This is a genomic window from Nonomuraea sp. B12E4, from assembly GCF_039871825.1.
In the GTDB taxonomy this organism is placed as follows: domain Bacteria; phylum Actinomycetota; class Actinomycetes; order Streptosporangiales; family Streptosporangiaceae; genus Nonomuraea.
On sequence record NZ_JBDPME010000025.1, the window covers coordinates 55372 to 112034 of the forward strand.

51 protein-coding genes (2 of these 51 only partly in view) are annotated in these 56663 nt (G+C 71.0%); 21 read left to right on the top strand and 30 right to left on the bottom strand.

Features of this window, described 5'->3' with window-relative positions:
* The 4 genes from ABGB18_RS38050 to ABGB18_RS38065 form a co-directional block, all read left to right on the top strand.
* Nucleotides 1-166: the 3' portion of a hypothetical protein gene (locus tag ABGB18_RS38050; RefSeq protein ID WP_347700522.1), read on the top strand. The gene continues 119 nt to the left of window position 1, outside the view; 166 of the gene's 285 nt are visible here — the last part of the coding sequence; its start codon lies off the left edge, out of view; its stop codon occupies nucleotides 164-166.
* A 544-nt stretch (nucleotides 167-710) separates the two neighbouring features.
* The gene (locus tag ABGB18_RS38055; protein ID WP_347700523.1) at nucleotides 711-1574 is read left to right on the top strand and encodes a mechanosensitive ion channel family protein; all 864 of its coding nucleotides are present in this window, start codon (nucleotides 711-713) and stop codon (nucleotides 1572-1574) included.
* 46 nt (nucleotides 1575-1620) lie between these two features.
* Nucleotides 1621-2001 carry a globin gene (locus ABGB18_RS38060; protein ID WP_347700524.1) on the top strand — a complete coding sequence of 127 codons (381 nt, stop codon included), beginning with the start codon at nucleotides 1621-1623 and terminating at the stop codon, nucleotides 1999-2001.
* A gap of 18 nt (nucleotides 2002-2019) precedes the next feature.
* Nucleotides 2020-3528: a glycoside hydrolase family 13 protein gene (locus ABGB18_RS38065; protein WP_347700525.1), complete on the top strand. Its 1509-nt coding sequence runs from the start codon at nucleotides 2020-2022 to the stop codon at nucleotides 3526-3528.
* On the opposite strand, the gene ABGB18_RS38070 is transcribed toward ABGB18_RS38065, so the two are convergent.
* Genes ABGB18_RS38070 through ABGB18_RS38080 form a run of 3 tightly spaced genes read right to left on the bottom strand, consistent with a single transcriptional unit; the run spans nucleotide 3523 to nucleotide 6555 of the window.
* The gene (locus ABGB18_RS38070; protein ID WP_347700526.1) at nucleotides 3523-4689 is read right to left on the bottom strand and encodes an MFS transporter; all 1167 of its coding nucleotides are present in this window, start codon (nucleotides 4687-4689) and stop codon (nucleotides 3523-3525) included. The genes ABGB18_RS38065 and ABGB18_RS38070 overlap by 6 nt on opposite strands.
* The gene (locus ABGB18_RS38075) at nucleotides 4686-5102 is read right to left on the bottom strand and encodes a thioesterase family protein (protein ID WP_347700527.1); all 417 of its coding nucleotides are present in this window, start codon (nucleotides 5100-5102) and stop codon (nucleotides 4686-4688) included. Before ABGB18_RS38075 ends, ABGB18_RS38070 begins: the two co-directional genes overlap by 4 nt.
* 22 nt (nucleotides 5103-5124) lie before the next feature.
* On the bottom strand, nucleotides 5125-6555 hold the full coding sequence (locus tag ABGB18_RS38080; RefSeq protein ID WP_347700528.1) for an MFS transporter: 1431 nt from the start codon (nucleotides 6553-6555) through the stop codon (nucleotides 5125-5127).
* A 73-nt stretch (nucleotides 6556-6628) separates the two neighbouring features.
* Between ABGB18_RS38080 and ABGB18_RS38085 the strand changes: the two genes are divergently transcribed.
* Nucleotides 6629-7540 (top strand): SDR family oxidoreductase, encoded by a 912-nt coding sequence (locus tag ABGB18_RS38085; RefSeq protein ID WP_347700529.1) that lies wholly within the window; start codon nucleotides 6629-6631, stop codon nucleotides 7538-7540.
* 1 nt (nucleotide 7541) lies between these two features.
* Nucleotides 7542-8360, top strand: a complete 819-nt coding sequence (locus ABGB18_RS38090; RefSeq protein ID WP_347700530.1) for a MaoC/PaaZ C-terminal domain-containing protein — start codon at nucleotides 7542-7544, stop codon at nucleotides 8358-8360.
* Here the strand turns inward: ABGB18_RS38090 and ABGB18_RS38095 are convergent.
* Nucleotides 8357-9040, bottom strand: coding sequence for a TetR/AcrR family transcriptional regulator (locus ABGB18_RS38095; protein WP_347700531.1), 684 nt, complete (start codon nucleotides 9038-9040; stop codon nucleotides 8357-8359). The genes ABGB18_RS38090 and ABGB18_RS38095 overlap by 4 nt on opposite strands.
* Before the next feature lie 92 nt (nucleotides 9041-9132).
* Between ABGB18_RS38095 and ABGB18_RS38100 the strand changes: the two genes are divergently transcribed.
* The gene (locus ABGB18_RS38100) at nucleotides 9133-10302 is read left to right on the top strand and encodes an acyl-CoA dehydrogenase family protein (RefSeq protein WP_347700532.1); all 1170 of its coding nucleotides are present in this window, start codon (nucleotides 9133-9135) and stop codon (nucleotides 10300-10302) included.
* Nucleotides 10303-10313: 11 nt separating this feature from the next.
* Nucleotides 10314-12500, top strand: coding sequence for an acetate--CoA ligase family protein (locus ABGB18_RS38105; protein ID WP_347700533.1), 2187 nt, complete (start codon nucleotides 10314-10316; stop codon nucleotides 12498-12500).
* Nucleotides 12501-12670: 170 nt separating this feature from the next.
* On the opposite strand, the gene ABGB18_RS38110 is transcribed toward ABGB18_RS38105, so the two are convergent.
* The 3 genes from ABGB18_RS38110 to ABGB18_RS38120 form a co-directional block, all read right to left on the bottom strand.
* Entirely contained in the window at nucleotides 12671-13798 is a 1128-nt protein-coding gene (locus tag ABGB18_RS38110; protein WP_347700534.1) for a thiolase, read from the bottom strand.
* Nucleotides 13795-14202, bottom strand: a complete 408-nt coding sequence (locus tag ABGB18_RS38115; RefSeq protein ID WP_347700535.1) for a Zn-ribbon domain-containing OB-fold protein — start codon at nucleotides 14200-14202, stop codon at nucleotides 13795-13797. Before ABGB18_RS38115 ends, ABGB18_RS38110 begins: the two co-directional genes overlap by 4 nt.
* A 316-nt stretch (nucleotides 14203-14518) precedes the next feature.
* Nucleotides 14519-15031: a VOC family protein gene (locus tag ABGB18_RS38120; protein WP_347700536.1), complete on the bottom strand. Its 513-nt coding sequence runs from the start codon at nucleotides 15029-15031 to the stop codon at nucleotides 14519-14521.
* Nucleotides 15032-15218: 187 nt separating this feature from the next.
* Here ABGB18_RS38120 and ABGB18_RS38125 point away from each other — a divergent pair, with 187 nt between their 5' ends.
* From ABGB18_RS38125 to ABGB18_RS38135, 3 genes are read left to right on the top strand one after another with little or no spacing between them, the layout of a single operon-like run.
* On the top strand, nucleotides 15219-16535 hold the full coding sequence (locus ABGB18_RS38125; protein ID WP_347700537.1) for an MFS transporter: 1317 nt from the start codon (nucleotides 15219-15221) through the stop codon (nucleotides 16533-16535).
* Complete coding sequence (locus ABGB18_RS38130; protein WP_347700538.1) at nucleotides 16532-17353, top strand: hypothetical protein; 822 nt, start codon at nucleotides 16532-16534, stop codon at nucleotides 17351-17353. Before ABGB18_RS38125 ends, ABGB18_RS38130 begins: the two co-directional genes overlap by 4 nt.
* A complete protein-coding gene (locus ABGB18_RS38135) occupies nucleotides 17313-17489 on the top strand; it encodes a hypothetical protein (RefSeq protein WP_347700539.1) in 177 nt (58 codons plus the stop codon). Before ABGB18_RS38130 ends, ABGB18_RS38135 begins: the two co-directional genes overlap by 41 nt.
* 19 nt (nucleotides 17490-17508) lie before the next feature.
* On the opposite strand, the gene ABGB18_RS38140 is transcribed toward ABGB18_RS38135, so the two are convergent.
* On the bottom strand, nucleotides 17509-18423 hold the full coding sequence (locus tag ABGB18_RS38140) for an NAD-dependent epimerase/dehydratase family protein (RefSeq protein WP_347700540.1): 915 nt from the start codon (nucleotides 18421-18423) through the stop codon (nucleotides 17509-17511).
* Nucleotides 18424-18515: 92 nt separating this feature from the next.
* Here ABGB18_RS38140 and ABGB18_RS38145 point away from each other — a divergent pair, with 92 nt between their 5' ends.
* On the top strand, nucleotides 18516-18977 hold the full coding sequence (locus tag ABGB18_RS38145) for a MarR family transcriptional regulator (protein ID WP_347700541.1): 462 nt from the start codon (nucleotides 18516-18518) through the stop codon (nucleotides 18975-18977).
* 71 nt (nucleotides 18978-19048) lie between these two features.
* On the opposite strand, the gene ABGB18_RS38150 is transcribed toward ABGB18_RS38145, so the two are convergent.
* The 13 genes from ABGB18_RS38150 to ABGB18_RS38210 form a co-directional block, all read right to left on the bottom strand.
* A complete protein-coding gene (locus tag ABGB18_RS38150; protein ID WP_347700542.1) occupies nucleotides 19049-19279 on the bottom strand; it encodes a hypothetical protein in 231 nt (76 codons plus the stop codon).
* Nucleotides 19280-19854: 575 nt separating this feature from the next.
* Entirely contained in the window at nucleotides 19855-21519 is a 1665-nt protein-coding gene (gene ettA / locus ABGB18_RS38155; protein WP_347700543.1) for an energy-dependent translational throttle protein EttA, read from the bottom strand.
* 305 nt (nucleotides 21520-21824) lie between these two features.
* Nucleotides 21825-23120, bottom strand: coding sequence for a GGDEF domain-containing protein (locus ABGB18_RS38160; protein ID WP_347700544.1), 1296 nt, complete (start codon nucleotides 23118-23120; stop codon nucleotides 21825-21827).
* Nucleotides 23121-23829: 709 nt separating this feature from the next.
* Complete coding sequence (locus tag ABGB18_RS38165) at nucleotides 23830-24558, bottom strand: single-stranded DNA-binding protein (RefSeq protein WP_347700545.1); 729 nt, start codon at nucleotides 24556-24558, stop codon at nucleotides 23830-23832.
* A gap of 176 nt (nucleotides 24559-24734) precedes the next feature.
* Nucleotides 24735-25541 (bottom strand): DUF1963 domain-containing protein, encoded by an 807-nt coding sequence (locus tag ABGB18_RS38170; RefSeq protein ID WP_347700546.1) that lies wholly within the window; start codon nucleotides 25539-25541, stop codon nucleotides 24735-24737.
* Nucleotides 25542-25724: 183 nt separating this feature from the next.
* Complete coding sequence (locus tag ABGB18_RS38175) at nucleotides 25725-27347, bottom strand: GTP-binding protein (RefSeq protein ID WP_347700547.1); 1623 nt, start codon at nucleotides 27345-27347, stop codon at nucleotides 25725-25727.
* On the bottom strand, nucleotides 27344-29494 hold the full coding sequence (locus ABGB18_RS38180; RefSeq protein WP_347700548.1) for a dynamin family protein: 2151 nt from the start codon (nucleotides 29492-29494) through the stop codon (nucleotides 27344-27346). Before ABGB18_RS38180 ends, ABGB18_RS38175 begins: the two co-directional genes overlap by 4 nt.
* 911 nt (nucleotides 29495-30405) lie before the next feature.
* Nucleotides 30406-31638: a uroporphyrinogen-III C-methyltransferase gene (gene cobA / locus ABGB18_RS38185; RefSeq protein WP_347700549.1), complete on the bottom strand. Its 1233-nt coding sequence runs from the start codon at nucleotides 31636-31638 to the stop codon at nucleotides 30406-30408.
* A gap of 80 nt (nucleotides 31639-31718) precedes the next feature.
* The gene (gene speB / locus ABGB18_RS38190) at nucleotides 31719-32732 is read right to left on the bottom strand and encodes an agmatinase (protein ID WP_347700550.1); all 1014 of its coding nucleotides are present in this window, start codon (nucleotides 32730-32732) and stop codon (nucleotides 31719-31721) included.
* A gap of 24 nt (nucleotides 32733-32756) precedes the next feature.
* On the bottom strand, nucleotides 32757-33845 hold the full coding sequence (cobT, locus tag ABGB18_RS38195; RefSeq protein WP_347700598.1) for a nicotinate-nucleotide--dimethylbenzimidazole phosphoribosyltransferase: 1089 nt from the start codon (nucleotides 33843-33845) through the stop codon (nucleotides 32757-32759).
* 7 nt (nucleotides 33846-33852) lie between these two features.
* The gene (locus ABGB18_RS38200; protein ID WP_347700551.1) at nucleotides 33853-34698 is read right to left on the bottom strand and encodes a sirohydrochlorin chelatase; all 846 of its coding nucleotides are present in this window, start codon (nucleotides 34696-34698) and stop codon (nucleotides 33853-33855) included.
* Nucleotides 34699-34768: 70 nt separating this feature from the next.
* Nucleotides 34769-35944 carry a precorrin-6y C5,15-methyltransferase (decarboxylating) subunit CbiE gene (gene cbiE / locus ABGB18_RS38205; protein ID WP_347700552.1) on the bottom strand — a complete coding sequence of 392 codons (1176 nt, stop codon included), beginning with the start codon at nucleotides 35942-35944 and terminating at the stop codon, nucleotides 34769-34771.
* Between the two features lie 238 nt (nucleotides 35945-36182).
* Nucleotides 36183-37262 (bottom strand): GNAT family N-acetyltransferase, encoded by a 1080-nt coding sequence (locus tag ABGB18_RS38210; RefSeq protein ID WP_347700553.1) that lies wholly within the window; start codon nucleotides 37260-37262, stop codon nucleotides 36183-36185.
* A 76-nt stretch (nucleotides 37263-37338) separates the two neighbouring features.
* Here ABGB18_RS38210 and ABGB18_RS38215 point away from each other — a divergent pair, with 76 nt between their 5' ends.
* Both ABGB18_RS38215 and ABGB18_RS38220 read left to right on the top strand, forming a co-directional pair.
* Nucleotides 37339-37746 carry a DUF2795 domain-containing protein gene (locus tag ABGB18_RS38215; protein ID WP_347700554.1) on the top strand — a complete coding sequence of 136 codons (408 nt, stop codon included), beginning with the start codon at nucleotides 37339-37341 and terminating at the stop codon, nucleotides 37744-37746.
* A gap of 3 nt (nucleotides 37747-37749) precedes the next feature.
* A complete protein-coding gene (locus ABGB18_RS38220) occupies nucleotides 37750-38763 on the top strand; it encodes a Vms1/Ankzf1 family peptidyl-tRNA hydrolase (RefSeq protein WP_347700555.1) in 1014 nt (337 codons plus the stop codon).
* Between the two features lie 38 nt (nucleotides 38764-38801).
* On the opposite strand, the gene ABGB18_RS38225 is transcribed toward ABGB18_RS38220, so the two are convergent.
* The 3 genes from ABGB18_RS38225 to ABGB18_RS38235 are packed head-to-tail and all read right to left on the bottom strand — an operon-like array spanning nucleotide 38802 to nucleotide 41499.
* Complete coding sequence (locus ABGB18_RS38225; protein WP_347700556.1) at nucleotides 38802-39359, bottom strand: LUD domain-containing protein; 558 nt, start codon at nucleotides 39357-39359, stop codon at nucleotides 38802-38804.
* Nucleotides 39356-40771: a lactate utilization protein B gene (locus ABGB18_RS38230; RefSeq protein ID WP_347700557.1), complete on the bottom strand. Its 1416-nt coding sequence runs from the start codon at nucleotides 40769-40771 to the stop codon at nucleotides 39356-39358. Before ABGB18_RS38230 ends, ABGB18_RS38225 begins: the two co-directional genes overlap by 4 nt.
* The gene (locus tag ABGB18_RS38235; RefSeq protein WP_347700558.1) at nucleotides 40768-41499 is read right to left on the bottom strand and encodes a (Fe-S)-binding protein; all 732 of its coding nucleotides are present in this window, start codon (nucleotides 41497-41499) and stop codon (nucleotides 40768-40770) included. The genes ABGB18_RS38230 and ABGB18_RS38235 overlap by 4 nt, the downstream gene beginning before the upstream one ends.
* 87 nt (nucleotides 41500-41586) lie before the next feature.
* Between ABGB18_RS38235 and ABGB18_RS38240 the strand changes: the two genes are divergently transcribed.
* Nucleotides 41587-42288, top strand: a complete 702-nt coding sequence (locus ABGB18_RS38240; protein WP_347700559.1) for an FCD domain-containing protein — start codon at nucleotides 41587-41589, stop codon at nucleotides 42286-42288.
* On the opposite strand, the gene ABGB18_RS38245 is transcribed toward ABGB18_RS38240, so the two are convergent.
* Nucleotides 42282-43712: a sulfatase gene (locus ABGB18_RS38245; protein ID WP_347700560.1), complete on the bottom strand. Its 1431-nt coding sequence runs from the start codon at nucleotides 43710-43712 to the stop codon at nucleotides 42282-42284. The two genes, ABGB18_RS38240 and ABGB18_RS38245, sit on opposite strands and share 7 nt — an antisense overlap.
* 85 nt (nucleotides 43713-43797) lie before the next feature.
* On the opposite strand from ABGB18_RS38245, the gene ABGB18_RS38250 reads away from it, so the two are divergent.
* Nucleotides 43798-44799, top strand: coding sequence for an LLM class F420-dependent oxidoreductase (locus ABGB18_RS38250; RefSeq protein ID WP_347700561.1), 1002 nt, complete (start codon nucleotides 43798-43800; stop codon nucleotides 44797-44799).
* A gap of 115 nt (nucleotides 44800-44914) precedes the next feature.
* Here the strand turns inward: ABGB18_RS38250 and ABGB18_RS38255 are convergent, their stop codons facing one another.
* Together ABGB18_RS38255 and ABGB18_RS38260 are read right to left on the bottom strand one after the other, a co-directional pair.
* The gene (locus ABGB18_RS38255; RefSeq protein ID WP_347700562.1) at nucleotides 44915-46876 is read right to left on the bottom strand and encodes an FtsX-like permease family protein; all 1962 of its coding nucleotides are present in this window, start codon (nucleotides 46874-46876) and stop codon (nucleotides 44915-44917) included.
* Nucleotides 46873-47553: an ABC transporter ATP-binding protein gene (locus tag ABGB18_RS38260; protein ID WP_347700563.1), complete on the bottom strand. Its 681-nt coding sequence runs from the start codon at nucleotides 47551-47553 to the stop codon at nucleotides 46873-46875. Before ABGB18_RS38260 ends, ABGB18_RS38255 begins: the two co-directional genes overlap by 4 nt.
* 91 nt (nucleotides 47554-47644) lie before the next feature.
* Here ABGB18_RS38260 and ABGB18_RS38265 point away from each other — a divergent pair, with 91 nt between their 5' ends.
* On the top strand, nucleotides 47645-48292 hold the full coding sequence (locus ABGB18_RS38265; RefSeq protein ID WP_347700564.1) for a response regulator transcription factor: 648 nt from the start codon (nucleotides 47645-47647) through the stop codon (nucleotides 48290-48292).
* Nucleotides 48293-48338: 46 nt separating this feature from the next.
* A complete protein-coding gene (locus ABGB18_RS38270; RefSeq protein ID WP_347700565.1) occupies nucleotides 48339-49055 on the top strand; it encodes a DUF4328 domain-containing protein in 717 nt (238 codons plus the stop codon).
* 57 nt (nucleotides 49056-49112) lie between these two features.
* On the opposite strand, the gene dnaE is transcribed toward ABGB18_RS38270, so the two are convergent.
* From dnaE to ABGB18_RS38285, 3 genes are all read right to left on the bottom strand, one after another.
* Complete coding sequence (dnaE, locus tag ABGB18_RS38275) at nucleotides 49113-52925, bottom strand: DNA polymerase III subunit alpha (RefSeq protein ID WP_347700566.1); 3813 nt, start codon at nucleotides 52923-52925, stop codon at nucleotides 49113-49115.
* On the bottom strand, nucleotides 52925-53191 hold the full coding sequence (locus ABGB18_RS38280; RefSeq protein ID WP_347700567.1) for a DUF6504 family protein: 267 nt from the start codon (nucleotides 53189-53191) through the stop codon (nucleotides 52925-52927). Before ABGB18_RS38280 ends, dnaE begins: the two co-directional genes overlap by 1 nt.
* A 78-nt stretch (nucleotides 53192-53269) precedes the next feature.
* The gene (locus ABGB18_RS38285; RefSeq protein ID WP_347700568.1) at nucleotides 53270-54016 is read right to left on the bottom strand and encodes a GntR family transcriptional regulator; all 747 of its coding nucleotides are present in this window, start codon (nucleotides 54014-54016) and stop codon (nucleotides 53270-53272) included.
* A gap of 112 nt (nucleotides 54017-54128) precedes the next feature.
* On the opposite strand from ABGB18_RS38285, the gene ABGB18_RS38290 reads away from it, so the two are divergent.
* The 3 genes in view from ABGB18_RS38290 to ABGB18_RS38300 are tightly spaced (each overlapping or abutting the next) and all read left to right on the top strand, a layout consistent with a single transcriptional unit that may run on beyond the window.
* A complete protein-coding gene (locus tag ABGB18_RS38290; RefSeq protein WP_347700569.1) occupies nucleotides 54129-55283 on the top strand; it encodes an ABC transporter substrate-binding protein in 1155 nt (384 codons plus the stop codon).
* Nucleotides 55280-56104 (top strand): ABC transporter permease, encoded by an 825-nt coding sequence (locus ABGB18_RS38295; protein ID WP_347700570.1) that lies wholly within the window; start codon nucleotides 55280-55282, stop codon nucleotides 56102-56104. The genes ABGB18_RS38290 and ABGB18_RS38295 overlap by 4 nt, the downstream gene beginning before the upstream one ends.
* Nucleotides 56092-56663, top strand: the 5' portion of a protein-coding gene (locus ABGB18_RS38300) for an ABC transporter permease subunit (RefSeq protein ID WP_347700571.1). 298 nt of this gene lie beyond the right edge of the window; only the first 572 of its 870 coding nucleotides appear in the window; it begins with the start codon at nucleotides 56092-56094; the stop codon falls past the right edge of the window. Before ABGB18_RS38295 ends, ABGB18_RS38300 begins: the two co-directional genes overlap by 13 nt.

The window sequence follows — 56663 nt, forward strand, 5'->3', positions numbered from 1 at the left end:
GAACGCCACGAGTCTGTCCGAGAACGTCACCTGCCGCCCGGCCAACGTATCCGACATACCCGACTGGTGGTACTGCTGGTCCTGGGGTGAGCGGATGCACACGGCCGACGATCCGGCTGGTGCGGCGACGAAGGTCGCCCGCGTGCTCGCCGCCGTGGGGGAGTGACGACGTGGTGAACCGGGTGGAGCGCAGCCACCACGGCTCACCGCACCCACGGCGGCCAACACGGAGCCGGTGGAGTGGCCGGTGCGGAGGGTCTCCCGTATGCCGGGGCCCTGGTCACTCCGCCGGCTCCGCCCCCCGGCCCGCCTGCGCCCGCAAGCCACCCACCCGGTCCGCCGGGCGGGTGTTCGGGGGATCCCTCCCGGAACCGGCACGGGACACGCTTCCGGGTGTGTGTCCCGTTCCGAGCCGCCCGTCATCGGAGCGTCCGCTCTCTCCCTCCGCGGCCCAGAGAGCCGGCGTCCCCGTCTTCCCCGGCGTGATGTGACGGCGGGTGGTTCGGTCGGTTGTATTTTGGATCGAACCGGTCCAAAAAGGCCGGCCGAACCGCTTCCGGAGGGGGATCTACCCAGTGTTACTGCTGGTGACAGCGTCGCCACTGCCCATCACCGCGCCTCAGGATCCCCGGTTGCCGGATCCCGAGAAAATGGTCCAGGGGATAGCGACGATGTGCCAAGACGACAGCATCTGCTCTACCCTCGTGGAGATGTTCGGCAATGCGGCCTGGGCACCGCTGGTGTCCAGCTCCATCGTCATCGTGCTGATCCTCGTGCTGGCCATCGTGCTGCGCAAGGTCATGCACCGCGTCATCACGAGAGTGGTCAACCGGGCTGCCTCGGGCGGATCCATCACCAGCAGGTTCCGCAAGGGCGGGGCCACCGACACGCTCGACGCGCTGCTCCATGAGCGGCGGAAGCAGCGGGCCGAGACCATGGGCTCGGTGCTCAAGCACATCGCCTCCATCGTCATCCTGGGCACGGCGGTGCTGGCCGTGCTCGACCGGCTGACGATCCCCATCGCTCCCCTGCTGACCAGCGTCGGCATCCTCGGCGTGGCCATCGGCTTCGGCGCGCAGGAGCTGGTCAAGGACTTCATCGCGGGCATGTTCATGCTGCTCGAAGACCAGTACGGCGTCGGCGACGTGATCGACGCGGGTGCCGCGGTCGGCACGGTCGAGGCGGTCACCCTGCGCGTCACGAGGCTGCGCGACATAGACGGCCGGGTCTGGTATGTCCGCAACGGCACCATCACCAGGGTCGGCAACGAGTCGCAGGGCTGGTCGCGGGCCTTCGTGGACGTCCCGGTGGCCTACAACACGGACATCGTGGGCATCCGCGTCCTGCTGGAGCACGTGGCGGAGGAGATCTGGGCCGATCCCGAGTTCCGGGAGTCCAAGATCGTGGAGCAGCCGCAGGTGTTCGGCGTCGAGCAGCTCTCCGACAGCTCGCTGGTGTTCCGGGTGACCGCCAAGACGCTGCCCGCCCAGCAGGCGGCGGTGTCCAGGGAGCTCCGGCTCAGGGTCAAGTCGGCGCTCGACGACGCGGGCATCCCCATGGTGGCCCTCCTGTAGGACGCGCGCAGGATCCCGCGCCCCGCGGTGCACATAAGCTTGGGGGGTGACTGAGACCTCCCTATATGACGCCGTCGGAGGCGAGGAGACCTTCCGGCAGCTCGTGCACCGCTTCTACGAGGGGGTCGCAGAAGACCCGTTGCTGCGGCCGCTCTACCCGGAGCCCGACCTGACGGGCGCCGAGGAGCGGCTGCGGGGCTTTCTGATCCAATACTGGGGCGGCCCCAAGACCTACAGCGAGCAGCGCGGGCATCCCCGGCTGCGGATGCGGCACATGCCGTTCGTGATCGGCGAGCGGGAGCGGGATGCCTGGTTGCGGCACATGCGCGACGCGGTCGACTCCCTCGACCTGACCGAGGAGCAGGAGACCAAGCTCTGGGACTATCTGGTCTACGCGGCCCACAGCCTGGTGAACTCCCCGACATAAACGGGCATGACACGCCATATGGAAGTCCCCTGGTGGCGTGACGCCGTCGTCTATGAGATCTATGTGCGCAGCTTCGCCGACGCCTCGGGAGACGGCGTCGGCGACCTGGCCGGAGTGCGCGAGCACCTGCCCTACCTCGCCCGGCTGGGGGTGGACGCCGTCTGGCTGACGCCGTTCTACCGCTCCCCCATGGCAGACGGGGGCTACGACGTGGCGGACCACCGCGACGTCGATCCGTCGTTCGGGACGCTGGCCGACTTCGACGCGCTGGTCGCCGACGCGCACGGGCACGGGCTGAGGGTGATCGTGGACATCGTGCCCAACCACAGCTCGTCGGAGCATCCCTGGTTCCGGGCGGCGCTGCGCGGGGAGGGGCGCGACCGCTATCTCTTCCGCGACCGGCCCAACAACTGGCGCTCCACCTTCAGCGGGCCCGCGTGGACGCAGGTGGCCGACGGCCAGTACTACCTGCACCTGTTCGCCCCCGAGCAGCCCGATCTCAACTGGCGCAATCCCGAGGTGCACGCGGAGTTCCTGGACATTTTGCGGTTCTGGCTGGACCGCGGGGTGGACGGGTTCCGCATCGACGTGGCGATGGGGCTTTACAAGGCGGAGGGGCTGCCCGACACGACCGACCAGGCGTTCAAGGCGGCCTCGCCGGTCTGGGGGCGGCCCGAGGTGCACGAGGTCTACCGCGAGTGGCGGCGGCTGCTGGACGGCTATCCGGGCCGGCGCATGGCGGTGGGCGAGGTGTGGACCGACAGCGCCGAGGACCTGGCCCGCTACGTGCGGCCCGACGAGTTGCACCAGAGCTTCAACTTCGCCTGGCTGCAGGCGCCGTGGTCGCCGACGGCCTTCAAGAAGGTGATCGACGACACGCTCGCGTCGGTCCCGTCCCCGACCTGGGTGCTGTCCAACCACGACGTCGTACGCCACCGCACCCGCTACGGGACGGCCGACCCTGGCACGGGCCTCGCCCGGGCCAGGGCGGCACTGCTGACGATGCTGGCCCTGCCCGGCTCCGCCTACCTCTACCAGGGCGAGGAGCTGGGGTTGCCGGAGGTGACCGATCTGCCCGCGGCGGCCCGGCAGGACCCGGTGTTCCTGCGGTCGAAGGGCAGGCTGCCCGGCCGGGACGGGTGCCGGGTACCGATCCCGTGGACGGTGGAGCCGCCCTCACACGGGTTCTCGCCCGGCGCGGTGGAGCCGTGGTTGCCGCAGCCGGCCTCGTTCGCGGAGCTGAGCGTGGAGAAGCAGGAGGGGGACGACGACTCGACGCTGGAGTTCTACCGGCGGGCTCTGCGCGTACGCCGTGACCAGGTGGGATCCCTTCCTTACACCTTGGAGTGGCTGGAGTCTCCCGAGGGTGTGCTTTCTTTCACCCGCGGGCCGCTGACCTGCGCGATCAACTACAGCACCAGGGCGGTCCGCCTGCCCCGGCACGAGGACCTGCTGATGCAGAGCGGTCCGCTCAGGAGGGGCCTGCTGCCTCCCGGCACGGCGGTGTGGCTGCGGCGCCTGTCATGACCGTTCGCCGCGGAGCTCGTCCCGCAGGGGGATGACGGGTAACGACAGCAGCGCGCAGCCGAGGCCCGCGGCGAAGCCGGCCCAGAAGCCGGTGTTCGTGATCAGCACGCCGGCCAGCGGCGTGACGAGCAGGGAGACGGTGTTCTGGATCGTGTTGTGGGTGCCGAGCACCCGGCCGGCCCAGACGGGGCCGGCGAGCTCGCCCGCCTTCAGGTAGGCGAGCCCGTTGCCGGCCACGGTCATCACCGCGGCCAGCGCGAGCATGAAGGGTCCGAGCCAGGTGCCGGTCAGCGTGCCGGCCACCAGTAACGCCAGCACGACCAGGGTGGCGAGGGTGAGCAGCAGCAAAGGCCGCATGCGCAGCCCGGTCCGGTCGGACCAGCGGCCGACCGCGATGCGCACCGCCGCCCCGCCGATCGCCGCCACCCCGAAGAGCTGCCCGGCCCCCACGTCGTCCCAGCCGTACAGGCGCACCAGGCACGTCACCCCATAGGTGCTGACCACGACCTGCGGCACCACGTGTAACGCGCTGGTGGCGTGCACCCGCCAGAGCGCCGGCTGCCGGTACGGCGGGCCCGCCGGCGCCGTGCCGGACTCCTGGATCGGCTGCGGCGGCTCCGCCAGGAAGAGCGCGGCCAGTACGGCGGCCAGCAGGCTCACGCAGGCGCACACGATGAGCACGGCGGGCAGGCCGTGGGCCTGGGCCACCGGCGGGAGCGCGAAGGCGCCGACGGCCATGCCCAGGGTGAAGGAGACCTGGCGCAGCCCCATGGCGACGCCCCGCTCCGGCGGCCGGAACCAGCGCAGCACGATGCGGCCGCCGCCGACCATCGCGGCCGAGCCCGCCGCGCCGGCCAGGGCCAGCAGCGCGATGACCGCCCAGGTCTGGGCCACGAACGCGACGGCGGCGAACAACAGGGCCGCCGCTCCCACGCCGATGCCGAGGACCAGCCGCTCGCCGTGCCGGTCGGCCAGCGCGCCCCAGGCGACCAGGGCGATCAGGATGCCGATGGCCGGGGCGTTGGCGATGATGCCGGCCACCGCCAGCGGGACCCCGAAGTGCCGCTCGATCTCCGGCATGACCAGGGGCAGGCCGAACAGGCCGAGGGTGACGCCGGCGTGCGCGTTGACCCCGAGCGCCAGCATCCACCAGCGCCTCACGAGAAGCGTTTGAGGTAGGCCAGTTCGCTCTCGGTCAGCCTGCGGGGCCGGGCCCCCTCGACGTCGTAGGCCGCGATGACCGACATGGCGGCGACGAACAGCTCGTCGTCGTCGCGGATCTCGTACTGGAGGGTGAAGCGTACCGGCCTGATCTCCGTCACCCACGACTCGACCCGCACCGGGGTGGCGCGGAAGCCGAGCGGGCGGCGGTAGTCGATCTCGTGGCGGGTCACGACCAGGCCCTTGAACGGTGTCTCGCCCGCGTTGTACGGATCAATGTGGAACATGCCGAACCGGGCGTCTTCGAGGTAGTCGAGGAAGCGGACGTTGTTCACGTGCCCCTGGGAGTCGATGTCGGCGAATCTCACCGTGCGGGGATAGACGTGTCGCTGGGCCTGGGAACGTTCAACCACTCAGCAACCGTACCGGTATCGTTCACGAAACCTTGCGCCGGGCCAGGCAGGCCAGCACGGTGAGGACCGAGATCGTCGCCATGGTCGCCAGCGCCCAGCGGTAGCCGGTCACGAGCTGCTCGACCGCGCCACCCGTGAGCTGGGAGAGCGTGCCGGCGAAGACGCTCTGGTGCAGCGCTGCGGGCAGCGGGGCGGTGATGATCGACAGGACCAGGCCGGTGCCGACGACGTTGCCGGTGTTCTGCAGCATGAGGCGCATGGCGTTGACGATGCCGAGCCGCTCGGAGGGCAGTCCGTCCAGGATGGCGGTGGTGTTGGAGGGCAGGAACACCCCGGAGCCGAGCCCGATGAGCACCAGCCCGAGCGCCACCGCCGGGTACGGGGTGGTCGAGGTCATCACGGCCAGCATGACCAGCAGCCCGCAGGTGGTCGTCGCGGCCCCGGCCACGGCCAGCGTGCGGGCGCTCAGCAGGCGCTGCAGGAAGCCGGAGCTCACCGACGCGGTCATCGCCGCCACGGCCAGCGGCAACACCTTCAACCCGGCCTGTACGGGGTCATCGCCGCGCACGGCCTGGAAGTAGAGCGCGACCAGGAACACCATGCCCATGCGCGCCACGGCGTTGAGGAAGGAGGCGAGCGTGCCGAAGGCGAACGCCGGCTCGCGGAACAGCCCCAGATCCACCACCGGATGCGCGGCCCGCGCCTGCCTGGCCAGGAACAGCGGCAACCCGACCGCGAACCCCGCCAGCCCGCCCAGCACCAACGGATGCCCCCAGCCGAGCCGGGTGAACTCCGACAGCGCCAGCAGCAGCCCGCCCAGCACGACCAGAACCAGCACGTTACCCGGCAGGTCGAGGCCGCGGTCGCGGCCCGCCGGCGGCACGCGCCGCAAGACGACGGCGCCCCACACCAGGCAGACCAGCCCGATCGGCACGTTGAACCAGAACACCCACCGCCAGCCCAGGCTTTCGGCCAGCACCCCGCCCAGCGTCGGCCCGATCAGCCCCGCGATCGAGAACGAGGCCACGTAGACCCCCATCCCCTCCCCCAGCTTCTCGCGCGGGAAGGCGTCGCTGACCAGGGCGGCGCTGTTGGTGAGCAACATGGCGGCGCCCGCCGCCTGGACCACCCGCATGGCCACGATCACCCAGGGGTTCGGCGACAGGCCCGCGAGCAGGGCCGCCACCGTGTACGTGGCCAGCCCGCACAGGTACAACGTGCGCCGGCCGAACATGTCCGCCAGCCGCCCGAATACCACCATGAGGACGGTCGTGGTCAACTGGAAGCCCAGGAGGATCCAGCCGGCCGCCGTGGCGTCGGCGCCGGTGTGGCGGGCGATCTCCGGCAGGGCGACGTTGATCGCGCTGCCGCCGAGCCCGGTCAGCACGCTGGCCAGGCTCACGACGGACAGCGTTCGCCAGGCATAGCCGACAGGGGTGGTCGTAGCCAGCAAAGACCTATCCTTTCTAGATTTTGATACTAGAATCTAATTCGAATCGTCAGCCGGTCAAGGATCGAGGTGTCGGATGAGCGGGATAGTCGAGGGCCGCGTGGTGATCGTCACGGGTGCGGCCAGGGGCATCGGGCGCGGGCACGCGCTGGAGTTCGCCCGCCAGGGCGCGAGGGTGGTGGTCAACGACCTCGGCGCGGAGGTCGACGGCACGGGCTCGTCCGGAGCCGCCGCCGAGGTGGTCGCGGAGATCGAGGCCATGGGAGGCCAGGCGATCGTCAACGGCGAGGACGTCTCGGACTTCGACGGCGCCGAGCGGCTGGTGAACACGGCCATCGAGCACTTCGGCCGCCTGGACGTGCTGGTCAACAACGCGGGCATCCTGCGCGACCGGATGCTCGTCAACATGACCGCCGACGAGTGGGACGCCGTGATCAGGGTGCACCTGCGTGGCACGTTCGCGCCGCTGCGCCATGCCGCCGCCTACTGGCGGGCCAGAGCCAAGGCGGGCGAACCGGTCGACGCCCGGATCATCAACACGACCTCGTCCTCCGGCATCTACGGTAACCCCGGGCAGGGAAACTACGGCGCCGCCAAGGCGGGCATCGCGGGGCTGACCGTCATCGCGGCGCGCGAGCTGGAGCGCTACGGCGTGACCGTGAACGCCGTCGCCCCCGCCGCCCTCACCCGCATGACCGCCGGGCTCATGCGCCCCGCCGGGTCGACCGGCTCGACCGGTGCCGACCCCGACGACATCGCCCCGCTGGTGGTCTGGCTGTCCAGCGCCGAGGCCCGGGGGATCACCGGGCGGGTGTTCAACGTACGAGCCGGGATGATCAGCGTGGCCGAGGGCTGGCACGCCGGCCCCGCCGTCGACAAGGGCGGCCGCTGGGACCCGGCCGAGCTGGGCGCGGTCATCCCGGCCCTGGTGGACAAGGCCGCGCCCAACGCCATGACCAACGGCCGCATCCCCGGGCGGGAGGACTGACATGGCGCTCGACCACACCCTGATCGGCGTCGAGGGGCAGCCTCACGAGCGCACATGGACCGCCAAGGACACCATGCTGTACGCGCTCGGCGTCGGAGCCGGCCTGTCCGAGCTGGAGTTCACCACGGAGAAGGGGCAGCGGGTGCTGCCGACGTTCGCCGTGCTGGCCGCGCAGGCGCCGGGGCGGCGGCTGGGCGACTACGACCCGGCCCGGCTGGTGCACGCGGAGCAGGCCTTCGAGCTGCACCGGGAGCTGCCGGCGGCGGGTGGCGTGCGGACCACGACGAAGGTGACCGGCATCTACGACAAGGGCTCGGGCGCGCTGGTGACCACCGAGGCCACGGCGGTGGACCTGGAGACCGGCGAGCCGGTGATCTCGGGCCGCAGCTCGGTCTTCATCCGGGGCGAGGGCGGCTTCGGCGGCGACCGCGGCCCCCGCGACGACTGGTCGGCCCCGGACCGGGCGCCCGACCACAAGGTGACCTATCCCACCCTGCCGGAGCAGGCGCTGATCTACCGGCTGTCCGGGGACTACAACCCGCTGCACAGCGATCCGGAGTTCGCCGCCCGGGCCGGCTTCGACCGCCCGATCCTGCACGGGTTGTGCACGTACGGCGTGACGGGGCGGGCGCTGCTGCACGCGGTGGCGGGCTCGGACCCCGGGCGGTTCCGGGCGATGTCGGGGCGCTTCACCAGCCCGGTGTTCCCCGGGGAGTCGCTGACGGTGTCGATCTGGGTGGACGGGGCAGGGGTGCTGTTCAGGACGGCCAAGGACGACGGGACGGTGGTGCTCGATCGCGGCCGCGCCACGATCGCCTAGAGCCGGCCCTCGGTCGCCTGGGGCCGGTCCTTGATCGCTTTGGGCCGGTCCTCGCCGGGCGCTTCGGGTTGGCCCTCGTCGAGCACCTGGAGGGGGTCGAGGCGGCGGATCAGGGTCATCGCGGCCTCGATGACCTCCTTGGCCTCCTCCTCCGTGTCCGAGGTGGCGACCTCGCGGGCGGCCTCGCCGATGATGCTGGTCAGCACCGCCACGGTGAACCGGTCGAGCGGGTCGCCCCCGGCCCCGAGCAGCACGGCGTTCTGGCGCACCCACTCGCGGCCCCGGGTGCGGCGGATCAGCTCGAACCCCGGCGGCCCGTCACCGTCGATGAACAACCTGACCAGGTCACGCCGCTCCCACGCCCCCGCGAGGTAGGCCCGCGCCCCCGCGATCAGCAACTCGACCGGGTCGGAGACCCCCGACTTCTTGGCCTTGGCCACGCTGGCGGCCGACGCCTGCTCGTGCGCCGCCTGGTGGTCCTCGTAGAGCGCGAGGAAGAGCTCGGTCTTGCCGCCGAAGTGGTGGTAGAGGCTGCCCACGCTGGATCCGGCGCGGGAGACCACCTCGGCGACATTGGAGTCGGCGAAGCCGTGCTCGCTGAAGACCTCGCGAGCCGCGTGCAGCATGCTCTGGCGGGTCTGGGCCGTACGGCTCCACTCCCACGACGACTTCCGTGCCATGCGAGCCATCCTAACTCCAACAAATTCTAGAATCTGATTCTTGACACCGGCGGGTCAGCGCAAGAGTCTTTTCCTAGAGAACAATTCTAGAAATGCAGGAGGCGGCTGTGGACTTCTCGCTCACCCCCGAGGAACGGCAGATCCGCGACACGGTCCGGTCCTTCGTCGAGAAGGAGATCATGCCGCTGGAGCCCGAGGTGCTGCGCAACGAGCGCGCGGGCCGCCCGGCGCTCGATCCCGAGGTCCTCCGTGACCTGCGGGCCAAGGCCAGGAAGTCCGGCTTCTGGGGGATCAACACCCCCGAGGAGTACGGCGGCGCGGCGCTCGGCCCCATCATGTCCGCGATCATCGCGATGGAGATCGGCCGGACGTTCGTGCCGTTCTCGTTCGGCGGCAGCGCCGACAACATCCTCTACGCGGGCAACGAGGAGCAGCAGCGGCGCTACCTGCTCCCCACCATCGAGGGCGAGCGGCGCTCCTGCTTCGCGATCACCGAGCCGGGCGCCGGCTCCGACGCCCGCAACATCCGCACCCGGGCCACCAGGGACGGCGGCGAGTGGATCATCAACGGCGAGAAGACGTTCATCACGGGCGGGAACGAGGCGGACTTCGTCATGGTGTTCGCCGTGGCGGAGGAGCACGGGGTGACGTGCTTCCTGGTGGACCGCGACATGGGCTGGACGTCCGAACCGATCCCGACCATGGGCCAGTGGGGGCCGGCGGCGCTGGTGTTCCAGGACGTACGCGTCCCGGAGGAGAACATCCTGGGCGAGCTCGGCAAGGGCTTCGAGCTGGCCATGCAGTGGATCGGCCAGGGACGTTACATGATCCCCGCCAGGGCCATCGGGTCGGCCGAGCGCATGCTGCGGATGGCCATCGACTACGCCAAGATCCGCAAGTCCATGGGGCAGACGATCTCCGAGTACCAGGCCATCCAGTGGATGATCGCCGACTCCCAGGTGGAGATCGAGGCGGCCAAGTGGCTGACCCTGTACGCGGCGTGGCGGGTGCGCGAGGGGCTGGACGCCCGGCACGCATCCTCGATCGCCAAGCTCAACGGGGCGGAGATGGCCAACCGGGTGGTTGATCGGGTGCTGCAGATCCATGGGGGTATGGGCTACACCAAGGAGTTGCCGATCGAGCGGTGGTATCGGGAGTTGCGGCTGTTGCGCATCTTCGAGGGGACCGACGAGATCCAGCGGCGTACGATCGCCCGCAACCTGATCAAGGGACACGCCCGGCTCGGCCTCATCGGGGAGTGAACGTTTTGTCGGTGGAAGCGCTGTTCAATCCGCGTTCGATCGCGCTCGTCGGGGCCACGGACAAGTCGGGGTGGTCGGTCAGCACGCTGCTGAACCTGCGGACGCACGGGTTTCCCGGGCCCGTGCACCTGGTGAATCCCCGGGGTGGGGTGGTGCACGGCTCGCCTGCCTTCCGGAGCCTGGCGGAGGTGCCCGGGCCGGTCGACCTGGCCTACGTCATGGTGCCCACTCACGCCGTGCTCGGGGTGTTGCGGGAGGGGGCCAAGCTGGGGATCCGGTGTTACGTGGTCCTCACGGCGGGGTTCGGGGAGGCCGGGGAGGAGGGGGCGCGGCTGGAGTCCGAAATTTCAGCTTTTTCTGTGGAAAATGATCTTACGATCCTTGGGCCGAACGGCAACGGGTACATCAACGCCGCCGCCGACGTGACCCCGTACGGGCTGCCCATCCCCGCGCCCCTGCTGCGCGGCTCCGTCGGCGTGGTGCTGCAGAGCGGGGCGCTGGCCAGCTCGGTCCTGGCGTTCGCGCAGGCCCGCAACCTCGGCGTCAGCCTGCTCACCTCGATGGGCAACGAGACGGTCGTCACCGTCACCGACGTGGTCGACTACCTGGTGGACGATCCGGCCACCAAGGTCATCGCGCTGTTCCTGGAGACGATCAGGAACCCGGCCGAGTTCTCCCGGGTGGCGCGGCGGGCGCTGGCGGCGGGCAAGCCGATCGTGGCACTCAAGATCGGGCGCAGCCGGCTGGCCTCGAACACCGCGCAGGCGCACACGGGCGCGCTGGTGGGCGACGACGACGTCATCGACGCCGCCCTGCGCCAGCTCGGCGTGATCAGGGTACGGTCGCTGGAGGACCTGATCATCACGGCCGGGCTGCTGGCGTCGTCGGGGCCGCTGCCGGGACGGCGGGTCGGGGTCGTCACCCCCTCCGGCGGGGCCTCGGAGATCATCGCCGACCGGGCCGAGGACGAAGGGCTGGAGCTGCCGCCGTTCGCGCCGGAGACGGTGGCGCGGCTGGCCGAGATCGTGCCGTCGTTCGGCACCGTACAGAACCCGCTCGACGTCACCGGCTACGTCCTCATCGACCGCACCCTGCTGGGCCGGGCCCTGGAGATCGTGACCGCCGATCCCGGGATCGACCTCGTCATGCTCCTGTCCGAACCGCCCCGGATCGCCCCGCCCGACCCGGCTCCCGCCTTCGCCCTGTACTCGGCCAGCACGGCCCGCATCGCCGCCGCGCCGGTGCCCGTCGTGGTGGTGAGCAACGTGCTGACGGACGTCACGGAGTTCGGTCGGCGGGTGCAGCAGGAGACCGGGTTCCCGTACGTGGTGGGCGGGATCGAGCACGGGCTCCATGCCATCGCCGCAGCCGTACGCTGGTCCGAGGCCCACGCCCGGGCCCTGCCCCACCCCTCCCCTGACGTCGCGTCACCCGGGACCGGCGCGCAGGTCGTCGTCCCGCCGGACGCCGCCGGCGTGTGGGCCGAGCACCGCGCCTCGGCTCTGCTCGCCTCGGCCGGGCTGCCGGTGGTGCCGTCCGTTCTGGCGCGCACGGAGGCTGAGGCGGTGGCGGCGGGCGAGGGGTTCGGGTATCCGGTCGTGGTCAAGATCGCGGCCGAGGGGCTCGGGCACAAGAGCGACATCGGGGGCGTACTGCTGGGGGTGGAGGGGACTGAGGGGGTGCGCCGGGCGTACCGATCGCTTGCCACCACGCTCTCTAACGGCGCGATGCCATCTGATGGTGGGATGCCGTCCAGCGGTGTCATGCCGTCGCCTGCCGTCTCGGACGCCGATTCGTCGTCGGGGTTCACGGGAGTCCTCGTTCAGCCGCAGCGGAGCGGTGGGATCGAGTTGCTCGTCGGCATCGTGCGGGATCCTGGGTGGGGGCTCACTCTGGCGGTCGGGCTGGGCGGGATCTGGGTGGAGGTGTTGCGGGACACGGCGCTGCGGGTGCTGCCGGTGGACGCCGGCGAGGTGCGGCGGGCACTGTCCGAGTTGCGCGGTGCGGCGCTGCTGCGCGGGGCCAGGGGCGGCGAGCCGGCGGACCTGGACGCGGTGGCCGAGGTCGTGGCCCGGATCGCGTCCTTCGCGGAGTCCCTGGGCGACCGCCTGGAATCCCTGGAGATCAACCCGCTGCTCGTCACGGGTTCCCGCGTCGAGGCCCTGGACGCCCTGGTGACCTGGCGCGCCACTGACTGACCCACCACGGCGCGCCACCCACGTACACGCTCTGACCGACCGCGCCCGAAGCACACAGGCGGGCGCCCGCAAGCGTGCGCGGGCACCCGTTCGCGCGGCCCTTCGCCGCGAGGTGGCCCCACCACGCGCATCGGCGGGCGCCCGCCGGCGTCCACCGGCAATGGGGGCGCTCAGGGCAGGCGGTTGGCGAGCACCAGGGTGGCGGCCGAGGCGAACATGCCGCCGTTGCCCAGCACGACGCTCACCTCCACCCCAGGCACCTGGGCCGCCGCCGCACCCCGCAACTGCCGTACCGACTCCTGGATGGCGAACATGCCGTACATCCCGGTATGCGTGTACGACAGGCCGCCGCCGTTGGTGTTCAGGGGCAGGCGACCACCTGGTGATGTGTGCCCCTCGGCGATGAAGGACCCGGCCTCGCCCCGGCCGACGAACCCCAGGTCCTCCAGCCCGTAGATCGGCACGTGGGCGAAGGCGTCGTACACCATGAGATGGTCCACGTCCTCGTGGCCGATCTTGGCCTCGGTGAACGCCGACTCGCCGGAGAGCCTGAACCCCTTCGACGTGGTGAAGTCCTCCATTTGCGAGATCATCGGCGACTCCGCCGCCTCGCCGGAGCCCAGCAGGTAGACCGGGGAGCGCCGCGACCGCTCCTCCGTCGTGACGATCAGCGCCCCACCGCCGTCCGTCACCAGGCAACACTCCAGGAGATGGAACGGGTAGGCCACCATCCTCGACGCCAGGACGTCGTCCACCGTGATCAGATCCTGGTACATCGCCCGAGGGTTCAGGTGGGCCCATCGCCGTTGCGCCACCGCCACCTCCGCCAGTTGCTCGTGGGTGAGCCCCGTCTCCTTCATGTACCGCAGGGCCGTGATCGTGAACGACGTCGGCGGCCCCACTACCCCGTACGGCAGCTCGAACTGCCCCAGCAGCGAATCCGGCCCCATCCCGTAACGCCCGGCACCGATGCGCGACCTGCCCGACTCACCATGGGTGATCAGGACGGTACGGCACATGCCCGCGCGGATGGCGGCGGCCGCATGCCGTACGTGGAACAGGAACGACGACCCGCCCACCCCCGTGCCGTCCAGCCAGGCGGGCGTGATCCCGAGGGCGTGGGCGATCTGGATCGGGCCCGGGGTGCCGACGGTGGCGATGCCGTCGATGTCATCCTTTGTCATGCCCGCGTCGGCCAGCGCGTTCCTGGCGGCCTCAAGGTGGAGTCGCAAGGTCGAGTGGGCGGGGAGGCGGCCCACCTCGTCCGTCTCCGCCGCGCCCGCGATCACGATCGTCATCTGGCGCCTCCGGCGGGCTCGAAAAGGGGCACGTGCACGTCGCCCCGCTGCTCGAACACGACTCGCAGCTCCATGTCCAGCGGCAGGTTCTCTGGGGTGCTCGGCACGCCCACGATGTTCGTCATCATGCGTACGCCCTCCTCCAGCTCCACGACGGCGATGGCGTAGGGGGCCTCGTCCTCGAAGCCGGGCGCCGGGCGGTGGTTGATCACGTAGGAGTAGAGGGTCGCGCGCCCGCTGGCCCGAACCCATTCGACCTGCTCGCCGCCGCAGTGCGGACAATTCGGGCGCGGATAGAAATAGTGCCGCGCGCACGACTGGCAGCGCTGGATCCTGAGCTCTCCCGCCGCTGTCCCGTCCCAGAACGGCTGGGTCTCGGGCGTGGGCTTAGGTACCGGCTTCATCAGCCTCCCCAATCTAGTTCTAGAATCACACTCTAAATCTGCACCCCACCCCCAGAAAACCCCCAACCCCCACCACCACGCCAATCCGGCCAACGCTTCAAGCCGACCCTTACGCCGAACGGCGCTTCCGCACCTCACGCCCAACCCGACAAGCCAGCCCTTCCAAGAGGGCCCCTTCCAACCGGACAAGCCAACCCTCCAGGAAGACCCCTTCCAGCAGGACAACCCCAGAAGAGCCCCCTCCGCCGTTGTCGACCGCGCCGTTGCCGACCACCGGCCCTCGCCATCGATCGCGCATCGGCCCCACCGATACGGGTCAGGGGCTTGGGATGCCGGTGCCGTTGCGGCCGTGGCCGGTGAGGACCTCGTCCAGGGTGGGGCGGGGCTCGCCTGGGTGGCGCGGTCCCGGCTGGGCGAGTTGGATCAGGACGCCATGTGCCTCCTTCGGGTGCAGGAACACCTCTTTCCACCGCGAATCCGCCTGGTTGAGGCCGTGGAGGCGGTAGCCGCGCGACGTCAGCCGGGACACGGCCGCCTCCAGGTCGTTGACGTGGAAGTTCAGATGGTGGACGCCGCCCCTGCCCCTGGTGAGCTCGAAGAAACTGTCGAAGAACGTCGATCCGGCGAGCGGCTCCATGAGCTCGACCTTGCCCCCGTTCGCGTACGTGAGTTGCAGCGTGCGATAGCCCGCGACCCGGTTGTCGCCCCCGCCGCCCAGGGGCCGGCCGCCGAGCAGGTCACGGTAGATCGGCAGCAGGTCCCTGATCCGGGGAGCGGCCACGGCGGTGTGGTCGAAGGACACTTCGAGGCCGTCGAGTTCAAGGTCCAACACACGACTCCTTGCTTCAGGCGATCTTGGAATCCTCAGAGGCGGATCCTAGAATTTGATTCTAGCGGCCGACCGGCGGATCACTCTTGACGTCGGGTGATGTGAGGAGCAGCATCTCAGAAATAGATTCTAGAGCTAGCTTCTAGAACCTGTCACGGGGGTTTAGCCCGACCAGAAAGGCTGAGCCATGAGGCCGTCCTACGTCCGTGAGCTCGACGAATATCCGACCGGCGCCCGCCGCATGAAGATCCTCACGATGGCGGTGCTCGCCATCCTCATCGGTTCGTACGAAGGCCAGATCGCACCCGTCGTGCCGCTCCTGCTCAAAGACCTCCACATGTCGCTCGAAACCTACGGCACCGTGTCCGGAGTCGCGGCGGTGGCGGGGGCGATCGCCTCCATCCTGGGCGGCAGGCTGACCGACCGGCTCGGCCGGGTGCGCCTGCTCATCCCGCTCATGGCCCTGACGGCCGTGTGCTGTTTCGCGATGACGCTCGTGCACAGCCCGCGCGACCTGCTGATCGCGCGGATCGTGCTGGCCTTCGTGGACGGCGTGGCCATGGCCAGCACCGCACCGCTGATCCGTGACTTCTCGCCCCGCATGGGACGGGCTCAGGCATTCGGCTTCTGGACCTGGGGTCCCGTCGGCGCGAACTTCCTGGCCGCGGCCGTCGCGGGCTGGACCCTGCCGATCTTCAACGATTCGTGGCGCTCGCAGTTTGTCATCATGGGGTGCTTTTCGCTGGTCATCTCGGTGGTCATCGCGTTGAACATCGCGGATCTGTCACCTGAGCTGCGGGCCCGGATCCAGCACACCGAACGCGCCGCCACCGCTGTGGCCGGTCTCGGGCAGGCGCCCACGCTGCGGTCGCTCTTCGCCAGGCGGAACATCTGGGCGCACGTGGTCGGGATCTCGCTGTGGCTGGTGCTCTACATCACGCTGTCGCTCTTCGGACAGACGATGCTGGTCGGCGCGCTTGGTGTCAGCAGTGCGGAGGCTTCGACGATCATGGCGGCGTTCTGGAGTCTCAACCTGATCACGTTGATCGTAACAGGCCGCCTGTCCGACCGTACCGGGCTGCGCAAGCCTTTCTCCCTCGGCGGAACCATCGCCTCCGTGCTCGTCACCGCCTGCCTCGCCGTCTCCCTCGGCCAGGAGGGCATGTCCACCGGCACGCTCATGGTGATCGGCGCCCTGCTCGGCGGCTCGCTCGGGGTGGCGTACGCGCCGTGGATGGCCAACTACTCCGAGGACGCCGAGGACGCCGACCCGCGGCTGCAGGGCACGGCGTGGGGGCTGTTCGGGTTCCTCAGCAAGGGCATCGCCGTGATCGGACTGCTGATCATCCCGGACGTGGTCGAGGCGACGAACTGGCAGACGTGGCTGTTCGTGGCGCTGGGCTGCCTGGTCCTGTTCATCCCGGCGATCGTGATGTTCAATGGGCCCTGGCGGCGGGCCGCGCGCGCCCCCATGCCCACCGCCGTCGGGGAGGTCAGGGGATGAGCAAGCTGTCGAAGGTCGCCGATTCCGACCTGCGCGGCATCCGCGACCTCGACATCGACGACGTGCTCGCGTACGTCCACCGCGACCTCAAGCGCCTGCCCGACTACACCGAGCTCTACCGGCGCTACCTGACCCAGCGCTGGAACGTCTACGACCTGGACTTCTCCCAGGACGTCATCGACTGGCGGCAGAGCATGTCCGAGGAGGAGCGGGAGGCGTTCGTCGGGATCTCCGCCGGGTTCCATCACGGGGAGCGGCAGGTGGAGGTGGAGCTGCCGGTGTTCATGCTGGGCGGCTCCGAGGAGTCCAAGATCTGCATGTCCAGCCAGATCGAGGACGAAGCCCGGCACACCGTGCTCTTCGACCGCTTCTACCGTGAAGTGGTCGGCCTGCCCGGCAATTCGGTGCAGGCGGTGCTGGACGCCTCGTTCAAGCACGTGTCCGAGACGTTCGTGGGGCCGTTCGGACTGCTCGCCTACCAGGCCGACGAGCTGCGGCGGGATCCCGAGGACCGGGCCGCCCGGGTGCGTTACGGCACCACCCACTTCCTGTGGATCGAGGGCGTGCCGGCGCTGAGCGTCATGAAGATCACGCTCACCTACTGCCGGGAGCGGGGGTTCCTGCCCGGCTACTACACCGGCTTCACCGCCACGCGCCCGCACCGCCTACACCGCCACCTGGGCGCTGGGGGTGCGGGATACAGGGCTGATACTGACCTGGAAGGACGGCAAGTGTGTGGACGCCGGGATCACCGACGACCCCGGGAACGCCGGCTACATGCTGACGGCCGGCCTCGCCACGTGGCGGAACCTGCGTGAGGGCGCCGACCCGGGCCAGGCGGTGATGTACCGGCGGTTGCGCCTCGAACGGGGCGATGTGCTGGCGTTCTTCCGGGTCATCTACTTCTTCGTCGAGTCACTCGCCGCCCTGTCCCACGTCCCTGCCGAACCCTGAGTCCAACGCGCCGTCCCCGTCAGGCGCGGGTGAGCTCGGTTCTGACCCAGTCGAGCACGGAAGTGTGGCGAGGACGCCAGCCGAGCTGCTCGCGGGCGCGGCCGGCGCGGACCCGGCTGTTGGAGCCGAGCGCGAACAGGGCGAGTTCGTGGCCCCATTCCTGGATCGCGGCGGTGGCGTCCCACTCCTCGGCCGGTCCCAGGCCCAGGGTGTCGGCGATGGCGTCAGTGAGGTCGGCGAACGAGGCCGCGCCGTTCTCGACGAAGTAGAAGGACCCGGCGGGGGCCGATTCCAGTGCGATCAGGTAGAGGTCGGCCATGTCGTCGATGTGGACATTGGACCAGATGTTGCGGCCGGCTCCGATCCGGCGGACGACTCCGCTGGCCTGCGCCTGCCATACCAGGGCCGGGATCTGTACGCTGTCGCGGCCGAGCCCGCGCCCGTGACCGTAGATCAGCGTGTTGCACAGGACCACCGACCGGACCCCGCGCTCCGCGGCCGCCCGGACGTATCGGTCGATCTCCACCCGAGCCTGCTTGTCATCGGCGGGCCGCCATGCCGAGCCCGCGCCGAGGATGTCCTCGTCGAAGACGTCACCGGAGGCCTCGCCACGCGAGTCGGTGCCCACGATGCTTGATCCGCTGGTGTGCAGCAGCGGTTTGCCCGATCCCGCGAGCGCCTCGACGAGGGCCTCCACCGCGCCCCGGTGGTCGCTGTCGGCGGCGTTGATCACGGCGTCGGCGGCTTGAGCCCGCTCGGCGAGCAGGTCGCGGTCGTCCAGCGTCCCGAGCACGGGAGTCACGCCCAGGCGGCCCAGCGCCTCGGCCTTCTCGGACGTACGGACCAGGCCGGCGACCTCGTGCCCCTCCCGCAGCAGCCGGTCGGCGACCGAGCCGCCGATGAACCCCGTGGCACCCGTGACGAACACCCGCATGCGATCACTCCATCCATGCACAGACGTTAGTTGTATATACATTGATTGTATATACATGCCGCCTGTGTCAAACTGCTCCGCGAAGGAGCGTGATGATGCCGCCGACCTCCCCGCGCAGCCCGCGCATCGAACTGCCGTCGGCCCTGGAGAGCCGTTGGCAGGCGCTGCGACGCCTGAAAGGCACCATCGACGACGCACTGGACCGGGCATTGCAGGCCGAGCACGGCATCTCCGTCTCCGAGTACGCCGCCCTGGCGGCCCTGACCTACTCCGATGGCGGGGGCCATCTACGCCAGCAGGTGCTCGCCGATGCGATCCCGCTCCAGCAGAGCTCGCTCAGCCGCCTGGTCTCCCGGTTGGAGCGGACGGGCCTGACCGAGCGTTTCCACTGTCCGACGGACCGGCGCGGCGTCTACACACAGATCACCGACCGTGGACGTGAAGTCGTCGCGGCGGCACGGGCCACCTATGTGGACGTCCTCGAACGCTCACTTGCCGCCGCCTCCGGCGATCCCGAGCTGGCACCGCTGGTCGAGCACTTCCGCCGTACGTAGAGCCCAGGGAGGCGATACCGCGGGAACCGGCCGGCGTCCGGGCTCATCGCCGATTCCCGCCTGGCGATCACTCAGCAGGGCGTCTCGAAGAACTCCGGGTACGACCCGCGCGTACCCACCCACCACTCGTCGCCGACGCAGTTCTCGTACTTGATCCCGATCAGAATGGCACGGGTGGAATCGGGGTAGTAGTACGTTTCGCAGTGGAAGTCGATCCTGCAGGCGCGGGCGTGCGCGGGCGAGCTGAGCACGGTGAGGCTGCCGAGGGCGAGGAGGATGGCTAACGATGTGCGGCCAATCATCGGGATCCCTCCTGGAATGAGAAAGCGCTCCTGCCCTCGATGATTGATCGCCGAAGCGACCAGATCAATAAGCTGCCGGCCGCGAAGATTCCGCCGGAAATCCTGGTCGCGGCCCGATCACGCTGCGGGACCCCATCTACATCCGGCAGTACGCCAGAGGTACGCGAAAGGTCCCGCTCCTGTGCCACTCCCGCGGCTCCGTGATGTGCGGCCGGATCTCGGCAGCCGGGTTGAACGTCGCCGACACCGTCTGTCCCGTCCGGCAGTCCGGCTGCTCGGCAGCCCGGCGCTGGTGTGGCCGGCACCGCCTCGATGCGGGCTCCGGGCGTGGCGTGGGCTCGGCGCACCTCAGGTGGCTGGGTCGGTGAGCTGCCGCACGTTCCCGCTGAGTTGCCGTCCGTCACGTTGGGGCTGGACGCGGCCCTGCCTCGCCCGCATCCGGCGCCCGGACCTTCGCGGCGGGCAGCGCCGGACACAGCGACAACCCCCGATGCGGGAAGATCCCCCAACAGGCCAGGCAGCGGGCCGTTGCCCCGCCTCACCCCAGCCCGACGGGAGATAGATCCCTCATCCGATCAGTCGCGGTGCAGCTTTCGGTAGGTCACGCGGTGCGGGCGGGCGGCGTCGGCGCCCAGTCGCTCGATCTTGTTCTTCTCGTAGTCCGCGTAGTTCCCCTCGAACCAGAACCAGTTCGAGCCCTCCTCCCACGCCAGGATGTGGGTGGCGATGCGGTCGAGGAACCACCGGTCGTGCGAGGTGATCACCGCGCAACCCGGGAAGTCGAGCAGGGCGTTCTCCAGCGACGACAGCGTATCCGTGTCGAGGTCGTTGGTGGGCTCGTCGAGCAGCAGCACGTTGCCGCCCTGCTTGAGGGTGAGCGCGAGGTTGAGCCGGTTGCGTTCGCCGCCCGACAACACCCCCGCCTTCTTCTGCTGGTCCGGCCCCTTGAACCCGAACGCCGCGATATACGCCCTGGACGGCATTTCCACATTGCCGACCTTGATGTGGTCGAGCCCGTCGGAAACGACCTCCCAGACGTTTTTGTTCGAGTCGATGCCGCCACGACTCTGGTCCGCGTAGGAGATCTTGACCGTGTCCCCGACCGTGATCGAGCCGCTGTCGGGCGTCTCCCCACCCGTGATCATGCGGAACAGCGTGGTCTTGCCCACGCCGTTCGGGCCGATGATGCCGACGATGCCGTTACGCGGCAGGTCGAACGTCAGCCCCTCCATCAGCACCCGATCGCCGAAGCCCTTGGTGAGCTCCGTCGTCCTGATCACCGTGGTGCCCAGACGCGGGCCCGGCGGGATCTGGATCTCCTCAAAGTCGAGCTTGCGGTATTTGTCCGCCTCGGCCGCCATCTCCTCGTAGCGCTGGAGGCGGGCCTTGCTCTTGGTCTGGCGGGCCTTCGGGTTGGACCGAACCCACTCCAGCTCGTCCTCCAGCCGCTTCTTCCGCTTGACGTCCTTCTGTCCCTCGACCTTGAGCCGCTGCGCCTTGGCCTCCAGGTAGGTGGAGTAGTTGCCCTCGTAGGGGTAGGCGCGGCCACGGTCGAGCTCCAGGATCCAGCTCGCGACGTTGTCCAGGAAGTAGCGGTCGTGGGTGACGGCCAGCACCGTCCCGGCGTATTTCTCCAGGTGCTGCTCCAGCCACTGAACGCTCTCCGCGTCGAGGTGGTTGGTGGGCTCGTCGAGCAGCAGCAGGTCGGGAGCCTCCAGGAGCAGCTTGCACAACGCCACCCGGCGGCGCTCACCACCGGACAACATGGTCACGTCGGCGTCGGGCGGCGGACAGCGCAGGGCGTCCATGGCCTGCTCCAACTGGCTGTCGAGGTCCCAGGCGTTGCGGTGCTCCAACTGCTCCTGCAGCTTGCCCATCTCCTCCAGCAGCTCGTCGCTGTAGTCGGTGGCCATCTGCTCGGCGATGTCGTTGTAACGCTGGAGCATCGCCATCGTCTCGGCGACGCCCTCCTGAACGTTGCCGAGAACGTTCTTCTCCTCGTTGAGCGGCGGCTCCTGCTGGAGCATGCCCACCGTGAAGCCCGGCATGAGCCTGGCATCCCCGTTGGACGGCTGCTCCAGGCCGGCCATCATCCGGAGCAGCGTCGACTTCCCGGTGCCGTTCGGCCCCAGGACACCGATCTTGGCTCCAGGCAGGAACGACACCGTGACGTCGTCAAGCACAACCTTGTCGCCGTGCGCCTTGCGCACGCGCTGCAGCGTGTAGATGTACTCCGGCATGCCCTCTAGCTTAGGGGCTCCCAACCCGGGCTTCCGCCGCTCCTCCCCACCGGACTTGGGACGATCTACGACGACGAACGCCCCCGACCAACGCGCCGGCCACGCACGACCCCCCGTCTGCCACCGAACGCCCCCGTCGCGGCACGGCTCAACGCCAAACCACCGAGCGAAACTGGAACACCACAGCCCACACCGCACGCCCGAGCACCACGGCCCAAGACCCAGCCCGTCAACCTGAGCCCGAGCACCACGCCGGGAGACGGAGCACCGCTTGTGTTCGGGCTTGAGGAGACGGCCCCCCGAGGTCAAAGCGTGGGGTCTGGGGGGAGGGGTCGTGGTGGGGGTGGTTGGACGGCGGGGATGCAGACCCGGTTGCGGCCCAGCTCCTTGGCCCGGTACAGCGCCAGGTCGGCGGCGGCCAGCAAATCGATCAGGTCGTCGCCATGGACACTCATCAGTGCGACCCCCGTCGAGATGGTGATCCTTATCGGGGTGTTGTCGGCGGGGATGGCCATGTGACCGATGCGGGTGCGGAGGCGTTCGGCGACCCGGCGGGCTTCGTCGATGTCGGCGCTGGGGAGAAGGACGACGAACTCCTCGCCGCCGAACCGGCCCACCACGTCGTACTCGCGCAACTGGCTGCGCAACGTGGCCGCCACCCCGGCCAGGACCTGGTCGCCGACCAGGTGGCCGTGGGCGTCGTTGACGCGTTTGAAGTGGTCGATGTCGATGATCAGCAGAGCCAGGGTGTCGCCGGTGCGCCGGGCCCGGACTATCTCGGCGTCGGCCTCGCGTTGCCAGGCGGCGGCGTTGAGCAGGCCGGTCTTGGCGTCCGTACGGGCGGCCGCCTGAAGCTGGGCGTGGAGGAGGCTGCGTTGCAGCAGCACCACGGGTGGAAGGGCGAGCACCAGCAGGGTCAGGTTGAGGCCGCAGCCGATCGAGACCGTGACTCCCAGGCACAGCTCGACGATGTCCAGCAGCAGGCTCTCCCGGTCCCACAGCACCTCACGCCAGGTCATGTCCGGGTCGGCCGTGTGGGCGGCGAAGGCGATGAGAGCGATGTTGAGCAGGGAGAAGAGCACGGCCGCCAGGACGGCGAAGCCGATCGGCGGGCCACTCCCCCGTGACAGGTCCCAAGGGTTCTCGACGAACCGGTGGAACGTCACGGACGCCGTGCACCCGGCCAGTCCGATGGCCGCCGAGCTGAACACCCGGCGGTAGAGGACGGTGGCCCGCACGCGCACCTGGAGCAGGATCTGCAGCACTATCGGCGCGAACAGCGCATAGACCGGGGGCAGGAGCAGCGCGACCGGCAACCACCAGGCCGACAACAGGTCCCGTGAGACTCCGGCGGGCACACCCAGCCGTCTCGTCGCCTCGATGCATACGGCACCGCAGCCCATGAGGGCAGCGAACGTGAGCAGGTCACGCCACTGGAGCACTGTGGTCGCTGCGAAGAACGTGATCGCGACAAGATCTAGAGCGACTATGACGCACAAATAGATCACGAGCGCGCGGCGTTGCCCGAGCAACGGCCAGCGGCCGGCTCGTGTTGACACACCGTCGCGAGACTTGACCGAGGCGTGACTGGTCGCCGCCATCTCGTCTCCTCCCTGACTAACGATGTGTAACACAATAATTGCGGAGTGTGCGATGCGCGATGGGAACAGATACGTTGGCAGGGACGACACCTGCTCAATCCGCGAGCGGGCCGTGCTGGAAAGGAGCAGCCATGGTGCGGGGCGTGACCTGGACCTGACAGATGCTCTAGCCATCTGACACGGGCAACACACCATCGGCCGCCGTCCTCGGGGTGCCAACGGAATCCGGCCGGTGCCCCTCCCCCCTCCGCCCGGCCTCTCCCCCGGCGTTCTCACCCCTTCCACACGAGCCCCCTCCCCTGCGCCCTCACCCCTTCCACAGAGCCACCCTCCCCTGCACCCCCGTAGCCAATGACGGACTCCACCCGCGCGTCGATGATCTCCTCCAGAGGCCCCCACCCAGACCGACCGTCGAGCACGACTCAAGGCACGCTTCAGCTGCTCCTGCCGCTCCCCCTCGGTTCGCCCTGCGCTTTCCACCGTCGCCGCACCCGGCCCTTCCCGAGCGCCCCCGGCCGGCTCAGCCTGGCCCCTCGCCCAGGCATCTCTCCTCCGCCTGCTCCTCCTCCCTCCGCCGCCGCACCCAGTCCCTGGAACCTCCCGTCTCCTCCCGTTCTGTTCTTGCTGATCCCTCGGGCCGCCTCCTTGCGCCTCCGGCTCGCTGTGGGGCACCGCAGTGACCGTCGGTGCCCCTGTGCGCGCCGGACCCCTATGCTGCCGCTCGGTCCTCCAGCGCCGTTCGTCCGGCGAGCGGGTCCTCCGTGCCGTCGCCGTCAGCAGGTGTTTCCTCTGCTCCCAGGATGCGAACCGTGTCGCCCTCCGGCCCCAGGGTGCGCATAGGGCCGCCTTCGCCTCTCAGGGTGCGTACGGCGCCGTTTTCCGCGTTCAGCCGATGAGCGGGGTTGGTTTCCGTGCTCGCGGCCCGTGCCGGGTCGCGGTCGGTGACCATGAAAGCGGCCGTGCCGGTGGGGTCGGCGGGGGTGAGGCTTCGGAGGTTTCGGGAGGCCATCGCCCAGTCCCGGGTTTCCTCGTCGAGGCGCTCACGCATTTCCTTGCTCATCGAGCCCACTCCGCCGCCCCGCTCCGGCTTGCTGAACACGCCGCTGCCCCAGCGCAGATCATGGCCCACCGCGCTGGCCTCCACCTCGGGCATGAAACGACGATCACCCTCCGAGCCGAACTCGCGGATGCGTAGTTTGCCCGACACCACCACCGGGTGTCCCGCTCGTACGGAGGCGGCGACGTTTTCGCCCAGGGCCCGCCAGCAGCGGACTGTGAAGCAGACCTTGTCGCCGTCCGTCCACTGCCCCGTCTTCTTGTCAAAGTAGCGATGTGAGGTGAGCACCTTCAGCGAAGTGACCTTGGTGCCGTCGTCGAAGCTGTATTGCCTCGGCTCTGCCGCCACGTTGCCGGTGAGCGTGATGTAGATGTCGTTCATCCCGTGCCTCCCATGCGGCGGGCCGGCTGCCCGCGATCTGGGAACACGGTGCCGTGGGAGGGGGAGGCGGCGGGCGGTGGAACGGGATTCTGTGGACGGAGGGCGGGCGATGGGCTGGGGCTGTGGACGAAGGGTGCTCCTGTGCCCGCGACTCCTCTTCAGGGGTTGGTCGTGTATCAGCGCAGGCCGTCTTGTTCGCACACCGTGGCGGTGAGCTCGCCGGTCTCCAGCGCGCCTCGGGGGACCATCACCCGCTCGAACCCGTTCTCGTCCCACACATCGCCCGAGAGGGTGAGGAGGTGTTCGTAGCCGTCTGCCCTCATTCCGGCCCAACTGTCAATGTGAGGCCAGCCGAACGCCTGGCTGTCTCCGGGACTGAAGCCCTGTCGGTCCTGGCAGTAGATGGTCCACGCCTCGCGGAGTGGCCCCTGCACGAATCGTTCGGCTGGCGATTCCCCGTGGTCTTCGTCGTAATCGGGCTCGGCGCGGTAGTCGAATGTCCGCAGGACTGGGTCGCCCTCGTCGTATTCGCCCGAAACCGACGGCAGAGTGATGATCGGAGCGGCATGCAGCTCGACCATGGTGAGGACGTCACCCCGCGCCGGCGGCGGCGTCTCCACGGCATGGGCTGGGTCTGCGCAGATGATCGTGCATTCGTCGATGCCCCGCCGGACGGCCTTGAAGACGTTGACCAGGCCAAGCCGGGCGGGCAGTCGGTCGCCGAGCGATGGGGCCAATGCGTCGGTGTCCAGCACGGCGACCAGGCTGAGCGGAGCTCCGTCCATGGCCTGCGGCCATAGCGTTCCCGGTTCCAGAAGCGCTGGGCCCCCTGCGCGGGACCGGCCGGTCGGGGGCATGTCGGGGCCGGCGGGCTTGAGCACGAACCCGGGCTGGGCAAGGGCGGCCATCTGCCGGCCGAGCCGCTCACCCAACAGCTCGATACAGAGGTCGCGGATTTCGGCCAGGGTGTTCTGTTGATCCATGAGGCCAGATTTCAGCAGACGTGCGCGACAGTTTCTCGATCTTCGGCGATGGGAGCCCTCGGGCCAATGCCCGTGCGCAGCCGGGTGGATGAGTGGATGGACGGGTGGATAGGTGAGGGATGCGAAGAGCCGCCACCCGGCGAGAGGCAGGGCGGCGGCACTGGGACGGACATAGTGGGTGGGTCAGGTCGACATGTCTCTCAGGGCGGTGTAGAAGGCGTGGTGGCGGCCCAGTTCGCGTTCGACCGGCTCCACGACCATGGTCGTCGACACGGCGCCGACCCTGCGGCGCATCTCGCGCTCCAGTCGTTCGCGCTCCCGCGAGGCCCCCAGCTCCACGAAGTTGCGTGACGCGATTCCCGACAACGCGCCGAGCCCCAGCACCGAGGCCATCATGAGCCCCACCCACGGCAGCGCCGCGCTGTCGCCCAGCAGTTCCAGGGCGGGCGGGAGCTGGTCGGGCATGGTCAGCCCCACCACCAGCCACACCAGGCCGGCCACGAAGGCCGCCACCAGCAGGTATTGCCACACCTTGAGCAGCCGCCACCAGCCGGGCACCCGGTCGAGCTGCGGCGCGACCTCTGTGAGGTCCTCGGTGAGCGCCTGCGGGAGCTGCTTGGAGCGGGACCTGGCCGCCTGGTGCACGGCTGTGCTCCACACCGGGTGCATTCCCATCGACAGCCCGTCCGCGAGCGCCTGGACGGCGTTGGACACCTCGGCCGACTGCGCGCTCACCGAGCCGGCCGTGATGCCGCGGATCTCCTCGCCCACGTCCTGCAGCCGCAGGCTCTTCAACGGATCGGGGCGGAACTTCGCGAACCACCGCGGGTACGGCCATCCCACCCACCGGCTGGACCGCTCGGCGTAGACGTGCTCCATGGCCTCGCCCACCGCCGGTACGCCCACCGCGTCGCACAGCGCGTCCGTCAACCCCATCCTGCGGGCCTCGTCCACCGACGAGGGCACGGACAGGGCCTCGCCCAGCGGCATCGACTGGGTGAGGCGCTGTTCGAGCCGGTGGAGGTCGGCATCGAGCTTCTGGATGGCCGCGCGCCGGCGGGCCACGGCGGTCGAGATGACGCTCTTGAGGCTTTCCACGCCCCGGCCGGTGACCGCCGAGGTGGGGACCACGCTGGGATGTTCGACGCCTTCGCGGCGCAGCAGGTCGTTGAGGTCGATGACCAGTTCGGCCAGCTCCTCCGCGGTCAGCCGGTCGGCCTGGTTGAGCGCGAACACCGTCACCGCGTCATGCCCCGCCAGCTCCGTCACGTAGCGCCGGTGCGTCGAGGCGTCGGCGTACTTCTGCGGGTCGAGCACCCACACCACCAGGTCGGCCAGCCCGATGAGCCGGTCGGCCTCGGTGTCGGTGAGCGCCCTGATGGAGTCGTGGTCGGGCAGGTCGAGCAGGATCAGCCCGTGGAGCTGGCTGTCGCCCCTGTCGAGCGCGCTGGCCCGCGAGAAGCGATGCCGCCACTGGATCTGCAGCCAGTCGAGCAGCGGCCCGGCGCCTTCCAGCCCCCACACGCAGGCGTGGGTACGGGCGGTGGTCGGCCGGCGTACGCCCGTGGGCGACAGCTCCAGCCCCGAGATCGAGTTGAACAACGACGACTTGCCGCTGCCGGTGCCGCCCGCCAGGGCGACGACGGTGTGCTCCGACGACAGCTTGAGCCGGTCACCGGCCTGCCGCAGCAGGGCCGTGGCGTCGTCGAGCAGCTTCTTGTCCAGCCGTCCCGGGCCCACCTCCACGACCTTGGTGAGTGCGGACAACCTTGAGGCGAGCCCCTGCCTGGTGGTCATGGTGGTCATCGAGCGACCTCGAGGTTGTACGTCGCCTGGTAGAGGCGGGTGGCGACGGACTCGTCGGGAATGCCCGCCGAATCGAGCGCTTGTACGTAACGCATGGATTCCTCGTCGAACAACATGCCGATTCTGGCCCGCAGGTCGCTGAATGCCTTGGCCCCGATGCCGCGCAGCGACTCGGCGCCCAGCAGGGCGTTGACCAGCCGGTGCGGCACCCCTTCGCCGTTGCTCCCGCTGAACATCGCCACCGTGAAGATCAACGACAGCGAATCGGGGTCGAACGACACCAGCTTCGACACCGACCGTTTGGCCACGCCCTCCGTCCGTACGAGCTCGCTCAGATGGTCCTGCCAGGTGGAGATGGCGCGGCCGGTGAGGCGTACGAGATTGTCGGAGGGCCGGTCGAGGCCCTCGCTGAGACTCGCACCCAGCTCCGCACGGTGCCGCCAGCGCGCCACCACCTCCGCGGCGGCGCGGTTGGCGGCGGCGACGATCACCGACTCGAGCCCGGCGCGGATCGCCGTCTTGAACGCCACCACCCGCTCCGGCGCGTGCTTCGACCGGTTGCGCTTGCGCACCTGCAGCGAGCGCATCAGGTCGCCGGAACCGGCGAAGTCCTGCCAGCGGGCCAGCACCTCGCCGTGCAGCAGCGAGCCGTTCTTCGACGCCTTGTCGATCTCGCTGAGCGCCCCGAGGAAGGCCTTCTCCACGTCGCCGCGCAGCTCCGCCCTGAACGCGACCTGCCCCTCCAGGTGCTTGGCCAGCGCGGGCACGCGGGTGCGGAAGCTGTCCAGCACGCCGTTGAGCGTCTCGCGTACGGCCTGCGCCCGGCGCTCCTCGTCGACCGACAGCTCTGCCAGCCAGAGGCGCAGGTCGACGACCTCGCTGTCCGGCAGTCTGCCGTCGCTCACCTTCGCCTCGTGGATGACGAACCTGTCGATCTCGCCGAGGCCGTATTCGGTCAGCATGCGGCCGAAATGCTTCAGCACCACGTCCGCGGACTTCTGCTGGATCCGCGAGAGCACGATGGCGAGGCGGGCACCCCGCTCCTTGGCCAGGCGCAGGAGATTCCAGGCGGGAGCGTCGGCGTAGCGGGCGGCGGTGGTCACGAAGATCCACAGGTCGGCCGCGTCGAGCATGCGGTGCGCCACCTCGTGGTGCTCCTCGACGACCGAGTCGATGTCGGGGGTGTCGAGCAGCGCCACGCCCTGCGGGAGCTTCTCGGTCGAGACGACGACCAGGCTGTCCAGGCCGCTCTCCGGGGTGACCTGGTCGACGCGTTGGAGGCCGCCGAGCAGCTCTCCCTCCGAGAACCACTTGCGGTCGTCCGGGTGGCAGGCCAGGACGGGGGTGCCGGTGGTCGGACGGCGTACGCCGGTGCGCGAGATGTTCCGCTCGGCGAGGGAGTTGACCAGGGTGGACTTGCCGGCGCCGGTCGAGCCCGCGATCACGATGAGGGCGGGTGCGTCGCTGGTCTTGACCCGCGGCAGCACGTAGTTCTCGAGCTGGGCCAGGAGGTCGGCCTGTGCCCGCCTGGCCTCCTCCGCGCCGGGGAGGTCGAGGCTGAAGCGCAGGTCGGCGATGCTTTCGCGGAGGGCGCCGAGGGCCGTCGTGAGTGCCTCCGCCGCCTCGGCAGGCAGCTCCTCACCCTCTCCGGGCCTGCCCGCCTGCAGTCCCGCCGAACCACGGCCTTGCCGGTCACCGTCCGCAGAGCCACGGCCTTGCCGGTCACGGCCTTCCTGGTCATCCTCAGCGGAACGGCGGCCTTGCCGGTCGCCGTCCTTGGTGCCGCGATCCGCCTGGCCGACGTCAGAGGGATCGGAAGTTTCCGGATCGCCGTCGCCGGGCTCCCGTCCCTCCTGCTCGGTGCCCGCGGAATCGCCTTCCATCGGGTCGGGGTATCCGGGGCTCTGCCTTACTCGGTCTCGCCCTGCGGGGTCCCGCTCCTCCTGGTCGCGAGGCAGCTCCTCATCCTGCGGCTTCCCGGCCCGCGACGGCCCGTCGGACGGCTGATCGTCGGACGGCTGCTCGGCCGCCCTGGACTCCAGCTCGTCGTCCCCTCGGTCCATCCGTGCCGGCCGCCGGTCGGCGTCCTCGGCCGTTTCGGCGCGGGCCGTCGCCCCGGGGTGCCTCTCGGTGGTGGCGCGGGTCACCGAACCTGCGGCCGGCGCGTCGACCGACGCTGCGGCCTCGTCCGGCGCATGCTCCGTCGGCTCGTATCGAGGAGCGGACTGGCGGAACGGCTGACTGTTCTGGCTCTCCGGCCCGCCGAGCGAGGCGGGCCGCACGAAGAGAGAGGGCCTTTCGGACGCGGCCGGCTCGCCTCCCGCGCCGAGCTTGCCGGGACCAGCGGGCTCGCCGGCCTCCGTGGGATTGCCGGCACCGGCGGGCTCGCCGGCCGCGATGGACCTTCCGGCGCTGGCGGCGGCCCTTCCGGAGACGGCCCGACCGGCGGCGGCACCGGGCCTGTCGGAGCCACCACGCTCCGCAGCGGCACGAGGCGTACCGAAAAGGGTCGTGCCAGACGTGTCGGAGTCAACCGCTCCAGGCGAACCGGAGCCGGGAACACCGGGCGGGTCAGAGTCAGCCGGGCGGGGCGTGCCGAAGAGAGTGGCGCCGGGTGAGTCGGGGGCTGAGGCGCCGGGCGGGCCGGAGGTGTCGCGCTCTGCCTTGTCGGGCTTGTTGACCGGGGTTCTGGCCGTGAAGAGGCTCGGCCGCTCGCCGTGGGACTCTTCCGGGGCGCCAGGTCGTCCTGCGCTCTCGGCGGCGGCCGAACCCAGCGGCCCGGCTGCAGGAGCGTCCTCAGCGGCTGAAGCGGGTGGCCCCGCTGGTGAAGCGCCCTCGGCGGCCGAGCTCCGTGGCTCGGCCTGCGAGGTGTCCTCGCCGGCCGAAGCCGGTGGGTCGTCGGTGGAGGGAGGGCGGTCGCGGGAGCCCCGCGCGTCCTGCGGCCGTTCCCTGTCTCGCACGGCCTCTGCGCCGTCGGAGGCGTCGTCGTCCCGCACCGGGCGAAAGCTCAACGTCTGCTCTCCCGGTGACTCCTGCCGCCCGTCATCCATGGCCGTGTTCACGGCAAGCGCTCCGCTCGAACCATCTCGACCTCCTGGCCGACTTTCACGACGTCGCCGACGACCACGATCGCCGGCGGCCGTATCCCAGCCGCGGACACGCGGTCGGCCACGGTGGAAAGCGAAGCGGTAACCGCCCGCTGGGTCGGAAGAGTACCGTCCTGTACCACCATTACGGGAGTCTCCGGGTCACGTCCGTCGCGAACGAGCGCCTCGGCCACCTTGGCCAGCCGCTCCACCGCCATCATCAGCACCAGCGTGCCCCGGGAGCGGGCCAACGCGGGCCAGTCGACGGTGGATTTGGCGTCGTCGGGCGGGACGTGCACGGAGATGACGTGGAACTCCTGGCTCACTCCCCGATGCGTCACCGGGACTCCAGCCGCCGCCGGCACCGCCACCGCGCTCGTGATGCCGGGCACTACCAGCACCGGAATGCCCGCCTGCGCGCAGGCGATCATCTCCTCGCCGCCGCGCCCGAACACGAACGGGTCGCCGCCCTTGAGCCGGACCACGAACTTGCCCTGCCGGGCACGATCCACGAGCAACTCGTTGATCGTGTCCTGGGACAGCGCCCGGCCGTAGGGGACCTTGGCGGCGTCGATCAGCTCCACGTCCGGCGCGAGCTCGTCGAGCAGGCCGCGGGGCGCGAGCCGGTCGGCGACCACCACGTCGGCCTGGGCGAGCAGTTGCCGCCCGCGCACGGAGATCAGCCCGGGGTCGCCGGGCCCGCCGCCGACGAGCGCCACGCCGACCGGTTTGGTGCGGTTGCGGCGGGCGTCGACGGTGCCGTCGCGCAGTGCGCCCACCACCGCGTCCCTGATGCCGGCGGCCCGGCGCGGGTCACCGCCCGCGGTGATCGCGACGCTGATCTCCTCGACCCGCCCGGACGCGGGCGTCCAGGCGGCGGAGGCGTCCTTGTCGTCGGCCCGCACGCACCACACGCGCTTGGCCTCCGCTTCCGCGGCGATCGCCGTGTTGGCGGCCCTGTCGTCGGTGCAGGCCTGTACGAGCCAGGCCCCGTCGCAGTCGCCCACCTCGTAGGGCCGGGAGTGCCAGGTGACCCGACCGGCGGCGATCAGGTCGTCGAGCGCCGGAGTGACGCTCGGCGACACGACAGTGACCTCCGCACCGGCCTCGAGCAGCGCGGGCACCCGTCGCTGGGCGACGCGGCCGCCACCCACGACGAGGACCCGGCGGCCGGTGAGCCGCAGGCCGAGGAGGTAGGGACCCATGGGGGGAATCTCCCGTTCGCGAAGGTTGTGTTAAGAGGTAAACCTACCGGCTCCGGATGCGTCATTTGCTGCGCATCGCCTCAACGACCGTCAAGAAGGGGCTGCCGCGGATCCCAGCGAGGCCCGCCTTCGTCATCCTTGCGGCGTCTGGCCATCGCTGACAGCGCTTCAAGGATAACCCGGTTCCCGAGGTACGCGGTGATGTCCGCGTGGTCGTAAGGCGGCGCCACTTCGACGATCTCCATCCCGGCCACCGGAAGTTCGTAGCAGATCCTGCGCACGGCGTCGAGCAGTTGCCTGGCCGACAGCCCGCCGGGCTCGGGCGTCCCGGTGCCGGGGGCGTGCCCGGGGTCGCAGACGTCGATGTCCACCGACAGGAAGATCTGGTCGCACTCGTCCAGCGCGACCCCGAACGACTCCGTCAGGCACTCCTCCAGCCCGCGCGCCACGATCTCGGTCATCTCATAAGAGCGCATCCGCTGGGCGGCCATCCACCCCAGGGTCTCCGGCTCGGGCCAGTAGCCGCGCAGCCCGATCTGCAGGAACCGGTCGCCGCGGATGGCGCCCGACTCGATGAGCCGGCGCATCGGCTGGCCGTGCCCGTACAGGTGGCCGAACTCGATGTCGCCGGTGTCCGCGTGCGCGTCGAAGTGGATCATGGATGTCCGGCCCGCCGCGTACGCCCTGGCCGTGCCCCTGGCGTCGGGCAGCGCCACCGTGTGGTCGCCGCCGAGGACCAGCGGCACGGCGCCCGAGGCGGCGACCCGATGGACCGCCTCCTCGATCGCGGCCAGCGAGCCCTCCACGTCGCCCGAGTAGCACTCGACGTCACCCGCGTCCAGCACCCGCAGGTCCCGCAGCGCGTCCACCCGCAGCGCCAGGCTCGGCCGGGAGCCGTCGTGGGGCAGGTAGCACGCCTGCCGCAGCGCCATCGGGCCGAACCGGGCGCCGGGGCGGTTGGAGGTGCCGCCGTCGAAGGGCGCGCCGATGATCACCACGTCGGCGTCCGCGTAGCTTTCCGGTTCATTGACGTCGCAACGGTCCACCCCGAGAAAGGTGATGTCGGGGCCGTACATCGCGCCGTATCGGGACACTGCTCACCTCCAGGGCCACCATCATCACACGGGCTTTTCCGTCACTCCCGCCGAGTCGAAGGTGGCCACCTCGCGCAGCGCCCGTACCGCCGCGCAGACCATCGGATGCGCGAGCAGGCCGCCGGTGCCCTCGCCGAGCCGCAACTCCAGGTCCACCAGGGGGCGCAGCCCGAGGTGGGCGAGCGCGGCGGAGTGGCCGGGCTCGGCCGAACGGTGGCCGGCGACGCAGTGGTCGGTCACGGCGGGGTCCAGGGCGGCGGCGACGAGGGCGGCGGCGCCGGCGATGACCCCGTCGAGGATCACCGGCACCCGGGCCGCCGCGCCGCCCAGGATGAAGCCGGTGATGGCCGCGTGCTCGAACCCGCCGACGGCGGCCAGGGCGCGCAGTGCCTCGCTGGGCGGCTTCGGATCGGAGGACGGTGCGGTGGACAGGTCGTTCACGCGGAGGGACTCGCGCACAATGGCCACTTTGCGCTCGTGTGTCGCGTCGTCGATCCCCGTGCCCCTGCCGGTCACCTCGGCGGCGTCCCTGCCGGTGAACACGGAGATCAGCGCGGCGGACGCGGTGGTGTTGCCGATGCCCATGTCCCCGGTGATCAGGCAGCGCGCGCCCCCGGCCATCAGGTCCCTGGCCACCAGGATGCCCGCCTCCACCGCGCGTACGGCCTGGTCGACGGTCATCGCGGGGCCGCGGGACAGGTCGGCGGTGCCATATCCGATCTTGTGGTTGACGAGGCCGGGCGCGTCGGGCAGGTCGGTGGCGACGCCGACGTCCACCACCGTCACCGGCACGCCCGCCTGGGCGGCGAAGGCGTTGGCGACCGCGCCGCCCGCCAGGAAGTTCGCCACCATCTGGACGGTGACCTCCTGCGGCCACGGGCTGACGCCGCGGGCGTGCACGCCGTGGTCGGCGGCGAAGATGGCCAGCGCCGCGGGCTCGGGCATGGGCGGCGGGCTGACGCCGGCCGCGCCGGCCAGCCGGATCGCGACGTCCTCCAGCACGCCGAGCGAGCCGCGCGGCTTGGTGAGGCGGTCATGATGAGCGCGAGCCTCGGCGAGCGCCTGCGGGTGGGCGGGGCGGATCTCGGCGAGTGTCTCTGCGAGCACGGCAATCCTCCACTTACGGAACGAGCTGGAGCGCTTCCTCGTATCGGTCGATCACGACGTCGGCCAGGACCTCGCAGTCGCCGATCACCTCGGCGCAGCGGATGTCGAGGTCGGGGTGCCCGGCGCCGTACGCGAGCGCCTGCGCCCACACGCGCTCCAGCAGCCCGCCGGCGAACAGCAGGTACGGCACCACGATCACCCGCCGGGCACCCAGCCGGCGGCAGCGTTCGAGCCCGCCGGGCACGCCGGGCGGGGTGACCGACACGAACGCCGTCTCCACGGTCATGAAGTCGTAGGCGTGCGTCTCCCAGAACAGCCGCGAGACCCGGTGGACCTCGGCGTTGGCGGTCGGGTCCGTCGAGCCCTCGCCCACCAGGACGACCGCGGTCTCACCCGGCTCGACCTGCGTGGCGAACTCGTCGATCGACAGCGCGTCGACGGCGCGGAGCCGGGGCCTGGCGCCCGCCAGCTCCAGCGCGCGCGGCCTGGAGAGCTCGACGGCGGCCTCGTTGAGCCGCTCGGCCAGCAGCCCCAGCACGCGCGGGTCGGGGCCGAGCGGGCGGCCGTAGTCGTAGGCCAGCGTGGGATGCCGCTTCTGCTCCAGCTCCATCGCGGCGGGGAGCTCCTCACCCGCCCTGCTGAGGCTCAGGGGCAGCGCCACCAGCCGGTGGTGCCCCCTGGCCACCAGGGAGTCGACGGAGTCGCTCAGCCGGGGCGTGGCGCGCTCCAGGTAGCCTCCGGAGACGTCGGCGACCGTCTGGTCGAGCCGGCAGCGGAGCCGGTGTACGAACCGGCCGAACTCCGCGGCGTAGGCGTCATCCTGTGAGCCCTGCCCGATCAGCAGGAGCGGCGGCTTCATCGTGAGGGTATCTCCGGTGCGTTGGACAAAGTCACGCGAGGATAACCGATGCGCACCGGTAGGGAACAGGTCACGCTGTGTGCACGGGTGCGGCGTGCACCACGAACACGGGGTCGCGGGCCGTCAGACGGTGGGAACCGCCGGGGTCGAGCGCCAGCCCGGAGACCAGGATCTGGCTGCCCTCGCCGCGATAACCCTGCTCACGCAGCCGGCCGAGCACGGCCGAGACCTGCTCGACCTTGCTGAGCGCGCACACGAGCGCGCGCGGGCGGCGCGCGGCGCAGGCGACCACCACGTCGAGGCCGCCGCCGCCCACGAAGACGGCGTCGGGATCGGGCAGCGGCTCCAGCGCGGGCGGCGCCTGTCCCCTGGTCAGAGCCACTTTGACGCCGTGGCGCAGCACGTTGGCGCGCAGCCGGGCGCAGGACTGCTCGTCGCGTTCGACGGCTATGACCGCCGCGCCCATCCTGGCGCACTCGACGGCGATCTCGCCGCCGCCCGCGCCGACGTCCCACACCAGGTCGCCGAGCCGGGGACCGAGCTTGGCCAGGATGAACGCCCTGACCTCCGCCGGGAGCCCGCCCTCGGACGGCAGCGCCCACTCGGCCGGCCCGGGCTGGGCTCCGGCCACCCAGCCGCGCTCCCTGGGCTGGTGCAGCGGGTCGATGACGAGGACCACGTCGGGGTCCTTCCACGGCCTGGTGGTGGCCTCGCCCATGCGGCTGTGGGTGATCCGCTCGTCGGGCCCGCCGAGGTCCTCGCAGACGATCAGCGCGCGGGGCGTGGTGGGCGCCAGCTCCCTGGAGATCTCCGCCGGGCCGACACCGGGCGCGACCAGCAGGGCGACCTTGGGGTGGGCGCGGCAGGCGTTGACGGCGCGGTTGAGCCGGCTCGGGTCCGACGGGGCGACGACGAGCGCGTCCTCCCAGTTGAGGCCGGCGCGGGCGAAGGCGCGGGTGACCATCGAGAGCGCGGGCAGCACGTCGGGTTTGAGGCCGTGTGCGCGCAGCTCGCGTACGACGCCGAAGAAGCCGGGATCGCCCTCCGCGATCACGACGGCGGGGCCCTCGCCGTGTTCGAGGTGGCCGTCGAGGGCTTCGAGGAGCGGCCCGCGGGCCCTGGCCGGCGCGGCGATCCTGAGCTGGTCGAGAATGGCGTCCGGCCCCACGACCAGCCGGGCCTCGTGGAGCTTGTCCACCGCCCTGGCCGAGAGCTCGGATCCGTCCCAGCCGACAACCGTGATCATTGCGCCTCACCGTCCTCACCTTCAAGGGTGACGGGTACGAAGGGGTTTCACAAACGGTGCCGGGGTCAGTCCGATGTGCCCCCGTGCCAGGTCGGACACCGCCTGCCGGGCGACGGCACCAAACGCCTGCCGTCCTCCGGCATCAAACGCCTGCCGGGCGACGGCACCAAACGCCTGCCGTCCTCCGGCACCATACGCCTGCCGGAGGACGGCACTGGGCGTTCGGGTGCCGGGCGCCTCAGCCCAGGTCGGCCGGGACGAGGCTGTAGACGACGAGATCCTCGCCGCCGAGCGAGGCGCGGGCGACACCCTCGCGGACGAAGCCCGCCTTCTCGGCCACCCGCTGGGAGGCCGGGTTGGACACGGCCGCGCGGAGCTGGAGCCGGCCGAAGCCGTACTGCTCGAACAGCCAGTGCGCGATCCGCACCACGGCCTCGCCCGCGAACCCCCGGCCGCGGGCCCACGGGGCGGTCATGTAGCCGATCTCGGCCGTACGGTTGACCCAGTCGAGGTCGCGCAGGTCCACGCTGGCGGCGTACCGGCCGGTCGCCAGCTCTTCGACGGTCCAGGCGACGCCCGCGCCGCGCAGCCGCATCCGTTCGGACTGGTCGATGAACGCCCTGGCGTGGTCCTGCGTGTAGCCGCGCGGCACGCCCGTCCTGGCCTGGGTGACCGGGTCGGCGCCGGTGGCGGCCAGGTCGGGGACGTCGCCGGGGGCGGGCGGGCGCAGCAGCAGCCGGGGGGTGCGCAGCTCCGTCCTGGGCAGCGTGTCGGAGGGGAAGCGGCTGTCACCGCGCAGCAGGCCGAAGATGACGAGGTCGTGCGCGCCGTCGTCCTCCAGGACCGCGGCCCGCAGCACGCCTTCCCAGGTGAAGCCGGCTTTCTGGGCGACGCGGAGCGAGGGCGTGTTGTCCAGGTTGGCCGTCAGGTCGATCCTGCGCAGGTCGGTGGCCTCGAACACCCAGTTCGTCAGCCCGCGTACCGCCTCCGTGGCGAAGCCGCGGCCCCGGTAGAGGGGGTGGACGCCGTATCCGACCTCGGTCGTGCCGGCGGCCCACGAGGTCCTGAACAGGCTGATGGCGCCCACGATGAGGCCGGCGGCGTCGGTCATGGCCAGGTGGAGGCCCTGGCCGGAGCGGCGCAGCTCGTGCACGCCGGTCGAGAGCCACTGGGCGACCGCGGCCGGCTTGGCCGGGGCGCCGGGCGGCAGGAACTGGACGCCGGACCGCACGATCGAACCGACCCGGGTGGCGTCCTGCAGGCCGAACGGCCGGAGCGTGAGCCGTTCCGTAGTGATGCTCACATCTGCGTCGAACACCTTCGGCAGGGTACACAGTTGCGATGTTTGCCCACTAAAGCAGGGGTAGGGGCGCACTGAGGGGAGTGAGAGAAACATGGAACGTGGGAGCGACAAGCACGGCCCCCGCCTTGACGATCAGCAGAAGCACGAGACAGAGGGCCTGGTCCGCAGCGGCGGCAGCACGCATGCCGAGGAGTGGAAGGAGCCCGAGTCCCCGCTCGCGCCCGGCGAGGAGCCGCGCAGCTCGTACCCGCCGGGACACGAACCGGGGGCCCCCGAGGGGATCACGCCGCGGGGCGTCGATGCCCGCAGCGATCTGGCCAAGTGGCTCAGCGACGCCGACTGGCCCGCGTCCAGGGGCGAACTGGTCCGGCACGTGGACCGCGCGCAGGCGCCTGACGCGGTGGCCGGCATGATCGAGTCCCTGCCCGAACGCCGCTACGCGAACGTGTCGGACGTGGCCAAGGCCCTGGGGCTCGGTGCGGAGCAGCGGAGGTGGTGAGCCGTGCGCCTCGACTTCATCCGGCCGCTGTACGAGCGGAGCGGCCCGTACGCGTCGGTCTACCTGGGCGCGCTGACGGGCCCGGAACGGACGAGGCACTGGCGCGGCCTCCGCGACCGGCTCGACCGGAAGGTCGATCCCGCCACCCTTGACGCGCTGGAGCAGGAGGCGACCCGGACCGCCCCGGGGCAGGCGCTGTTCGCCACGCACGGCGACGTGGTGCTGGCCGAGTCGTTCGCCCGGCCGCCGGTGGAGCTGGCCGTCTGGTCGCCGTTGCCGCACGTCACCCCCATGCTCATGCAGCGTGGCGAGAACGTGCCGCACATCCGGGTGATCGTGGATCACGCGGGTGCGGAGCTGATGGTGTTCGCGGGCGGGGCGCCGCGCAGGGCCACCGTGGCGGCCGCGTCGTGGCCGCTGCAGAAGACCGCGCAGGGCGGCTGGTCGCAGAAGCGGTACGAGCGGGCCGTGGACGAGACGTGGGAGAAGAACGCGGTGGCCGTCGCGCGCGAGATCGACGAGCAGGTCCGCCGTGTCGGCGCGGAGCTGGTCCTGGTGGCCGGGGAGCCGAAGTCGCGCTCGTACCTGCTGCAGCATCTCGGCACCAAGGCCGCCGACCGGGTCCTGATGGTCGAGCACGGCAGCCGCGCCGACCACGGGCAGTTCGAGGAGGACGTGGAACGCGCCCTGGACCAGTGGCTGGAACGCAGGCGCGGCGAGCTGATCGAGCGGCACGAGGAGTCGGCGGGACCGGTCGGCATGACCAAGGTGGCCGGCGCCCTGCGCGAGGGCCGGGTGCAGGCCGTGCTCTTGCCCGGCGAGCTGCCCGGCGGGGTGTGGACCGGCCGGGGCGGGACGCTGCTGGCCACCGACGTGGACGAGCTGCGCCGCTGGGGCGTCGAGGCGCCGATCGCGGAGCGCTCGGACTCCGCCCTGGCCAGGGCCGCCGCGCTGACGGACGCGGAGCTGTGGTTCACCGACCGCGTCCCCGACGTGGCGGCCGTGCTCAGGTACTGACGCTCTGATCAGGTACTGACGTGGCGGCCGTGATCTGATCAGGTGCTGACGATCACTTCCAGGGTCCTCGGGCCGTGGACGCCTTCGACCCGGTTCAGCTCGATGTCGCTGGTGGCCGACGGGCCGCTGATCCAGGTCAGCGGGCGCGAGGGGTCCAGCCGGGCGATCGCCTCCGGCACGCAGGACACGATCTGGTCGGCCCGCACCACGCACAGGTGGTAGTCGGGGACCAGCGTCTGCGCCCTGGTGCCCTGGCCCGGCCCGTGGTCGAGGACGATCGTGCCGGTCTCCGCGACGGCCACGGCGCAGTTGGTGACCACGCCGTCGGCGGTGTTCAGGTCGGTCCAGCCGCCCTCGCGGTCGAAGCCGTCGGGGACGATCATGCGCCGCCCGGCCACGCACTCGGCGATCTTGTCCGGCACCTCGGCCCCGGGCAGCACGTGCACGATCGCCCGGTAGTCGTCCACCCGCTCGGCGAACAGCGCCACCAGGTCGCCCACCCGCTGCGTCGTGCGGTAGCGCCGGGGGATCTCCACGTCCGCCGCGCCGACGACGGCCCTGCCGATCCTGGCCAGGATCTCCTCACGCGCGTTCATTCCGCCGCACCTCCGCTCCGCTCGCCGCCCCCGGTCCGCTCCCACCAGTCCCTGAACGACTCCTCCGGGATGTCGGGCACGTCCCTGGTGTCGGTCCACGCCGACAAGGGCCCGGGCAGCCGTTTCGGTACGAGTCCGCGCACCCGGGTGGCCAGGCGCTCGGCCCTGGCCAGCCGGGTGTGGTCGTTGAGTATCCAGCCCGCGACCTTCATCCCCGCCCGCTCCGCCGCCGCGTGCGGGGCCTTGGCCCGCAGGTCCACCAGCACCTCCGGGATGTCGATGGCCACCGGGCAGACCTCGTAGCAGGCCCCGCACAGGCTGGAGGCGAACGGCAGCGAGGCGTCCAGCTCCGACGACATGCCCCTGAGCTGCGGGGTGAGGATCGCGCCGATCGGCCCCGGGTAGACCGACCCGTACGCGTGGCCGCCCGTACGCTCGTAGACCGGGCACACGTTCAGGCAGGCCGAGCAGCGGATGCAGCGCAGCGCCTGGCGGCCCACGTCGTCGGCGAGCACGCCGGTGCGGCCGTTGTCGAGCAGCACCAGGTGGAAGTCCTGGCCCTCGACCGCGCCGGTCCACATGCTCGTGTAGGGATTCATCCGCTCGCCCGTGGAGCTTCGCGGCAGGAGCTGGAGGAACACCTCCAGATCCCGCCAGGAGGGCAGCAGCTTCTCGATCCCGACCACGCTGATGAGCGTCTCGGGCAGGCTCAGGCACATGCGGCCGTTGCCCTCCGACTCCAGGACCACGAGCGTGCCGGTCTCGGCGACCATGAAGTTGGCCCCGGAGATCGCGACCTTGCTCCGGAGGAAGCGTTCGCGCAGGTGGAGCCGGGCCGCCTCGGTCAGGGCGGGCGGGTCGTCGGTCAGGCCCTCGGGGGTGTGGGGCATCTTGTCCAGGAAGATCTCGCGGATCTCCGAGCGGTTGCGGTGGATCGCGGGGACCAGGATGTGGCTGGGGAAGTCGTCGCCGAGCTGCACGATCAGCTCGGCCAGGTCCGTCTCGTACGCGGTGATGCCGTGCTCGGCCAGCGCCTGGTTGAGCTCGATCTCCTGGGTGGCCATGGACTTGACCTTGACCACCTCGGTCTCGCCGGTGGCCTTGACCAGGCCGGTGACGATGGCGTTGGCCTCGGCCGCGTCCCTGGCCCAGTGGACCGTGCCGCCCGCCCTGGTCACGGCGTCTTCGAGCTGGACGAGGTAGCGGTCGAGGTTGCGGAGGGCGTGGTCCTTGATCGCCTTGCCGGCCGCGCGCAGCTCCTCCCAGTCGGGCAGCTCGCCGACGACGCCGGCTCGCTTCTCCCGGATGGTGTGGGTGGCCTTGCGGAGGTTGTAGCGGAGCTGCGAGTTGCCAACGGACTTCGCCGCGTTTTGCGGGAAATTTCCGGGCATGCCGAGGAATGTTGCGCTCATTGTGCCTCCTCCGTGGATGCCAGGATCTCGGCCAGGTGCATCGTCCGGACACCGGTCTTCAGGCGCCGCAGCGTGCCACCGATGTGCATCAGGCAGGAGTTGTCCGCCGCGCACAGCACCTCGGCGCCGGTGTCCAGGATGCCGCGGGCCTTGTCGGCGCCCATCGCCGCGGAGACGGCGGGATTCTTGACCGCGAACGTGCCGCCGAAGCCGCAGCACTCCTCCGCGCCGGGCAGCGGCACCAGCTCCAGCCCGCGGACGTTCTTCAGCAGCCGGGTGGGCCTGTCACCCAGGTGGAGGCCGCGGAGCGAGTGGCACGTCGGGTGATAGGTCACCCGGTGCGGGAAATATGCGCCTACATCCTCGATCTTCAGGACGTCGATCAGGAATTCGGAAAGCTCGTACACCTTCGGCACGACCTCGGCGATCGCCACCGCTCCCCTGCTGCCCGGCCGCGCCAGCTTGGGGTACTGCTCGCGCACCATGGCCGCGCACGACCCCGACGGCGCGACGACGGCGTCGTAACCGGCGAAGACCTCGGTGAAGTGCCGTGCCAGCCGCACGCCCTCCTCACGGTAGCCCGTGTTGACGTGCATCTGGCCGCAGCACGTCTGGGCCGCGGGGAAGTCGACGTCGCAGCCGAGCCTGCGCAGCAGGGACACGACGGCCTTGCCGGTGCCGGGGAAGAGCGTGTCGTTCACGCACGTGATGAACAGGGCGACTCGCACGCCTCTCCTTCCAAGGTATGGTCCGACCACTGTATGGTCAGACCGTACCGAATACCACCTTTTCCGGCCACCATGGGGGAGGCTCCGTTGGCGGACGACGGCTGGCGTCCCGTCAAGCGAACGCGGACGTTCGAGGACGTGCTCGCGCAGATCGAGCGGCGCATCGCCGAGGACGGGCTGACCGTGGGCGACCGGCTGCCCGCCGAACGCCACCTCGCCGGGCAACTCGGCGTCAGCCGCTCGTCGGTACGCGAGGCCATGCGCGTGCTGGAGACCCTCGGCGTGGTCTCCTCTCAGGCGGGCCGGGGGCCGGACGCGGGGGCCGTGCTCACCTCGCGCCCCGACACGGCGCTGACCGACCTGCTCCGGCTGCACCTCGGCCTGGCCAGCCTGGAGCTGCGCGAGGTCATCGACGCGCGGCACATGATCGAGCAGTGGGCGGCCTCCCACGCCGCCACCGCGCGGGCGGACACCTCCGCGCTGGCCTCCGCCCTTTCCGGGATGGACCGGGCACGGACGGCGGAGGAGTTCGTGGAGCACGACACCGCCTTCCACTGCGCGATAGCGGACGCGTCGGGCAACCGGCTCATCGCCGCGATCATGCGCTCATTGCGGCACTCGATGCGCAAATATGCCGTCGAGGCCGTCGAGCGCCTGGGCGACACGTCGATCCTGCGGGCCGACCACCAGCGCATCCTCGACGCCATCGACCGCGGCGAGGCCGCCGAGGCCACCCGGGCGGTGTCGGACCACCTGGCGCACGCCTACCCGTCGCTGTTCGGTCATTGACGGGTGTCGGCCTCCCGGCACCCGGCTCCCGAGCAGGCCATCATCCCCTGCAGCCGCCGCTCCAGGCCGGCCAGCAGCCCGTGGTCGGCGTCCTGGGCCAGGTTGTGCAGCTCATACGGATCCGCGGCCAGGTCGTAGAGCTGGATCTCGCCCGTCTCATAGCGGACATAAGTGTGCTCCCGCGTACGCAACGCCTGATAGGCGGGCACCGGTGTCTGGGCGGCCGAGGACCTGTTGGCCGGCCGGTAGAACTCGACCAGCACGTTGTTCCGCCACTCCCCCGGTGGACTGCCTCTGAGCAGCGGCACCAGCGACCGCCCCTCCGCGAACGCGGGCACCTGGGCCCCGCCGAGCGCGGCGAACGTGGGTGCCAGGTCCACCGTGTTCGTCAGCTGGCCATTCGTGGAGCCGGGGCTGATGCCGGGGCCGCGCACCACGAGCGGGATCCTGATCGCCTCCTCGAACGGGGTGGTCTTGCCCTGCTTGAGGCGATGTGTCCCGAGATGGAAGCCGTTGTCCGAGCTGAAGAAGATGTAGGTGTCGCCGAGCTTGCCGGACTCCCGCAGCGCGTCGACCACGGAGCCGACCAGGTCGTCCACCCCCAGCATGGACCGCAGCCTGGTGCGGTAGCGCTCGTCGATCTCGTCCACGCCGGGCTGCTGGATCATGGGCCGCTGCCGCAGCCAGAGCGGCTCGCGGCTCACGTCCTCCTGGTTGAACGACGGCGTACGCGGCGCCGTGGCCAGCGAGAAGGCGCCCGCGTGGCGGACCGCCGGGTTGGCCGGATTGTGCGGGCCGATCGGCGCCAGGTACAGGAAGAACGGCTCGCGTGAGGCGCTGATGAAGTCGGCGGCCTTGCCGGCCAGCACGTCCGGCAGGTAGTCCTCCTCGGACCAGCCGTAGTCGTACACCTTGCCGTTCTCGTTGAGCCGGTAGCCGTACTCCTCGTAGAGGTCGCGGACCGGCACGTCCCACTCGTCCCAGCCGGGCGGCACGTACGTCTCCTCGGCCGCGCCGCCCGGATAGTGGTTGAGGTATTTGCCCATCAGGCCCGTGCGGTATCCGGCCTGCTGCATCCAGGTGCCGATCGTGGAACGTTCCAGACCCAGGCGGTGGAAGCGGTCGAAGCCGCCTTCCGGCGCGGTGTTGGTGCGCACGTTGTGGCTGTGCACGTACTGGGAGCGCAGGATCGACGCCCGTGACGGGCAGCACCAGGAGTTGGTCACGAAGAAGCGCTCGAACGAGACGCCCTGGCGTACGAGCTCCTCGGTGATGTTGGGAAAGAGCCCCAACGTCCCCGTTTCGAGATCGTCGGCCACGATGTACACGATGTTGGGCCGGGACTTGCCCTCGGCCATCGTGGGCTCAGCCGCCGGCAGCAGGAGAAGCAGCAGGCAGGCAATGCGTCGCAGACCGTTCAGCACAGTCTAAGCACTACCCCGGAAGATCCTCCATTGACACTTTCGGCCCTCCCGGTCGTAATAGAACTTACTTCCGGGAGGTGTCCAGATGAAGCTCGGCCTGTGTCTCGGATACTGGCAGCGGCACGCGGATGACGCGACGGAGACGGTGCTCGCGGCCGAACGGCTCGGCTACGACTCGGTGTGGACGGCCGAGGCGTACGGGAGTGACGCGTTCACTCCCCTGGCCTGGTACGGGGCGCGTACGAGCCGCATCAAGCTGGGCACCTCGATCGCCCAGATCTCGGCCCGCCCGCCGGTCACGACGGCCATGACCGCGATGACCCTGGACCACCTCACCGGCGGCCGGCTGCTGCTCGGCGTCGGCGCCTCGGGGCCGCAGGTGGTGGAGGGCTGGTACGGCCAGCCGTTCGCCAGGCCGCTGGCCAGGACCCGCGAGTACGTGGACATCATGCGGCGGGTGTGGCGCCGCGAGGAGCCGGTCACCGGCGACGGCCCGCACTACCCGCTGCCGCTGGCCGGCGGCCTGGGCAAGCCGCTCAAGCTCATCACGCACCCGCTGCGCCCGGACATCCCCGTCTATCTCGGCGCGGAGGGCCCGAAGAACGTCGCCCTGGCCGCCGAGCTGGCCCAGGGGTGGCTGCCGCTGTTCGCGTTCCCGGCCAGGATCGAGGAGATGTACGGCGAGGCGCTGTCGGGCGCCCCCACCGGCTTCGACGTGGCCGCCATGGTGACGGTGGTGGTCTCCGACGACGTCCGGAGCGCGCTGGACGGCGTGAAGATGATGCTCACGCTCTACATCGGCGGCATGGGGGCCAGGCAGCGCAACTTCCACGCCGACATCATCGGCCGGATGGGCTTCGCCGCGGCCGCCGAGCGAATCCAGGCGCTCTACCTGGCCGGGCGCAAGGACGAGGCGTTCCGGGCGATCCCGGACGAGCTGGCCGACGGCATCTCGCTCGTCGGCCCGCCCGGCAGGATCAAGGAACGCCTGCAGCTCTGGCACCGGAGCCCGGTCACGACCCTGCTGGTCATGGGGCCGCGCGACGAACCCTCGCTGAAGCTGGTCCGCGACCTGGTGCTGGGCTGAGCGAGCGCGTCACCTTCGGCCAGTCGGGGCGCGGGACCGAAGTCGACCACGACCGCGTCACCTTCGGCCAGCCGGGGCACCGGACCGGAGCCGAGCGCGGGCGCGTCGCCTCGGGTCAGTCGGGGCGCGGGGCCGGGTCGACGGTGACCGAGCGCAGCAGCGGCCTGCTCAGCGCGCCCGCGCCGACCACCCCGCCGAAGCCCGCGACCACGCAGGCCCCCAGCGTGACCGCACCGGCCGCGCTCATCCCGCCGATCATGAACGGCATCGCGCAGAACACCCCCACCAGGATCGCCCCGCCCCCCATCACCGTGAGCGGGATGAGCGTCTCCGCGCGCCGGGCCCGGTCGAGCACCTCCAGCGGCGTGCCGGCCAGCCGCAGCAGCCCATACGTCTGCCGCCGGTCCAGGACCGAGGACGCGGCCGTGATCCCCGCGCTGGCGATGGCCACCAGGAACGACACCGACAGCACCACGATCGTGCCCACCCGGATGTCGGCGAGGATCTGGACGCCGAAGCGCTGGTCGTCGGCCCTGGTCGTAGGGGTGCGGCCGGGCACGAGCCCGGCCAGCGCGGTGCGGGCCCGGTCGACCGTCGCCGTGCCGGCGTAGCTGCCCAGGGCCGTGGCCACCAGCGGGTCGGAGTCCCGGCCCCGCTGCGAGACCTTCACCGTCGCCCGGACCCCGGCGGCCCGCAGCCGCTCACGGGCCTGCCCGGCGACGGCCTCGGCCTGCCCGGCCGGCGCGGAGACCACCAACTGCGCCGGGTCCTCGTCCCCGGCGAGCGCGGACGGGCTGAGCAGGCCGATGAAGCCCGCCACGAACCCGGTCAGCGCCACGCCGCTCACCGTCCGCCACGCCGAGCGCGGGTCGTCGACCAGCCGCCGCCCGGCGAGCAGCCCGGCGGGACCGCGCGCGCCACCGGCCGTGATCCGGCCGATCAGGCTCACCACCCAGGGGCCCACCAGGTTGACGCACAGGAACGCCAGGCCGAGCGCGACGGCCACGATCCCGATGCCGGTGCCCCTGGTCAGCAGGGGGAACACGGCCAGCACCGCGAGCAGGGCGAGAACCCGGACGAACCGCATGGCGGGCGGCGTCTCCCGTCTGGCCACCCCGAGCGGGCTCACCACGACGCGTCGCAGCCCCACCACCGCCGACAGGCCCACCAGCAGCGGCACCGCGACCAGCACCGCCGCCAGGAGCAACGGGCCGGGCAGCAGGTCGGAGACGAACCACGAGCCGCCCCCGATCGGGATCCGGGCCAGCAGCGGCGCGGCGGCGGCGTAGCCGGCCGCGCCGAGCAGCGCGCCCGCCAGCGCGACGCTCACCGCCTCGGCCACGGTCATCCGGACGACCTGCCCCGGCGTCGCGCCGACCAGCCTGAGCGCGGCCAGCCGCCGGTCGCGCCGGGCGACCGTGAGCCTGGCCGCGGCGCCGCCGAACACCAGCAGCGGCACCACCATGAGCACGCTCGCGACGAGCGTGAGGGCGCGGTAGGCCTCGGAGTCCTCCGACGGGGTGCCCGCCAGGCCGGCCACCTTGGCGGGGCCCTTGCCGAGGACCCAGTCCTGAGTGCGGGCCGCCGTCATCGCGGGCGCGTCCGGCTCGTGGCCGGCCACCGCGACCAGCTCGCCCGGGTAGACCAGGGCCTCCTCGCCGAGCACGCCTGCCGGGTCCGGATAGCGCTCGGCGAGCTGGTCGGCGGGCAGCTCCTTGGCCAGCTCGGCCAGCGCCGGGGACAGCCACACCTCGCCCGGCGCGGGCAGGCGCGGCATTCCCGGCGGCCGCACCCCGGCGGCCGCCCGGGCGTCGAGCGCCGCCAGGTCGATCACGGTGATCGCCTGGTCGCCGACGAAGTCGAAGCGCGCCGCCTCGATCGCCACCGCCCCCTTTTCCGCGGGTACGGGGTTGCGCCAGGCACCGCGGTCGGCCCTGGCCGCGAAGGCGAAGTTGACCGCCACGGCGAACAGCAGCAACGCGGTGGACACCGCGACCGCGCCCAGCGTGAGCCAGGCGCCCAGCAGGCCCTTGCGGCCGCCACCCTTGAGCAGCCGCCAGGTCAGGTCGAGATTCACGCGTGGACCCCGCCCGGAACCAGGAGGCGGCCGTCGCGGACCTCGACCGTGCGGTCACACCAGGAGGCCACGTTCTGGTCGTGCGTGACGACGATCAGGGAGGCGCCGTTGTGCCTGGTCGCCTCCACCAGCAGCCGCATCGTGTCGTGGCCGGTCTGCTGGTCGAGCGCGCCCGTGGGCTCGTCGGCGAACACCACCGCCGGCCTGCTCACCAGCGCCCTGGCGATGGCCACCCGCTGCGCCTGGCCGCCGGACAGCTCCCCCGGCCGCCGCGTCTCCATGGTCTGCAGGCCGAGGGGGGCGAACCACTCGCGCGCCTGGCGTACCGCCTGGGTCCTGGGCACCCCGCCCAGCATGAGCGGGAGCGCCACGTTCTCCTCGGCGGGCAGCTCGGGCAGGAGCTGGCCGAACTGGAAGACGAAGCCGAAGCGGGTGCGGCGCAGCGCGCTGCGCTCGCGCTCGCGCATGGTGTCGATGCGCCGGCCGAGCAGGCTCACCTCGCCCCCGTCCGGCTTCATGATCCCGGCCAGGCAGTGCAGGAGGGTCGACTTGCCGGAACCGCTCGGGCCCATGATCGCCACGGCTTCGGCCGCCCGTACGGTGATGTCCACGCCGCCCAGGGCGACCGTCTGCCCGAACCGCTTGGTCAGGGCCCGTCCAACAAGTACGTCGTTCATGGCTTCCAGGTTGGCCGCGGAGCGGGGCCCGGCGGATCAGCCGTGAGTCCATATTCGCCTCGGCCGAACGGACGATCCCTAGAGTTGAGGCGTGACTATTCGGGTTCTCATCGCTGACGACCAGCAACTCGTTCGTACCGGATTTCAGATGATTTTGGACGCCCAACCGGACATCGAGGTCGTGGCCGCCGTGTCCGACGGCGCGGAGGCGGTCTCCGAGGCCAGGCGGCTCAGGCCCGACGTGTGCCTGCTCGACATCAGGATGCCCAAGCTGGACGGGCTGGAAGTGACCCGGGTACTGGCCGGGCCGGGAGTGGAGAACCCCCTGCGGGTGGTCATCGTCACCACCTTCGACCTCGACGAGTACGTCTACGGGGCCCTGCGCTCCGGCGCGACCGGGTTCCTGCTCAAGGACAGCGGGCCGACACTGCTGATCGAGGCGGTCCGGGCCGCGGCGGCCGGTGACGCGTTGGTGTCTCCGTCGGTGACCGTACGGCTGCTGCAGCACCTGGCCAAGCCCCGGCGAACCGCCCCCCGGGCGAAGGAGCCGCTGACCGACCGCGAGCTCGACGTCGTGCGCCTGGTGGCCAGGGGGCGGACCAACCAGGAGGTGGCGGCGGAGCTGTTCGTGTCGCTTTCCACGGTCAAGACGCACCTCGGCAGCATCCAGGCCAAGCTCGGCGTCCGCAATCGGGTCGAAACCGCAGCGTGGGCATGGGAATCCGGCGTGGTGAGCTGATTAACAGCGGGGCTCCCGGGATACAAGTGAATCAGAACCTCAGCGCATGGCCCGGGGGGAGAACAACGTGCGCGACAGCCAGGCACCGCCCATCAGAGCCGCCTCTGCCGTTTATGTGACGCTTGTCGCGCAGGTCCTCTCTCTCGGCGCCCTGGTGATCTTCGAGCATTCGCGCGGCCGCCAGCTCGCGGCCCAGCTCGCCGCGTTCGGCGGGCGGCCCCAGGGGGCCGACGCGGAGGCCGTGGTGGGCGCGGTGACCACGTTCGCGGTGCTGATGATGCTGGTGGCGGGCACCTCGATCGCGGTCGCGGTCGCCTACGTCACCTGGCTGGTGCGGGCCAGGCGGGCCAACGACCGCTCGGCCGCCTCCGGCCCGGTCGCGGCCGCCTGGCTGATCCCGCTCGTCAACCTGGTGGCGCCCGCCGTGCTGGTGGACGAGGTGTGGCGGGGCACCAGGCCGCCCGCTGGGCAGCGCGTGCGGTGGATCGCGCTGCTGGCCGGCTGGTGGCTGAGCTGGCTGGCCATGATCGCGCTGGTCACGATCCGGCTCCCGCTCGACGCCTCCGCGGGCGACCTGACGGGGGTGGGGCTGCCGGAGCTGGCCTGCGCGTCGGTGACCGCCCTGCTGTGCGGGGCCACCGTGCGCACGCTGACGCGCCTGCAGCAGGCCGCCCGCGCCCCCCGGAGCACCGGCACCGTCCACACCTTCACCCCACCACCGCACCCGACCCCGGGCTCCACCCCGATCGGCCGCACGGGGTGATCCCGGCCATGGACGTCGAGGAGCCCGTCGATCTCGAGGCCGTCCGCGACGCTTGAGTCAGGCGGCTGTGGGGCCGGAGCTGCCCGGGCTGGCGTGCCAGAGGGGGCGGGGCGGGTCAGCGATGGCCGGGCCCACGTCGGAGTAGGGCGAGAGACGGTAGCCGTTGGGATATTCGATCTTGCGCCCGCCGACCCCGGCACGCTCCTCCGGCGCCCGCGCGAGGTGGGCGCGCACCGCCTCGATGCCCTGGGAGCGCCACAGGGAGTCCAGGTCCCGCAGGTCCCAGCAGTCCACCGCGCGCAGCGACACCGCCCGCGTGCCCGTACGCCGGACCACCCCCCTGGACAGCAGGAGCCACGAGCCGAACACCGTGGCCGCGCACCGGCCCTGCACCGACTCGAAGAACGTCAGGTCGATCGGTCCCGTCGAGTCGTCGAGCGTGGTGAAGATGACCCGCTGGCCCGAGCGTACGGCGGGCGTCTGGGTGGCCACCTTGACCCCGGCGACCAGGATCTCCGCGCCGTTGCGCTGCGCGAGGAGGTCCCTGGCGCGGACCACGCCGGCGGCGTCGAGCAGCTCGTCGTAGAAGCTGATGATGTGGCGGCTGACGTCGATGCCCAGGATCTCCAGCTCGGCCTCGACCATCTCCGTCTCCGTCATCTCCGGCAGCTCCCCGGGCACGAGCCGCTCGCCGAAACCCAGCGGGAGCTGCACGGACGGCGGGGCGGCGGCCCGGGGGGAGGCGGCCACGGGCGAGGAGTAGCGCTTGGACCCGCGCGGGCCCGTCCGCACGCCGCTCGCCGAGGCCCGGTCGAGCACCGCCACCTGGGCGATCAGGTCGCGCCTGGTCAGCTCGCCCGGACGCCAGCGGGGGCCGCCCGGACGCAAGTCGTGCAGCGCGTCCAGGCCGCCCACCTGGACGATGCGCTCGATCGTGGGGCGCGAGGGGCGGGCGCGGTCCCAGAAGTCGGCCAGCGACGTGTACGGCTGCCCGGCCACCATCCGCTCGACCTCCGCCTCGCTCACCCCCTTGATCGCCGAGAACGGCACCCGCAGCGCGTATCCCTTGCCGATCTCGTCGATCTTGAAATCCCGCCGCACCGGGGAGCCCTCCAGCGCGGAGGTACGCACGCGGACCCGCACCCCGGACTGATCGTCAGTTCGGTCGCCGGGCTGATCACCGGCCCGATCGCCGGGCTGGTCACCGGGTTGGTCGCCGGTCTTGTCCCGCGCCTGGGCGCGCGCTTGGTCGCGGGCGAGGACGCGGGGGCCGAGCCGTTCCACCCGCCAGTCCCGGCCCGACTTGTTGATGTCGAGCGGCAGGATCTGGATCCCGCACTGCCGGGCCTCGTCGATGATGACGCGCGGCGGGTACATGCCGGGCTCGTGCGTGAGCACCCCCGCGAAGAACGCCGCCGCGTGGTGCCGCTTGAGCCACGCCGACTGGTAGGTCGGCAGCGCGAACGCCGCCGCGTGCGCCTTGCAGAACCCGAAGGCCCCGAACGCGTCCAGCACCTGCCACGCCCGCTCCACGGCCGCGTCGTCGAACCCGTTGGCCCTGGCCAGGGGCACGAACGTCTTGCGCACCCGCTCGCGCCCGGCCGGCGTGTCCAGCGTGCGGCGCAACTTCTCGGCGTATGACAGGTCCCGCCCCGTCATCACCTCGATGATCCTCAGCACCTGCTCGTGGAACACCACGACGCCGTGCGTCTCCTTCAGCGCCTCCCGCAGCCGCTCGTGCGGATAGTACGGCTGCCGCCACCCGTGCCTGGCCTCCAGGTAGGGGGTGACCATGTCGGAGTTGACCGGCCCCGGCCTGAACAGCGAGATGTCCACGATCAGGTCGTGCATCGTCCGCGGCTCCAGCTTGGCGACCAGCTCGCGCTGGCCCGGCGACTCGATCTGGAAGCAGCCGATGGTACGGCTGGCGCCGATCATGTCGTAGGTCTCCTGGTCGTCGTGCGGCACGTACTGGACCTCGTGATCCTCCAGTGCGGTGCCGTCGCCCGGCAGGGGTTGCTGGGTGTCCAGCTCGACCACGATGTCGTCCACGCGCTTGATCTCGCTCAGCGCGTACGCCAGCGACGACTGCATCCGCACGCCCAGCACGTCGAGCTTGAGCAGCCCGGCCTCCTCCACGTCGTCCTTGTCGAACTGCGACATCGGGAACTCCAGCAGGCTGCGCTCCACCGGTGTCCTGTCGTGCAGCCCCGAGTTGCCGATCAGCACGCCGCACGGGTGCAGCGCGATGTGCCGGGGCAGCCCGTCGAGCTTCTCCGCCAGCCGGAACACCCGCTCCAGCCCCGCGTCGCCGAGCCGGCTCTCGCGCAGCTCCGGCAGGTCGCTCAGCGACGCGGTGATCTGCCGGGCCCTGATGTGCGGGAACGCCTTGGCGATGGCGTCGATCTCGTGCGGGGGCAGGCCCATCGCCCCGGCGACGTCGCGGATGGCGCTGCGCGCCCGGTAGGTCTCCATCATGGACACGCAGGCCACGCGGGCTTCGCCGTAGCGCTCGAAGATGGCCTTGTAGCAGTCGAGCCGGCGGGCCGACTCGACGTCCACGTCGATGTCCGGCAGCCCGATGCGGCCCTCCGAGAGGAAGCGCTCCATGAGCAGGTCGTGTTCGAGGGGGTTCACCTCGCCGATGCCGATGAGATAGTTGACCAGGCTGCCCGCCCCCGAGCCGCGGATGGCGCAGCGGATGCCCATGCCGCGGATCATGTCCGTGATGCCGGCCACGGCGATGAAATATCCGGACAGGCGCTTCTTCTCGATGATCTCCATCTCGGCCCGGAGACGCTCCCTGGCCGGGCCGGAGCGGTCGAGGCCGCGCGTGACCAGCCCATCCTCGGCGCGGTGGCGCAGCAGCGGCACCGGGTCGCGGCCGATCTCAGGCAGGTGCAGGGCGGGCGGGGTGTTGTGCAGGGCGAGCAGGTCCAGCGGCGCCATCGAGCACGCCTCGGCCAGCCGCCTGGTGGTGAGCAGCAGCCGCTCCACCCGTTCCTGGTCCGCGCCGCAGACCTTGGCCGCCACCTGCCACATCTCCTTGGTGCTCTTGAGGTAGGCGTGGGAGGTGGTGCGTTCCAGGTGGCGCGGGTGCAGCGGGACGAGCTGGCGGGCCGCGTCGAGCACGTCGCCCACCTGGTGGTCGACCGGGTCCAGGTAGCGCGCGGCGTTGGTCAGCACGGCCGGCACGCCCATGGACTCGGCCAGCCCGAGCATGCGCACCGCCGTGATGGCGTCGCGGAAGCCGTACTGGTCGACCAGCTCGATCACCACGCCGGGCACGGCGGCGCGCCACAGGCCGAGCAGCGTCCTGGCGTGCTCGTCGCGCCGCAGGGCCACCGCGCGGCCCACGTCGGACCTGGGGCCGAGCAGCACCACGAGCCCGTCCTCGGCGCCGAACCCGTGCTCGCCCGGCCCGCCCGCCCAGGTGCCGAGCAGCTCGCGGGTCACCTTCGGCGCACCCCGCTCCCCCGTGTGGTGGGCGGCCGTGACCAGGCGGCACAGGCGGGACCAGCCCTTGGCGCGGGCCAGCACCGTGACACGGTCCTCGGCCTCCGGCCCGGTGCTGGGCCGCCCGCCGCCGTGCCGGCCGCTCCTGGGCCGCGGCGCGGGCATCCCGGGTACCGGGTCAAAAGCCGGGGAAGGGACGTCGAGCGCCAGGTTCACGCCGACGACGGGGGCGACCCCGGCCTCCGCGCACGCCCGCACGTGCTTGATCGCGCCGTAGAGCCCGTCGCGGTCGGTCAGCGCCAGGATGTCCATCCCGTGCTCCACCGCCCGGCTCACCAGCGCGCCGGGGAAGGCGGTGCCGTAGCGCATGGAGTATGCGGAGCACACGTTGAGGTGCGGGAACGGGGGCGCCATCAGTCCCACGCCCGCAGGAGCAGCCAGCCGTTGCCGGCGGTGTCGTAGCGGAGCTCGTAGGAGCCGACCTCGCGTCCCGGGCCGGCCTCCACCCGCCAGAACTGGCGTTCGCCCGGATCCTTGTCGCCGGTCTTCCACCACTCGCGTGCGACCACCCAGTGGTCGAGGACGCTGCGGACCAGATAGAGCCGGTCACGCCAGACGAACTGGGTCGGCTGCCCGTCCCGGGTCCACACCTCTATCGGATCGCCATAGAGTCTGCTCAAGACGCTTCTCCCCGCGGCTCTGGTCGTATGGTGAGCCACCCGGGGGAAGGCGGGCGCTTATGAGTCGAACATATGTTCTCAGCGCCAAGAGCGCAAGTCGCCGGCCCGTCTCACGAGCGGATTCGCGCCGATCGAGTTGCGGATGCTGAAAATCACGCTGCCCGCCCGGTAGCGGTCGTCGGAGGTCTCCACGGGGCGCCCGTCATATGTGGTCGTGGTCCGGCGCTGGCGCAGCAGCGGGCTGCCGCGGCGCACCCCGAGCAGGCGGCCGTCCTGGGCGCCGGCCGAGACCGCGTCGATGAGGTGCTCGCCGTAGGCGAACACGAGCCCGATCGACTCGTAGAGCGCCTCCGTGACCGACTCGCAGTCAGCCGGCAGCCGCTCGACGGCGGGGGCCACCCACTCCGCGTAGACCGTGCGCTCGACCAGCACGGGCTCGCCGTCCAGCGTGCGAAGCCGCAGCACCTCCAGCAGCTCGCCGTGGCCGAGCCGGGCCGACTCGGCGGCGCTCGCGGGCCGGCGGCGCTGCTCGATCACCTGACCGCCGAAACGGTGGCCGTTCGCGCGGGCCCACTGTGCGAAACTGTGCAGCTCGGCGAAGCTCTGGCTGCGTGCCCGGCCGAGCACGATGCGCCGGGCGCCCTGCCGGGATCCGACCAGACCCTCGGTGGCCAGCACGGCCACCGCCTGGCGTACGGTGCCGCGCGCCGCGCCGAATCGCCCGGCCAGTTCGGACTCGCTGGGGAGCTGCGAGCCGACCGGATGCGCGCCGGCGAGGATCTCCTCCCGTAACGCATCAGCGATCCGTTCATAGCGCGCAACCATCCCCGACCCTTCCCATTCACCAAAGAGCAACATGTGTGCGACTTACTGGGGCTCGCTTGTTTGTACAAGTTCCCCTAAGTTCGTGCCACACCCCCTGGAAAGTGGAGGCGTTGTGTTCACACCTCGCACCGGCGCGGCCGGCGTGGTCGCAGCACTCACCCTAATCACAGCGGCGTGCGGCGCCGCGCCCAGCACCCAGCAGACCACCCAGGCGTCGGAGGGCGGGGTCAACGCGGCCACCGCCACCTCCGCCGCCGACTTCGGCGGCCTGGACAAGCTGGTCGAAGCCGCCAAGAAGGAGGGCACCCTGCACGTCATCGCCCTCCCCCCGGACTGGGCGAACTACGGCGAGATCATCGAGAAGTTCCAGGCCAAGTACGGCATCAAGGTCGAGAGCGAGACCCCCGACGCCGCCAGCGCCGACGAGATCAACGCGGTGAAGACCCGCAAGGGCCAGGACCGCGCCCCCGACGTGCTGGACCTGGGCCAGTCGTTCGCGATCAGCGGTGCCGCGGAGGGCCTGTTCGCGCCGTACAAGGTGCAGACCTTCGACAAGATCCCCGAAGGGCAGAAGGAGCCGACCGGGCTCTGGGTCAACGACTACGGCGGCTACGTGTCCATCGGCTGCGACGCCAAGAAGATCGCCGCCTGCCCGACGAGCTTCGCCGACCTGCTCAAGCCCGAGTACAAGGGCAAGGTCGCGCTGAACGGCAACCCGACCAAGGCGGGCGCCGCCTTCGCCGGCGTGTACGCCGCCGCCCTGGCCAACGGCGGCTCGTTCGACGACATCCAGCCCGGCATCGACTTCTTCAAGAAGCTGAAGGACGCCGGCAACTACAACCCGGTCGAGACCACGCCCGCGACCATCGAGAAGGGCGAGACCCAGATCAGCATCGACTGGGACTACAACAACGCCGCCTACGCGCCCCAGATGACGGCCAAGGGCATCGACTGGCAGGTCAACGTGCCCAGCGACGGCAAATACTTCGAGATGTACGCCCAGGCCGTCAACAAGGACGCCCCGCACCCGGCGGCGGCGCGGCTGTGGCAGGAGTACCTCTACAGCCCCGAGGGCCAGAACCTGTTCCTCAAGGGCTTCGCCCGCCCCGTGCTGCTGCCGGCCATGACCACCGACGGCACCGTGGACAAGGCGCTGGCCGAGGCGCTGCCCTCGGTCGACGGCACGCCCGAGTTCCCGACGACCGAGCAGCAGAACGCGGCCAAGGCCAAGGTCGCCGCCGGCTGGGACGCCGCGATCTCGGGATGAACCGCGTCCGATCGAAGGGCCGGCTCGGGGCGCTGCCCCTGCTGGCCTTCTTCGCCCTCGTCTTCGGCATCCCCGCCATCGCGCTGGTGGCGGGGGCGTTCACGGCGGAGGGGCGGCCGAGCCTGGCGAACCTGTCGCAGAGCCTCCAGGGCGGCTACCTCACCGCCATGATCGGCAGCGTCAAGCTGTCGGGCATCGTGGCGCTGCTCGGGGCCGTGCTCGGGACCTTCCTCGCCTACGCCGTCGTGACCTCCCGCTTCGCCCTGCTGCGCGAGGCCGTGCTGACGGCCTCGGGCGTGCTGGCCAACTTCGGCGGGGTGCCGCTGGCCTTCTTCTGGATCGCCACGCTCGGCAACTCCGGCGTGATCAGCGGCCTGGTGGGGCTGCCGTCCGGCTCCCTGTACACCTTCTGGGGCCTGGTGGTGGTCTACCTCTACTTCGCGGTCCCGCTGATGGTGCTGGCCATGGCGCCCGCGCTGGACGGGCTGCGGCCGCAGTGGCGTGAGGCGGCGGCCAACAACGGGGCCACCGCCTGGCACTACTGGCGCTTCGTCGCGCTGCCGGTGCTGACGCCGGCGATGCTCGGCGGGGTGGTGCTGCTGTTCGGCTCGGCCTTCTCCGCGTACGCGACCGCGAACGCCATGGTCGGGACCGTCGTGCCGCTCGTCACGCTGAAGATCGCCAGCGCGCTCACCGGCGACGTGCTGGTCGGCTACGAGAACATCGCGCTGGCCCTCAGCCTCGACATGATCGTGGTGGCCGGGCTGGTGATGGTGATCTACCTGCCGCTGCAGAAGAGGAGCTCCCGATGGCTGCACTGACCGGCCTGGAGCGCGTCGCCCCCGCGGTTCCCGCCGCCCGCACCCGTCCCCGGGTCTGGCGCGGGATCGTGTTCCTGCTGGCCGGGGCGTACTTCCTGATCCCGCTCTGCGCCTCGCTCTGGTACACCGTCTACACCCCGACGGCCGGCGTGTCCTTCTCGGCGTACGGGGAGTTGCTCACCGCCGAGGGCTTCGTGCGGTCGCTGGCGCTGTCGCTCGGGCTGGCGGTGGCCACGATCGTGCTGGTGCTGCTGCTGGCCCTGCCCGCGATGCTGGCCGTGCGGCTCTTCGCGCCGGGGTTGCGGCCCGTGATGGAGGTGGTGTGCACGTTGCCGCTCGTGGTGCCGCCGATCACGTTCGTGGCCGGGATCAGCACGTCGCTGCGCACCGGGACCGAGGTGCTGGCGCCGACGCCGTTCTGGGCCACGCTGATCGCGGTGCAGGATCCGGCCTATCCCGTGGTGCTGGTGCTGGCGTACGTGGTGCTGGTGCTGCCGTTCGTCTACCGGTCGCTGGACGCCGGGCTGCGCACCATGGACGTGCGGACGCTGGTGGAGGC

What these genes read in the sequence shown, in the direction of transcription:
- ABGB18_RS38150 (WP_347700542.1), bottom strand. Translation starts at nt 19,279, where the DNA reads ATGATTGGCCGCACATCGTTAGCCATCCTCCTCGCCCTCGGCAGCCTC.
- ABGB18_RS38260 (WP_347700563.1), bottom strand. Translation starts at nt 47,553, where the DNA reads ATGAACGACGTACTTGTTGGACGGGCCCTGACCAAGCGGTTCGGGCAG.
- ABGB18_RS38270 (WP_347700565.1), top strand. Translation starts at nt 48,339, where the DNA reads ATGGCCCGGGGGGAGAACAACGTGCGCGACAGCCAGGCACCGCCCATC.
- ABGB18_RS38140 (WP_347700540.1), bottom strand. Translation starts at nt 18,423, where the DNA reads ATGCGGGTGTTCGTCACGGGTGCCACGGGGTTCATCGGCGGCTCGGTC.
- ABGB18_RS38145 (WP_347700541.1), top strand. Translation starts at nt 18,516, where the DNA reads ATGATGCCGCCGACCTCCCCGCGCAGCCCGCGCATCGAACTGCCGTCG.
- ABGB18_RS38225 (WP_347700556.1), bottom strand. Translation starts at nt 39,359, where the DNA reads ATGAACGCGCGTGAGGAGATCCTGGCCAGGATCGGCAGGGCCGTCGTC.
- ABGB18_RS38115 (WP_347700535.1), bottom strand. Translation starts at nt 14,202, where the DNA reads ATGAAGCCGGTACCTAAGCCCACGCCCGAGACCCAGCCGTTCTGGGAC.
- ettA (WP_347700543.1), bottom strand. Translation starts at nt 21,519, where the DNA reads ATGCCGGAGTACATCTACACGCTGCAGCGCGTGCGCAAGGCGCACGGC.
- cbiE (WP_347700552.1), bottom strand. Translation starts at nt 35,944, where the DNA reads ATGATCACGGTTGTCGGCTGGGACGGATCCGAGCTCTCGGCCAGGGCG.
- ABGB18_RS38295 (WP_347700570.1), top strand. Translation starts at nt 55,280, where the DNA reads ATGAACCGCGTCCGATCGAAGGGCCGGCTCGGGGCGCTGCCCCTGCTG.
- ABGB18_RS38250 (WP_347700561.1), top strand. Translation starts at nt 43,798, where the DNA reads ATGAAGCTCGGCCTGTGTCTCGGATACTGGCAGCGGCACGCGGATGAC.
- ABGB18_RS38125 (WP_347700537.1), top strand. Translation starts at nt 15,219, where the DNA reads ATGAGGCCGTCCTACGTCCGTGAGCTCGACGAATATCCGACCGGCGCC.
- ABGB18_RS38090 (WP_347700530.1), top strand. Translation starts at nt 7,542, where the DNA reads ATGGCGCTCGACCACACCCTGATCGGCGTCGAGGGGCAGCCTCACGAG.
- ABGB18_RS38110 (WP_347700534.1), bottom strand. Translation starts at nt 13,798, where the DNA reads ATGACGATCGTGATCGCGGGCGCGGCGGAGACGGACGAGGTGGGCCGC.
- ABGB18_RS38095 (WP_347700531.1), bottom strand. Translation starts at nt 9,040, where the DNA reads ATGGCACGGAAGTCGTCGTGGGAGTGGAGCCGTACGGCCCAGACCCGC.
- ABGB18_RS38165 (WP_347700545.1), bottom strand. Translation starts at nt 24,558, where the DNA reads ATGAACGACATCTACATCACGCTCACCGGCAACGTGGCGGCAGAGCCG.
- ABGB18_RS38100 (WP_347700532.1), top strand. Translation starts at nt 9,133, where the DNA reads ATGCAGGAGGCGGCTGTGGACTTCTCGCTCACCCCCGAGGAACGGCAG.
- ABGB18_RS38135 (WP_347700539.1), top strand. Translation starts at nt 17,313, where the DNA reads ATGCTGACGGCCGGCCTCGCCACGTGGCGGAACCTGCGTGAGGGCGCC.
- ABGB18_RS38065 (WP_347700525.1), top strand. Translation starts at nt 2,020, where the DNA reads ATGGAAGTCCCCTGGTGGCGTGACGCCGTCGTCTATGAGATCTATGTG.
- ABGB18_RS38130 (WP_347700538.1), top strand. Translation starts at nt 16,532, where the DNA reads ATGAGCAAGCTGTCGAAGGTCGCCGATTCCGACCTGCGCGGCATCCGC.
- ABGB18_RS38160 (WP_347700544.1), bottom strand. Translation starts at nt 23,120, where the DNA reads ATGGCGGCGACCAGTCACGCCTCGGTCAAGTCTCGCGACGGTGTGTCA.
- ABGB18_RS38170 (WP_347700546.1), bottom strand. Translation starts at nt 25,541, where the DNA reads ATGGATCAACAGAACACCCTGGCCGAAATCCGCGACCTCTGTATCGAG.
- ABGB18_RS38230 (WP_347700557.1), bottom strand. Translation starts at nt 40,771, where the DNA reads ATGAGCGCAACATTCCTCGGCATGCCCGGAAATTTCCCGCAAAACGCG.
- dnaE (WP_347700566.1), bottom strand. Translation starts at nt 52,925, where the DNA reads ATGGCGCCCCCGTTCCCGCACCTCAACGTGTGCTCCGCATACTCCATG.
- ABGB18_RS38215 (WP_347700554.1), top strand. Translation starts at nt 37,339, where the DNA reads ATGGAACGTGGGAGCGACAAGCACGGCCCCCGCCTTGACGATCAGCAG.
- ABGB18_RS38285 (WP_347700568.1), bottom strand. Translation starts at nt 54,016, where the DNA reads ATGGTTGCGCGCTATGAACGGATCGCTGATGCGTTACGGGAGGAGATC.
- ABGB18_RS38200 (WP_347700551.1), bottom strand. Translation starts at nt 34,698, where the DNA reads ATGAAGCCGCCGCTCCTGCTGATCGGGCAGGGCTCACAGGATGACGCC.
- cobA (WP_347700549.1), bottom strand. Translation starts at nt 31,638, where the DNA reads ATGGGTCCCTACCTCCTCGGCCTGCGGCTCACCGGCCGCCGGGTCCTC.
- ABGB18_RS38055 (WP_347700523.1), top strand. Translation starts at nt 711, where the DNA reads ATGTTCGGCAATGCGGCCTGGGCACCGCTGGTGTCCAGCTCCATCGTC.
- ABGB18_RS38175 (WP_347700547.1), bottom strand. Translation starts at nt 27,347, where the DNA reads ATGACCACCATGACCACCAGGCAGGGGCTCGCCTCAAGGTTGTCCGCA.
- ABGB18_RS38085 (WP_347700529.1), top strand. Translation starts at nt 6,629, where the DNA reads ATGAGCGGGATAGTCGAGGGCCGCGTGGTGATCGTCACGGGTGCGGCC.